This window comes from Paraburkholderia caffeinilytica, assembly GCF_051027425.1.
GTDB classification, from domain to species: Bacteria; Pseudomonadota; Gammaproteobacteria; order Burkholderiales; family Burkholderiaceae; genus Paraburkholderia; species Paraburkholderia caffeinilytica_A.
Genome location: NZ_CP186552.1, coordinates 2,921,405 through 2,979,075 on the forward strand (window position 1 = coordinate 2,921,405; position 57,671 = coordinate 2,979,075).

The window sequence follows — 57,671 nt, forward strand, 5'->3', positions numbered from 1 at the left end:
GCGCCCTCACCCGCGTGCCGGTCTGGCACTTCGATATCGCCTCGGGCACGCAGCGTTTGTGCGATCAGCTGGAAGTGGCCGGTCTCGACGGTTTCGGCGCGCACTCGCTGACAGCGGCATGCGGCGCGGCCGGTGCGCTGCTGCTGTATGCGGCGGCCACACAAGGCCAGCAATTGCGCCACGTGCGCAGCCTGAAGGTCGAATACGAGTCCGAATATATCGGGCTCGACCCCGCCACGCGCCGCAATCTCGAACTCACCGAAACGCTGCGCGGCACCGAATCGCCCACGCTGTGTTCGCTGCTCGACACCTGCTGTACGACCATGGGCAGTCGTCTGCTGCGCCACTGGCTGCATCATCCGCCGCGCGAAGCCGCTGTGGCGCAGGCACGTCAGCAGGCCATCGGCGCTTTGCTCGACGCGCCGCCGGGCGCAGGCGTCGACACGCTGCGCGGCGCGTTGCGGCACATCTCCGACATCGAGCGGATTACCGGGCGGCTCGCGCTGCTGTCGGCGCGACCCCGCGATCTGTCGAGCCTGCGCGATACGTTCATCGCCTTGCCGGAGCTGCGCACGCAACTCGTGGCCGTGTCGTCCAATGCGGATTCGCTGGCGCGTATCGATGCGTCGTTGGAGCCGCCGCAAGCGTGCGTCGAATTGCTCAAGCGCGCGGTCGCGCAAGAGCCAGCCGCCATGGTGCGCGACGGCGGCGTAATCGCACGCGGCTACGATGCCGAACTCGACGAGTTGCGCGATATTTCGGAGAACTGCGGGCAGTTCCTGATCGACCTCGAAACACGCGAACGGGCGCGCACCGGTATCGGCAATCTGCGCGTCGAGTACAACAAGGTGCACGGCTTCTACATCGAAGTCACGCGCGGCCAGACTGACAAGGTGCCGGACGATTACCGCCGCCGTCAGACGCTGAAAAATGCCGAGCGCTACATCACGCCGGAGCTGAAAACGTTCGAAGACAAGGCGCTGTCCGCACAGGAACGCGCACTGGCCCGCGAACGCTCGCTTTACGACGCGTTGCTGCAAGCATTGCTGCCTTTCATCCCGGACTGCCAGCGGGTCGCCGCGGCACTCGCCGAACTCGATCTGCTGGCCGCCTTCGCCGAACGCGCCCGCGCGCTCGATTGGGTCGCGCCAACGTTTTCGCCGGATACCGGCATCGAAATCGAACAGGGCCGGCATCCGGTTGTCGAGGCGCAGGTCGAGCAGTTCATCGCTAACGACTGCACGCTCACGCCCGAGCGCAAACTGCTGCTGATCACCGGCCCGAACATGGGCGGTAAATCGACCTTCATGCGGCAGACCGCGTTGATCGCGTTGCTGGCATACGTCGGCAGCTATGTGCCGGCACGTCGCGCGGCATTTGGTCCGATCGATCGCATCTTCACGCGAATCGGCGCAGCCGACGATCTGGCCGGCGGCCGTTCGACCTTCATGGTGGAGATGACCGAAGCCGCAGCGATCCTGAACGACGCCACACCGCAAAGTCTTGTGCTGATGGACGAAATCGGGCGCGGCACGTCGACGTTCGACGGCCTCGCACTGGCTTGGGCCATCGCGCGGCATCTGCTGTCGCACAACGGCTGTCATACGCTATTCGCCACCCACTATTTCGAATTGACGCAGTTGCCCGCCGAGTTTCCCCACGCGGCCAATGTGCATCTCTCGGCGGTCGAGCATGGGCACGGCATCGTGTTCCTGCACGCGGTCAGTGAAGGTCCGGCGAATCAGAGCTACGGTTTGCAGGTCGCGCAACTGGCCGGTGTGCCGAACGCGGTAATTCGCGCCGCCCGCAAGCATCTCGCGCATCTCGAACAGCAATCTGCGGCGCAACCCGCACCGCAACTCGATCTGTTCGCAGCCCCGTTGCCCATGCTGCTCGAAGACGCCGACGATGAACGCGACGGACGCGACGACAAGCAAGAATCAGCAGCGGGTTCGCCGGCCATGCAGGCACTCGTCGAACGTCTGCGCGCAATCGATCCGAACGATTTGCGGCCACGCGAAGCGCTCGATCTGCTGTATGAACTGCACGACCTGGCCGCCGCGCCGGATGCAGATCATTGACGCACACAGGCCCTCGCAGCGCCCGCGCAAATTTTGCGCGGCGCTGACCATCGCCCCCGCGCTCAGGAGCGGCCTCGCGCCGCTGATTGCGCTTGTGGCGCTGGTGCCGCTTGTGGTTTTTACTCCGCTCGTGCATGCCGAAACGCCGCGTTACGCCTTCGCGGTTATCGCCAACACGATGCAAAACCCCGCCGACGAAGCGCCCACACAACGCCTGATCGATGCGATCGGCCGCGACCGTGAAATATCGTTCATCGTCTACGACGGAAATCTGAAGGGCGCGAAAGAAGCCTGCCGGGATGCGTTGTACGACCGGCGCCACGCGCTGCTCGAAACGTCGCGGCCCGCCCTCTTCTTTATTCCCGGCCAGCATGACTGGGCCGACTGCGGCACAGCCGAGGCCGGCGGCTTCGACCCGGTCGAGCGGCTCGACCAGCTACGCCAGACCCTCTTCACCGACTCCACGTCGATGGGTCAGAACCCGATCGCGTTGACGCGCGAGAGCGAGGTGTCGCGCTTTCGTCCGTTCCGGGAGAACGTGCGCTGGCAAGTCGGCGACACCGTGTTTGTCGGTCTGAACGCGCCGGGTCCGAACAATCACTACCTGACGGCGGGCGGCCGCAATGGCGAGTTCGAAGATCGCGTGATCGCCAATGCATTCTGGCTCGAGCACGCCGCCGAATACGCGAAACGCCGCGACGCACGCGCGATTGTCGTCTTCATTCAGGGGGACCCCGATCCGGAGCGATACGAACGGCCTGACCGTTTCGCATGGCTGCGCTTTACGCGCAACACGCGCCGCGACGGTTTTCTGGAACTCAAACGCAGCCTTGTCAAACTCGCGCAGATTTTCCGCGGACCCGTGCTGGTGATTCATTGCGACGACGAGCGTGCAAGCGCCGGCTTCGTGATCGATCAGCCATTACGCAATGACAAGGGGATGCTGGTGACGAATCTCACACGTATCGCACTCGCGCCGCATGATCGTCTTAACCAGTGGATTCAGATTGAAGCGGATCTCGGCAGGAAACCGCCGTTCCGCGTCAGTGTGCGCGATGTGCCGAAGCAAATGCCCATGCCCGCGGCGCCATCTTTGCAGCCGCGCGATGAGCCTGCGGCTTCGATGCCGGCCGTGCCTGCGCTAGGCCCCGCTTCCGAGTTACCGCCAATGTTGCAAACGCCCGGGCAGCCACAACCGGGTCAGCCGCAATCCGACCCGCAGCAATACGGACCGGCGAACGACGGCAACGGCGAGTATGGCCCGGCCATGTCCGCCCCGCCCGCCTCGGCTGTTTTGCTGCGCGCGCCGGGTGCTTCCTCAAACGCTCCCGGCACGCCCGCAAGCTCAGTGCAGCGTGGGCCCTGACTTGTCGTCTTCAGCTTCGTCGTCATCGTCGTCGAGGACTTCGAGGCCGTCGGCGCCATGCGCGTGTTCGTGCTGGATTTCGTCTTCGGTCGCCGGACGCACGTCCTTGACGGTCAGCGCGAAACGCAGCGCCATGCCGGCGAGCGGATGGTTGCCGTCGAGCACGACTTTGTCTTCGGCCACGTCGGTCACCACGTAGACGAGCGAATCGAGGTCCTCGTCGCCTTCTTCCGGCGTGCCTTCGAATTGCATGCCGACTTCGAGCGGTTCCGGGAAACGATCGCGCGGCTCGATCTTCACGAGATCGGGGTCGTACTCGCCGAACGCGTCTTGCGGTTCAAGCTGAATCTGAGTCTCGAAGCCGGCCTCGTGGCCGTCGAGCTCTTCCTCGATCTTGGGGAACGTGCCATCATAGCCGCCGTGCAGATAGACCATCGGCTCGTCGCTTTCTTCAATCAGATTGCCCTGCGCATCCGACAGCTTGTAAGCGACCGACACGACGGTGTTCTTTGCGATTTTCATTCGATTCTCCAGAATACAACTCACATTATACGATGCCCAAGCGGCCCACTGACCACCCGGCCGACGCAGCTTCGGCACGGAAATCTTCGTCGGCTTCAAAGCCGCCGCTCCCCGGCCTGCCGCCCTCGCCCGAGACGCCCACGCCCTTGCTCGGCAACCTGACACCGTCGCAATTCATGCGCCGGTACTGGCAAAAAAAACCGCTGCTGATCCGCCAGGCGATCCCGAACGTGGAGGCGCCGCTGTCGCGCGATGAATTTTTCGAACTGGCCGACCGTGACGAAGTCGAAGCGCGTCTGATCACGCACTTTCGCAACAAATGGCAGCTGGAGCACGGCCCGTTCGCGCCTGACGAACTGCCGTCGGTGAAGCAGCGCGCCTGGACGTTGCTCGTACAAGGCGTGGACCTTTACGACGATCGCGCACGGGCCTTGCTCGACCGTTTCCGCTTTGTACCGGACGCGCGTCTGGACGACCTGATGATTTCGTATGCGAGCGACGGCGGCGGCGTCGGCCCCCATTTCGATTCCTACGATGTGTTTCTTTTGCAAGTAAAAGGCAAGCGCCGCTGGCGGATCAGCGCGCAGAAAGACCTGACGCTCCAACCGGGTTTGCCTTTGAAAGTTTTACAGCATTTCGAACCTGAAGAGGAATGGCTGCTCGAGCCCGGCGACATGCTGTACCTGCCGCCGCATATCGCCCATGACGGCGTCGCCGAGGGCGAATGCATGACCTGTTCGATCGGTTTTCGCGCGCCCTCCGCAGGCGAGTTGACCGCGCAGTTCCTCTACCATCTGGCCGAGCGCGGCGAGTCGGCTGCGCGGCCAGATGCGCTTTATCGCGACCCCCGGCAACCCGCCGTCGAACGTCCGGCCGAGCTGCCCGCCGCGTTGATCGAACGGGTTGGCGCAATCCTTGCTCGGGTTAAATGGAGTGAGCAGGACATTGCAACGTTCCTTGGGACATACCTCAGTGAACCGAAGCCGAGCGTCGTCTTTGATCCGCCGCAACGGCCGCTCAATGAAGCCCGTTTCATCACTCAGGCGTCGAAGTCCGGCATCCGGCTGGACCGCAAGAGTAATTTGTTGTACAACCGCCGTTTTTTCTTCGTAAATGGAGAGGAAATGCCGTTTGATGGCGCGAAAAAATGGTTGTTTGACCTCGCTGACCACCGGTGTATGAGTGCGAAACGCTTTGTAACACTCTCACACGATTCGTCGGTGACAGCACTGCTTCACGAGTGGTATTGTGCGGGCTGGATACAAGTGGGCGAGCTTGCGTAACTCTGCCCGCCTGTTATACCGTACTGTGAAATTTTGTATGAGAAAGACAACGTATTGACCCCGGATTTATGGATTGTCAGTACGAAAGTGCATATAATTTCCGCCCAAGCCGTAGGGAAGATTCTAGCTCGTCAAAAGAGCGTCTCCACCAGCGGCCCAGGTCGGTGTTGGAGCACATTACCGGTATTATTTTGCGCTGTTGCTTACCTTTAACCATAAAAGGACGTGATCATGAAGAAATCCCTCCTCGTAGCATCCCTGTTGGCAGTTGTGGCACTGGCTGCATGCAACAAGAGCAGCGATCAGGCAGCTACGACCGCAGCTAGCGACGCAACGGCTGCTGCCTCGGCAGCAACGGCCGCCGCTTCGGACGTTTCGGCTGCTGCTTCGGGTGCGGCTGCTGCTGCGAGCGATGCTGCTGCTTCGGCTACGGACGCTGCTTCGGGTGCGGCTGCTGCTGCAAGCGACGCTGCTGCCGCTGCTCCGGCTTCGGGCGCAAGCCAGTAAGCTGTCGCATAGGGTTCGATAGGGTTCGCCTCTGGGCGAGAACTACGCGGAAAATCAGATTTGATTTTCCGCGTAGTAAAGCAAAACGCCACGGATTCACATCCGTGGCGTTTTGTCATTTAAGCGCCGCTTTTTACAACGGCCTGTAATGGATAACTTATTCGGCTGATGTTGCCGGTGTTGCGCGCTCTTCGAAGAACTCGCGTACGACTTCGATCTCGCGGGTGCGTTTAAATGGCGGCAGGCTCTGCCATATACGGCGCCCATACGGTTTGTCGACGAGACGTGTGTCGCAGATCATCAGCACGCCGCGATCGGTCTCAGCGCGAATCAGACGGCCTGCGCCCTGCTTGAGCGTAATCACGGCCTGCGGCAACTGATGGACCGCGAACGGGCTCAAACCCTTCTTCGTCAGCGCATCCAGACGCGCCGACAACACCGGGTCATCGGGCGGCGCAAACGGCAGCTTGTCGATCACGACGAGCGAAAGCGCATCGCCACGCACGTCCACGCCTTCCCAGAAACTCTGACTGCCCACCAGAATCGCATTGCCGTACGTACGGAAGCGGTCGAGCAATTCGGTGCGGCTCGCGTCACCCTGCACGAGCAACGGATAATCCCAGCCGCGTGCCTCGATGGTGTCGCGCAATTTGGCCGAGATGCGGTCCACCGCGCGCAACGTCGTGCACAACATGAATACGCCGCCGCCCGACGCCTCGATTGCGGGCAATGCAGCGTCGAACACGGCGTCGGTGAACATCGGCGACGAAGGCTGCGGCAAATTGCGCGGCACGTACAGAAGCCCTTGCGTCGGATAGTCGAAGGGACTCGGCAGCGTCATCGACCGTTTTGCGTTCAGGCCCATCTGCGCCGCATAGTGCGTGAAGTCGCCCCGCACCGACAAGGTCGCCGACGTGAAGATCCACGCGCGCGGCACGCCGGCGCGCTGCTTCGCGAAGATCGGCGCGACCGACAGCGGCGTTTCATGCAACTGCACCGTATGCGCGAAGACTTCGATCCAGCGCACCTTTTCATTCGGGTCGGCACGCTCGGCCTGGGCGTCCGCCGAGGCCGCATCAGCGGCTGCACGTTCGGTCTCCGTGGGCGGTGTCGTCCAGCCCGCGAGCACGCCTTGCAACTCGCGCGCGCGGCGCAAACACGCACCAATCGATTCGGCTCGCTCGGCCTGACCGGCCAGCGCCGAGGTCAGCGCGTCGAGCTCGGTTTCAAGCGTTTCGAGCGCGGGGAACAAGGGATGATCGTCGGGCAACTGACCGATCGACAAACGCACCGAATCTTCCTTGAATGCAAGCCGCACGTCACGCGCCGCGCGTTCGAGCGTCGAGCCGAGCTTCACCCAGTCAACCGATTCACGCGCGTGACCGAGGCCCTCCGCCACGGAATCGCGCGCGAGCTCGAGAAACTGTGTGGTGGAAAGCGTCTCGCCGAAAAACAGCGTCGCGGTTTCCGGCAGTTGATGCGCTTCGTCGAAGATGACGGTGTTCGCCGTTGGCAGCAACTCGGCCATGCCGGTATCGCGCAACATGATGTCGGCGAAAAACAGATGGTGATTGACCACGACGATATCGGCCTGTTGCGCCTCGCGACGCGCCTGCATCACAAAGCACTCCTTGTAATGCGGGCACTCCTGGCCAAGACAGTTTTCACGCGTGGACGTGACCATCGACCACACCGCCGCCGTTTCCGGCACGCTCGCGAGTTCGGCCTTGTCGCCAGTGCGCGTGATCTTGGCGAAGCGAATGATGTCCTGCAGATACGAGGTTTCCTGGCGCGACGGCAGACGGCCGTTATCCGCCGTGCGCTGCAGATAGTAGTGGCACAGGTAGTTCGCACGGCCCTTGAGCATGGCCACCGATACCGGCACGGCAAGCGCGTCGCGCACGGTCGGAATGTCGCGCTGAAAGAGCTGATCCTGCAAATGCTTGGTGCCGGTGGAGACGATTACCTTGCCGCCCCACAACATGGCCGGCACGAGATACGCGTAGGTCTTGCCGGTGCCGGTACCCGCTTCCACGATCAGCGTGTTTTCGCTGCCGTCGAGACCGTTCGCTTCGTCGTTTTCCGCGGTGTCAGCGGGCGCATCCGCGCCTGACGCTTGCAGACGTCGCGCCGGACGCTTTTGCGCTTCGAACATCGCAGGCTCGGGCATCGCGCGCCCCGATGCTTCCATGGCCGCCGCGACGGCGCGCGACATCTCGATCTGCGACGCGCGCGAGCGATAGCCGTCGATCTGACGCGCGAGCAGGCCGTTCTCGGCGAAGATATCGTCCAGCTCGGTGACGCGGCGTGGGTTCAACGACGCGGAGAGCGCAGACGCGGGAGGACGCGGCGCCGGAGTGCCGGCCACCGGAGCGCCGGCCGCCGGTACGCCGGCCGCCGAAGCGTCGTCGCCCGCCGTGGCGCGGGGTGAAGTTTCAAGCGGTGAATTCAAGGCAAGCGTTTCCTGCAAAGTCCGGCGCGCGCGGCGCGACCCGGCACCTGCCAGGCCGCGAATTCAGGCGCGTGCGTCCGGTTCGAGCTGCAATTGCAGCAAGATGATGGTGTCCTTGACTTTGAGTTTGCGCTTTTTCAGGCGCTGCAACTCGAAGTCGTCGATGCCGGGCTCATCCGACATTCGGTCGATCAAACGATCGAGCCCACTATGCTCCGATTCCAGTTGCAGAATACGGTCGCGAAGTGTGTCCGCGGTGATGACGTGATGTTGATCGCGCATGCTCGCCTCCTCTCGTAAGCGGCACGGGCGGCGTGGTGCAGCCCGTGCCGGAGGTTGCTGTCCGGCTTTAAATGCGTTACGGCGACTACGGTACTTCGCTCCTGCAACCCTACCAGAGACAAACACAGCGCAGCAATTACTGTTGTTGCTGCTGCTTCTGCTGCTCTTCGAGTTCCTGCTGCTGCTTCAACTGATCCTGACGCTTCTGCTCGGCTTTCTCGGCCGCCTGCTTCTGGCGCGCTTCGACGTCGGCTTTGTGTTGCGCCGCATCGGCCTGCTTCTTCTCAAAGGTCTGCTGCTTCTCGACCCGCTCCTGAGCCTTCTGCGCACCCTGCTGACGCGCCTCGGCGAGCTTGCGCTGGAAGTCGCCCTGTTTCTGGTCGTAAGCCTGCTGGTTAGCGGCGGCCTGCGACGGACTGACGCCGCGCTGCGCCTGATCCAGTGCATGTTGTTGCAGCTTCTGCTGATAGGCTTGCGCGTTGGCGTCGCGCTGCGGCGCTTCGGCAGCGCGCTGCGCCTGGTCGAGCTGGTGCTGGCGTTGCTTGTCTTCGTAGGCCTGGGCGTTGCGTGCGTCGTCGGCGGCGCGCTGCGGCGCGTTCGCTTCGTCTTGCGCGCGTTTGAGCGCCGTCTGCTCGTCACGCTCACGCGCGCGCTGGACACGCTGCTCGCCGTCGAGCGCGAGCTGTTCCTTACGGATATCGGCCTGCACCGAGCGCATGCTGTCGCGCGCCTTGTTCAGACAGTGGTTGACGAGAAACTTACTGTAGCAATCGTGCTCGGCGACCGCGTAACGGTAGTTGTTTTCCTCGGTGCGCTGATCCAGGACCTTCTGCCGCGCGTCGAACGCGCTGTCGGGCGATGCCGTGCTATCGGCATTCTCCGCGTTGCCGCCATTGCCCCCGTCCTTGACACTCGTGCCGCTCGTTGCCCCCGCCCCTGAAGCGGCTACCGGCGCAAGACTGCTGGCAGCTTCGAGCGGCGCCGCGGATTGCGCCACGGCCGGCGCGGACATAGCCAGCGCAACCGCCATCACGCATGAGGCGCACGAAGCGAAAAACATTCCGCGGGACGGAAACGCTGACTGGAACACGGGCCGCGACGCCGACAGGCGCGATGTCAGAGACATACCCGCAGACATACGCGGCGATCGCGACACATTCAGTGACAGAAAAGACGGCAATTGTGACAAGCGAGAGACCAAGCGGGAGCCCAGGCGGTTGAGGGACAAGGAGGTTGGCAACGTCGTAAATGGTCAACGGAACATGCCTGAAATTCTATCACCCCGCGGTTGAGCCCTTTGGCATTTATGGCAAAATGCCCCGCTCCAGCAACCTGGTCGCAGCGCGCACGCCCAGCGTGCACCGGCTTGCCCGGTGTGCGCCTGGCATGTGTCTGGCATGTGTCTGGCATGTGTCTGGCATGTGCCGGACGTGTGCCAGGCGTGTGCCATTCCCGCGCGACCTTTGATTGAGTAGCAGGAACACCAAGACCTTATGACGGAAACCGTAGCACTCAAGATCGTACAGCGCATCGCCGCCGAACTGTCCGTCCAGCCGCGCCAGGTCGCGGCCGCGGTGCAACTTCTCGACGAAGGAGCGACTGTTCCGTTCATCGCCCGCTACCGGAAGGAAGTGACCGACAATCTCGACGACACGCAACTGCGTAACCTCGAGGAACGCCTGCTGTATCTGCGCGAGCTCGAGGAGCGGCGCGCCACGATCATCGCGAGCATCGACGAACAGGGCAAGCTCACCGACGAGCTGCGCACCGCGATCGAAGCCGCCGACAGCAAGCAGGTGCTGGAAGACCTGTATCTGCCGTATAAGCCGAAGCGCCGCACGCGCGCGCAGATCGCCCGCGAAGCCGGCCTGCAGCCGCTCGCCGACGCACTGCTGGCCAATCCCCTGCTCGACCCGCAAATCGAAGCCGCTGCCTACGTGGACGCCGAGAAAGGCGTCGCCGACATCAAGGCCGCGCTCGACGGCGCGCGCGACATCCTCTCCGAACAGTTCGGCGAAACCGCGGATCTGCTCGGCAAGCTGCGCGATTACCTGTTCAACCAGGGCGTGGTGTCGTCGAAAGTGGTCGAAGGTAAGGAAACCGCGGAAGAAGAGAAATTCCGCGATTACTACGATTATGCGGAGACCATCAGGACTGTGCCGTCGCATCGCGCGCTGGCCCTGTTCCGCGGCCGCAATGCGGGCGTGCTGATGGTCAAGCTGGGTCTCGGCGAAGAACTCGACGCGCAGGTGCCGCATCCGGGCGAAGCGCTGATCGCCCGTCACTTCGGCATTGCCAATCAGAACCGCCCGGCCGACAAGTGGCTTTCAGATGTGTGCCGCTGGTGCTGGCGCGTGAAGGTGCAGCCGCACATCGAAAACGAACTGCTCACCAATCTGCGCGACGAAGCCGAACACGAAGCGATTCGCGTGTTCGCGCGCAATCTGAAAGACTTGCTGCTGGCCGCGCCGGCAGGCCCGAAGGCCGTGATCGGCCTCGATCCGGGCATGCGTACCGGCGTGAAAGTCGCGGTGGTCGATCGGACCGGTAAGGTGCTCGCCACCGACGTGATTTATCCGCACGAGCCGCGCCGCGACTGGGACGGCTCGATTGCGAAACTGGCGCGCATCTGCGCACAGACGCAGGCCGAGTTGATCAGTATCGGCAACGGCACGGCGTCGCGCGAAACGGACAAGCTGGCGAGCGAACTGATCGCGCGTCATCCGGAGTTCAAGCTGCAGAAGATCGTCGTCTCCGAAGCCGGCGCGTCGGTGTACTCGGCTTCCGAACTCGCCGCGAAGGAATTCCCGGACATGGACGTGTCGCTGCGCGGCGCCGTGTCGATTGCGCGCCGTCTGCAGGATCCGCTCGCGGAACTGGTGAAAATCGAACCGAAGGCAATCGGTGTCGGCCAATACCAGCATGACGTGAATCAGCGCGATCTGGCCCGCTCGCTCGACGCGGTGGTCGAAGATTGCGTGAACGCGGTCGGCGTGGATGCCAATACGGCGTCGGTCGCCTTGCTCGCGCGCGTGTCGGGTCTGAACGCCACGCTCGCTCGCAACATCGTCGATTATCGCGATGCAAACGGCCCGTTCCCGTCGCGCGAACATCTGCGCAAGGTGCCGCGTCTGGGCGACAAAACCTTCGAACAGGCCGCCGGCTTCCTGCGCATCAACAATGGCGAGAACCCGCTCGACCGCTCGTCGGTTCACCCGGAAGCGTATCCGGTCGTGGAACGCATGCTCGCGAAAATCAGCAAGCATGTCGGCGAAGTGCTCGGCAATCGTGACGCGCTGCGCGGCCTGTCGCCCACGGAATTCGTCGACGAACGTTTCGGCCTGCCGACCGTGCGCGACATTCTGCTGGAACTCGAAAAGCCGGGCCGCGACCCGCGCCCCGAGTTCAAGACCGCGACCTTCCGTGAAGGTGTCGAGAAAGTCAGCGATCTGACGCCGGGCATGGTGCTGGAAGGCGTTGTGACGAACGTGGCGGCCTTCGGTGCGTTCATCGACATCGGCGTGCATCAGGACGGTCTGGTGCACGTGTCGGCCATGTCGACGAAGTTCATCAAAGACCCGCACGAAGTCGTCAAGGCCGGCCAGATCGTCAAGGTGAAGGTGCTGGAAGTCGACGTGAAGCGCCAGCGTATCGCGCTGACCATGCGTCTGGACGACGAGTTCGGCGCGGCAGCGGCGCCACGCAGCGGCGGCGGCGCCCAGCAGGATCGCGGCCGTTCCTCTGGCGGCGGGCGCGGCGCGCAGCAACAGCGTTCGCGCGAGCCGGAAGCAGGCGGCGCAATGGCCGCCGCCTTCGCCAAGCTCAAGCAGAAGTAAGCGGGTTCGTCGGTGCGTGATGCGCTCACGCACTGACGTCCACTAGATCGAGCGGCAAAAAAAAGCCCACGCAATTGCGTGGGCTTTTTTTATCTTTTCGCTTGCAGCGCCTTCACATGCAAGGCGCGTGCGAACCTCGATCCGTCGCGCTCATCAGATCTCGATTTTCGTGCCCAACTCCACCACCCGATTAGCGGGAATGCTGAAGAAATCGGTCGGTTTCGCGGCGTTCTGATGCATCCATGCGAACACACGTTCGCGCCACACCGACATGCCCGGCAACTGCGTCGGCACCACCGTTTCGCGCGCAAGGAAGAACGACGTGTCCATCATCTCGAAGGTCATGTCGTGCGTGCGGCCCACCTCCAGCAGCACCGCCTTCACGTCAGGCGTTTCGTTGAAACCGTACGCCGCCTTGACGAGGTACAAGCCGCCGTCGAGATCCTTTACCGTCACGCGTTCAGCATCCTTCACATACGGGATGTCGAGCGTCATGAAGGTCAGGAAAATGGTGCGTTCGTGCAGCACCTTGTTGTGCTTCAGGTTGTGCAGCAAGCTCACCGGTACGAGCGAATCGCTGCCCGTCAGATAGATCGCCGTACCCGACACGCGATGCGGCGGGTGCGCAAGCAAGCCTTGCAGGAACGGCATGAGCGGAATACCGTCGGCGGCCGTGCGCTCCTTGACGATCATCCTGCCCTTGAACCACGTCATCAGCAGGAAGAACAGCAACGCGCCGATGCCGAGCGGCAGCCAGCCGCCCTCCGCAACCTTGAGCAGGTTGGCGCCGAAAAATCCCAGGTCGACCGCCATGAACACGCCGATGATCAATGCCACGAGGAGCTTGTTCCAGTTCCACACCTTCACCATCACGACGCAGGCGAGGATCGTGGTGATCACCATGGTGGCCGTCACCGCGATACCGTACGCGGCGGCAAGGTTATCCGAGCTCTTGAACGCGATCACGATGCACAGAATGATGAACAGCAGCATCCAGTTCACCACCGGCACATAGATCTGGCCGATCGCCAGTTCCGACGTGTGCAGGATCTTCATGCGCGGCACGTAGCCGAGCTGGATCGCCTGGCTCGTCAACGAATAGGCGCCGGAAATCACCGCCTGCGAAGCGATCACGGTCGCCACCGTCGACAGCACCACGAGCGGCAGCAATGCCCAGTCCGGTGCGAGCAGGAAAAACGGGTTTTCGATCGCCTTGGGGTCGTGCATCAGCAGCGCGCCCTGGCCGAAGTAGTTCAGCACCAGCGAAGGCATCACGAGGAAATACCAGGCCATGCGGATCGGCTTGGCACCGAAGTGGCCCATGTCGGCGTACAGCGCTTCGGCGCCGGTCAGCACCAGCACGACCGAGCCGAGCACCACGTACGCCTGCAGCACGTGCGCCGCCATAAAGGTGTAGGCGTAATACGGGTTAAGTGCGCGGATCACGTTCGGCGACTGCAGAATGTGCCACAGACCCAGCGCGGCGAGCACCAGGAACCAGAGCACCATGATCGGACCGAACAGGCGGCCGACGGTGGCCGTGCCGTGCCGCTGAATCCAGAACAGCAGCACGAGGATCACCATGGTGAGCGGCAACACCAGATGGGACAGATGGGGCGCGGCGATCTCAAGACCTTCGACCGCCGAGATCACCGAAATGGCCGGTGTAATCACCGCGTCGCCATAAAACATGCAGGCGCCGAAGATGCCGAGCATCATCAGCAAGCCGGCCATTTTCGATTTCTCGTTGAGAGAGCGCAGCGCCAGCGCCATCAGCGCGAGAACGCCGCCTTCGCCGTTGTTGTCAGCGCGCATCACGAACAAGACGTACTTGATGCCGACCACGATCACGATCGCCCAGAACAGCAGCGAGATCACGCCCAGAATCGATTGATCGGTCAGCGGAATGCCATGTGACGGACTGAAAGCTTCTTTCAGCGAGTACAACGGGCTCGTGCCGATATCGCCGAACACCACTCCGATCGCGGCAATCGCGAGGGAAGGCAGAGGCTGCTTGTGCACGTGATTGTTATCTGTCATAGACGCGAGGAAATCCGTTCCCTGAGCGGAAAAAACGACCGCTATTCTAAACTGCCCGCCTAGCGCCGCCCGGCTTGTTGTGGATACACCACGTGGATGGTCCGCGAAGTGTAGCACTGCGATTTGGGCGCGTCTGCTGCGTCGGACCTTTCATTCATGCAGGCATGCGCGTTTTGCGAGGTGCCGTTCGCAGGACACGCAGCGGCGCCTATTCGACGCGCATTTGAGGCACATTTAAGACACTTTCGAGGCACAAAAAAACGGAGCCCAATGGGCTCCGTTCCGCAGACACTGCACCGGGCTACGACGCAATAAGTACGGCGTCGTAGCGCGCATCACGTGCCCGACGATTCCTGCTCCTGCTGCATACCGCGCTTGATCCACGCACCGAGGTTGTGCGGACGAACCGTGTCCCACTCCTCGAACGGCTGATGAATCCACGGATTGGTCGGCAGATACTGCACGTGGTAGTCGGGCTTCACTTTCGAGCAGCCCTTGTACCAGAGCACCGCCGAGCGCACCGCGGTGATCGCCGGATAGCGTTCCTTCAGATGCTGCTGTACGCGCGCCAACGTCACGCCCGAATCGACCAGGTCGTCGACCAGCAGCACGTTGCCGTGCAACTCGCCGCGCGTCATCGTGATGTATTGCGCGATGTCGAGCTCGCCCTGCTCCGTGCCGGCCGCTTCGCGGTACGAACTGGTGGCGAGAATCGCCAGCGGCAGATCGTAAATACGCGAGAGTTGATCGCCGACGCGCAAACCGCCCCGCGCGAGGCACAGGATCTTGTCGAACTTCCAGCCCGACTCGTGCACCTGCAACGCCAGCAGTTCGATCAGCCGGTGATACTCGTCCCAGCCGACCCACAGATTCTTGTCGTCGTTGCGCGGGTCTTTCATCGCAATCATGGGTACACCTTGCACCATGGCTTAAACCTTGAACGGATGACGAAGCAGAATCGTTTCATCGCGATCCGGACCGGTCGACACCATGTCGATCGGAATGCCCGCGACTTCCTGCACACGCGTCAGATACGCACGCGCGGTGGCCGGCAGCTTGTCCCATTCCGTGATGCCGACCGTGCTTTCCTTCCAGCCTGCGAAGGTTTCGTACACCGGTACGCAACGCGCGACTTCCGATGCGCCACGCGGCAGCAGGTCGACGTTCTTGCCGTCGACCGTGTAGCCGACGCACAGCTTCACTTCGTCGAGACCGTCGAGCACGTCGAGCTTGGTCATGCACAGACCCGACACGCCGTTGATCTGGATCGAGCGGCGCAGCGCGGCGGCGTCGAGCCAACCGGTGCGGCGCGGACGGCCGGTAACCGAGCCGAATTCCTTGCCGACCTTGGCGAGTTCCAGGCCGATCGGTTCCTGACGCGCGGCGTTGTCCGCGTCGTACAGTTCGCTCGGGAACGGGCCAGAACCGACACGCGTGCAATACGCCTTGGTGATGCCGAGAATGTAGTTCAGCTTTTGCGGACCGACGCCTGCACCCGCGGTAGCCGCACCGGCCACGCAGTTGCTCGACGTGACGAACGGATAGGTGCCGTGGTCGATGTCGAGCAGCGTGCCTTGCGCGCCTTCGAACAGCAGATTGTTGCCGGCTGCGTTTTCGTCGTACAGACGGCGCGACACGTCGGTCACCATCGGCTTCAGACGGTCGGCATAGCTCAGCATCGTGTCGAGCGTTTGCTGGAAGTCGACCGCGGCGACGCCCAGGTATTGCGTCAGCACGAAGTTGTGATAGTCGAGGTTTTCACGCAGACGTTCGGCGAAACTCTCCGGCTCGAACAGGTCTTGCACGCGCAAACCACGGCGCGCCACCTTGTCTTCGTAGGCCGGGCCGATACCGCGGCCGGTCGTGCCGATCTTGCTCGCGCCACGGCGCGCTTCGCGGCCCTGGTCGATAGCAATGTGGTACGGCAGAATGAGTGTGGTGGCTTCGGAAATGAAGAGGCGATTCTGAACGTCGACCCCGGCGGCTTCGAGCTCGCCAATTTCCTTGAACAGCGCTTCCGGCGACAACACGACGCCATTGCCGATGTAGCACGCGACGCCGGGATGCATGATGCCCGACGGAATCAGACGCAAGATGGTTTTCTTGCCGCCGATGATAAGCGTGTGACCGGCATTGTGACCGCCCTGGAAGCGAACGACGCCTTGAGCGTGGTCCGTCAGCCAGTCGACGATCTTGCCCTTGCCTTCATCACCCCACTGGGTTCCCACGACGACGACGTTGCGCCCGGGGTTCACATTCACTGCGCTGGCAGACATGTTGTTTCGTAAGCTGGTTAAAAACGTATTCTACCTATGTTCGCGGAACCTTCCGAATTTTTCCGTTTCCGCTCAACGGTATGCACGTTATGGTGGGTATAGGGGAAATAGCGCGGCGAGTGGCCGCGCCGGGTCAGGCGACGCTTTGGACGCCTTCTGAAATGCCCTTGGGACGCCCCTCAGGCGATCTATCGATTCGCGCTCAGGAACGGGGTTCGACGACCCACGCGCCGTTGCGCTCGACCAACACGCGGTCGCAGGCGAACTCGTCCAGATCGTGTTCGTGGCCAGGCAGCGCCTGGATCACGACTTCTCCGGCATCACGCAATGCGGCGACGCTCACGCGCAGCGCGTCGTCGTGCTGCCACGGCGCGAGAATCGCGCTGCTGCGGGCTTCGACGGGCGAAATGCGAGCGACTTCGCGCAGGTCGAGCGAAAAGCCGGTGGCCGCGCGCGCGCGGCCGTAGGCCTGCCCGACGTGGTCGTAACGGCCGCCGCGCGCAACCGCGTTCGGCACACCGTCCACGTACGCCGAGAACATCACGCCGCTGTGGTATGCATAGCCACGCAAATCGGCCAGGTCGATCATGACTTCGGCGCCGTCCACCTGGCTCGCGAGGAACGCGAGGTCGTCGAGCGCGCGGGCGATGGCCGGTGCGTTCGGCAAACGTGCCCGCGCTTCGTCGAGCACCGACGCGTCGCCGTAGAGCGTGGGCAGCGAGCGCAACGCGTCGCGCGTGACCGGCGTGAGATTGGCGGTCAACTCGACGAGGCGCGGCACATCCTTGCCGGCCAATGCGTCGTAGAGCGATTGACCCAACTCGGCAGCAGCAGGCTCCGCGTCGATCAACGCGGCGAGCACGCCTGCGTGACACAAATCGAGCCGCACTTTCGCGAGGCCGGCCAGACGCAGCGCGTCGAGCATCAACTGCTGGATTTCCAGATCCGCTTCGAGACCGGCGTGACCGTAGATTTCCGCGCCGATCTGGATCTGCTCACGGGTGGCGTGCAGGCCGCGCGGACGCGTATGCGCCACATTGCCGGCATAGCAAAGACGCGTCACGCCCTGGCGGTTCAGCAGGTGCGCGTCGATACGCGCGACCTGCGGCGTAATGTCGGCGCGCAGACCGAGCGTGCGCCCGGACATCTGATCGACGAGCTTGAACGTGCGCAAATTCAGATCGTGCCCGCCGCCGGTGAGCAGCGACTCGATGTATTCGAGCAGCGGCGGCATCACCATCTCGTAGCCGTACGAGCGGAAACGGTCCAGCAAATGGCGCCGCAATTCTTCGATCTTGCGGGCTTCCGACGGCAGCACGTCGGCGATATTCTCGGGAAGTAACCAGGTCGACATCGATACAGTCCTACGACGTTGGAACACGGCGGCTGAGGGCGCCGGAAAATGTATATGAATGGCGGGCGACGGCTCTATTCTGGCGGCTATCGCGGGCATTATGGGCATTGCGGGGGTATCGGAACAACCCTTCGCGCCCTTAGCCCTTTTAGCTCGTTTAGCTCTTTTAGCCAGCTTCCTGGCCTGCGCCGCTGAAAGCTCGCTGTTGCCACACCGCTGATGCCACTCAGACGGAGACGGGGCCAACGCAACGGCGCGCAGCGGTGGCACTTATGATGCAGCGCCTTCAGGTCACGATAAACAGCAAGATCAACCCGAGCACCATCACGACCAGCCCGCCGACGCGAATCTGATGCGGGGGCCGTTCCGCTATTTTACGGAACGTGTCACGCCAGGCGCTCGGAAAAACGAAGGGAAACATCCCTTCGATAATCAGCATCAATGCGATCGCGAGCAGTAACGAGCCGGCTATGTCCATGCGAATGAAGGGGCCGCGATGCGGATGCCGCGGCGTTCCGGTTATCAGTGTTTGCGCGGTACCGCGGAAGCGTCCGGGGCGGTGCCACCGGTCGGGCTACGCATGAAGCGGAAGAACTCGCTGCTCGGGTCGACCACGATCACGTCGCCTGGCTTGAAGGTGTTCTTATACGCTTGCATGCTTTGATAAAACTGGTAGAACTGCGGGTCGCTGCCGTACGCTTCGGCCGCGATTTCCGCTGCCTTGGCATCGCCTTCGCCCTTGATGGTTTGCGCCTGACGATAGCCGTCGGCGAGAATCGCCTGTTGCTGGCCGACGGCGTCTGCCTTGATCTGATCGGCTTCGGCCGAGCCCTTCGCACGTTCGTCGGCCGCAGCCTGCTCGCGTACGGCGATCATCCGCTTGTAGACCGAGTCGGCCATCGCTGCAGGAAAATCGACACGCGTAAGTTGCACGTCGAGCACCGAAACGCCCAGCGACGCCGCGGCTTTATCCATCGTGCCGCGTGCTTCGTCGGCAATGGCTTGTTGCTTCGCAAGCGCGTCGGTCAGCGTGACCTTGCCGAATGCGTCGCCGAGCGCGCTGCGCGACAGCAGCGCGAGGCGGTCCGCCAGACTTTGCACGTCGCCGCGGGTTTCGGCGAGCAGCTTCAGCGGATCGGTCACGCGGTATTTGATGACCGGATTGGCCAGCAGATCGGTCTTATCCGACGTGACATAGCGATCCTCATCCGGCGCGTCGAGCGACTGGATGCGGTTATCGACCAGCGTGACCGTTTGCAACGGCGGCGGCAGCTTCACGTGCAGGCCCGGACCGAGCAAAACGGGCGCGGTGTCCCCATGTGAGGACAGCACAGCCATATGCCGCTGGTCGACCACGAATACCATCGACGATGCGGCGAACAGCACGATGACGACGGCAACAACGAGCGCAATGATCTTGTTCATGATGTGCGCTCCTTATTGAACGTCGTCTTCACGCATACGGCTGCGGAAGGAGTCGCGTGAACGCAGTGCGTCGCTGCTGGCCGCGGCCTGGCTGGCAGGCGTTGCGACCGCGGCAGGAGCGGAAGCAGCGGCAGACGGCGCGGCAACGCTGCTCGCAGCTTGCGGCACGGCAGCACCCGCCGCAACGGCAGCGCCGGAAGCGGCCGCCGCAGCGTCAGCCACGCGCTGGCGGGTCTGTTCGACCAGCTTGTCGAGCGGCAGATACAGCACGTTGTTGCCGCTCTTGCTGTCCACAAACACCTTGGTCGTATTCGAATAGATCTGCTGCATGGTTTCCAGGTACATGCGTTCGCGAATCACCGCGGGCGCTTTCGAGTACTGTGCGTAGACCTGCTTGAAGCGCTCAGCGTCGCCTTGCGCCTGGGCCACGGTCTTGTCGCTATACATTTTCGCGGCGTCGATCTGGTTCGCGACGTCGGCTTGTGCGCGCGGCAGCAACTCGGCGGCATAAGCCTGCGCCTCACGTTTGGCGCGCTCGTTGTCCTGACGTACTTTGGCGGCGTCGTCGAACGCAGCCTGCACCTGGTCGGGCACCTGCACGCCCTGGATCGTCACACCGGTCACGGCGAGGCCGGACTGGTATTCATCCAGAGATTGCTGAATCGACGTCATCAGCTGCTGGCGAATTGTTTCGCGATCCTGATAGAGGATGTCGTTGGTGCTGCGCGCGCCGACGATGCTGCGCACCGCCGCCTGCGCGGCCTGCGTCACGCTCTGCTCGGGATCGACACTGCGGAAAAGATAGTCGGTCGGCTTGCTCACCTGATACTGCACGGCAAAGCGCACGTCGACGATGTCGGCGTCGTGCGTGAGCATCGACGCATCCTTCACGTTGGCAAGACGCACCACGTTGTTACGGCCGATCTCCACCTGGCGGATCTGGCCGATATTGACGAGCTCATGCGCTTCGAACGGATACGGCAGGCGCCAATGCACACCCTGCCCCGCGGTGTAACGATACTTGCCGAACTGCATCACGACACCGGCCTGGCCATCCTGCACGACGAACACGCCGCTGCCGAGGTAGATCGCGATCAACACGCCGATCACAATGCCCACGCCGATGCGCGCGCCGCGACCGTTGTCCGGACGGCCACTGCCGCCCGCGCCGCCGCCCTTGCGGCCGAACACCCGGCTCAAACGGCGGTTGAAATCGCGCCACATCTCATCGAGATCGGGCGGCCCTTCACCGTCCTTGGCCGGCGGACGCTTGGGTTCGTTGGGTCGTTGGCGCTCGCCATTGCCATTGCCGTCGCCCCGGCCCCAACGCGGATCGTTCAGTGACAGCATGGCGCGCATGCGCAGCCAGATACTCCGCTCGTTGTAATCGTTCACCTGTGTTCGTTCACCAGAGTAGACAGCGGGTCAGTGCAATTGGAGCGGGTCAGTGCCCGAGTTCTGAGACCTTACGGTCCTCGCGTGGTGCTGCCGACCGGTCTTCTTCCGATAGATCGACCAGCGTATCGGAGAGAGGTTCGGCAGTAGCGATTTCAGCGATGGCAGCGCGCAATGTATCCAGCCCTTGCCCCGTGCGCGCGCTCAAAAAGACGCGCGAAATATTACCATACTCATCCCGCTCGACCGCGTCGCCACGGGCCGCCAACTCAGGCACGGCGTCGATCTTGTTGAACACCAGCACCTGACGGATCGTGTCCGCACCGATTGCGTGCAGCACCTCGTTCACCTGATCGATCTGATCGAGACGCACGGCGCTCGACGCGTCGACCACATGCAGCAGCAGGTCGGCGTGGATGGTTTCCTCGAGCGTGGCGCGGAAAGCCGCCACCAGTTGGTGAGGCAATTCGCGGATGAAACCCACCGTGTCGGATACCACCACCTGGCCGGCCTCGTCGCCGAGATAGACGCGGCGGGACGTGGTATCCAGCGTGGCGAACAGCTGGTCGGCGGCGTACGCCTGGGCCTTCGTCAGCGCATTGAAAAGTGTGGATTTGCCCGCGTTCGTGTAGCCGACGAGCGACACGGACATGGTCTGGTTACGGCTGCGCGCGCGGCGCTGCGTGCCGTGCTGACGGCGCAGTTTTTCGAGCCGGGTTTTCAGCGCCTTGATGCGCTCGCCAATCAAACGGCGGTCGGTTTCGAGCTGTGTTTCGCCAGGGCCGCGCAAACCGATACCGCCTTTCTGGCGTTCAAGGTGGGTCCATGCGCGGATCAGTCGCGTCGACAGGTACTGCAACTGCGCGAGCTCCACCTGCAGCTTGCCTTCGTGGCTGCGGGCGCGTTGCGCAAAAATATCGAGGATGAGGCTGGTGCGGTCAATCACCCGGCGATTAAGCGCCTGCTCCAGATTGCGCTGCTGCGCAGGTGCCAGAGCGTGATTGAAAATGACGAGTTCGATGTCGTTCGCCTCACAGGCAAGACGCAATTCTTCGGCCTTGCCGCTGCCGACGAACATCTTGGCATCGGGACTGGACCGGCGCCCCGTGAGGGTGACTAAGGGATTCGCGCCCGCGCTTTGCGCGAGCAGGCTGAGTTCTTCGAGACTGGCTTCGAAATCGATCTTACCGAAGTCGATGCCGACAAGCGCTGCATTGATCAAATTGGAGGGTATCAAAATGAGGCGGCCGGGAGTAATCGCCAACGGGCGACGCTACGCCGGCCGCGACGGGGGGTTAGGACTGTTCGGAATCCGGGTGGAAATTCACCGGACGGGCCGGCACGACCGTAGAAATTGCGTGCTTGTAGACCATCTGGGTGACCGTATTCCTGAGCAACACGACGTACTGGTCGAACGATTCGATGTTCCCTTGAAGCTTGATGCCGTTGACCAAGTAGATCGACACCGGCACATGCTCTTTACGCAGTGCGTTCAAAAACGGGTCTTGTAACAATTGCCCTTTGTTGCTCATAGCAAACTCCGTATTTTTTTGCAGGTTGACTAAATTGACGACGAAGAAAAAGAGATCCGCCGTCAACCGCTACACTATAGCCGATTTTCATTTTTGCGCGAGCGGGCTGGCCTGACGGCCAAACCCAACGCACACGCGGGTTTCAGCCTGGGGTTAGCCTAGATTTCAGCCTTTGTCCGCGTAAGGGTTCGTCGACGATCTGAACTCTATGCGCAATGGAGTCCCAGTCAGCTTGAAAGTTTCCCGGAAGCGGTTTTCGAGGTAGCGTTTGTACGTTTCGGTGATCGCGTCGAGCGCGTTACCGTGAATCACGATGATCGGCGGATTCTGTCCGCCCTGGTGCGCGTAACGCAGTTTCGGGCGCACCGGACCGCGTCGGCGCGGCTGCTGGAATTCCACCGCATCGATCAGCGCGCGCGTCAACTTCGGCGTCGGCAGCTTGGCCATGGCGGCGGCGTAGGCGGAGTCGACCGAGCGCATCAGCGGGCCGATTCCGGTTTTTTCCGCCGCGGAAATGAAGTGGAATTTGGCGAAGTCGAGAAATTTTAATTTGCGCTCGAGGTCCGCCTTGGTGCGCTCGCGCACATGCGGATCGAGGCCGTCCCATTTGTTCACCCCCACCACCAGCGCGCGGCCCTGCTCCACCACGAAACCGGCGATGTGGGCATCCTGTTCCGAGATGTCCTGCTGCGCGTCGAGCAGCAGGATCACGACGTTCGCGTCCGAGATCGATTGCAGCGTTTTCACCACCGAGAATTTCTCGATCGCTTCGAACACCTTGCCGCGGCGGCGCAAACCGGCCGTGTCGATCAGCGTGTACGGCTTGCCCTGACGTTCAAAGTCGACGTAGATCGAATCGCGCGTGGTGCCGGGCATGTCGAACGCGATCACGCGCTCCTCGCCCACCAGCGCATTGATCAAGGTCGACTTGCCGACGTTCGGCCGGCCGACGATCGCGATCTTCACGCCGCGCGTTTCTTTTTCCTCGTCGCTTTCTTCCGGCTGCCCGGCGTACGCGACGCCAAGTGCGTCATTGATCATTTCGGTGACGCCGTCACCGTGCGCCGCGGAAATCGCGCGCGGATCGCCGAGGCCGAGTTCGTAGAAGTCGGCCGCCACCATGCTGTACTTCATCCCCTCCGCCTTGTTGACGACGAGGAAGATCGGCCGGCCGACCTTGCGCAGATAGTCGGCAATCGTCTTGTCCTGCGGCGCGAGGCCGTTGCGACCGTCGACGATGAACACGACGACGTCCGATTCCTCGACCGCCTGGCGGGTTTGACGCGCCATCTCGTGCAGGATGCCTTCTTTCGCGACCGGCTCGAAACCGCCGGTATCGACGACCAGATACGGCCGGTCACCGGCGCGACCTTCGCCGTAGTGGCGGTCGCGGGTAAGACCGGGCAGGTCGGCAACCAGCGCATCACGCGTACGCGTGAGACGGTTGAATAGCGTGGATTTCCCCACATTGGGGCGCCCAACCAGGGCAATAACGGGTTTCATCAGATGTTGTTCACGGTGAAACGCGGGATCGAAATCGACCGGCCGCGTAGCGACGCCATGCGGCCGCTACACGGCAGCGTTTGACGAAAATTATCACGAATTCGGCCAGCCCCGGATGTGCTGTCAATATGCGCACCCGGGCGGACGGGGGTTTGGCTGTATGGGGCGGCGCCAATGGGCCGCCAGGCTCAGTCTTTCCTGCTCAACGGCTCGCACGCCCGTTCGATACGATTCTCCGCCGTATCGACGAAATCTACGAAGGCGCCGCTGAAGGTGGCGCCGCAAGCAGCCACCGATGGCCACCTGGGCCGTTTCTGATCCGACTTGCCGGACCAGCCAGTCCGGCGGAATATTTCTGGTTACTCTGCTGCACTACAAAAACGCGCGCGGCCGGCAAAGCCGGCCTGCACGCTTGACTACCTACTATGGCCTGCGCGATTAGCGCGGGCGATAGCCGTACAGGTCGCCGTCGTGCGTCTGCACAACCAGCGTCTCGCCGGCCAGCACCGGTGCCGCGGTAATCGGGGTGCCGTCGGTCTTCACACGGGCCACGAGTGTGCCGTCGTCGCGCGACAGGAAGTGCACGTAACCCTGATAGTCGCCCAGCACGGCGGCGTGACCCAGGATATACGGGACGCCGAGTTCGCGGTTCTTCAGCTTGTCGTTCTTCCACAGCGGCGCGCCGCTGCTGACGTCGAACGCCGACACCACCGACCAGTCGTCGGCCGCCACCACGGCGCGGTCATCCTGCGCCAGGCCGCTCGTGCTCGAGAACGCTTTTTCCCACAACGCGCGGCCCGAGTTCGCATCGAAGCAGCCAATCTGACCCTGGAACGTCACCGCGCAGGTTTCCGAACCGACCAGCGTGGGCGGGCCTGTCACGTCATTGATGCGCTCCACTTCCGTCACGCCCTTCGGATACGACACCGGCGTTTGCCAGTAGTTGTCGCCCGTCTGCACATTGATCGCGGCGAACGCGCCACCCGGGAAACCGGCCAGCACAGCGGCATCGCCCGCGAACGTCATGCCCGACGAGACGCGCAGATTGAGCGGCACCGCGCGGTTGCGGTAGTTCCACTTCTGCTCGCCGGTTTGCGCGTTGAACGCGACGATCTGACCGTCGACCGTACGCACCACCACGAGGCCATTGCCGACCAGCGGCGGCGAGATGATTTCGCCAGGCGCCTTGGCGGTCCACAACTGCTTGCCGTCCGCGCCGAGCACGTAGACATCGCCCTTCAGGCCGCCGACCGCCGTGAGCGTGCCGTCGCTGCCGACACCCGCCGACAGATCGTCATGCAGCTTGATGCGCCAGATGTCCTTGCCGGTCTGCGCGTCGATCTTCGCAACCGAGCCGTTCGCGCCGGCCGCGTACACCGCGTTGCCGACGGCGACCGGCGAGAACAGGTAACGACCCGCCTTGCCCACGCTTGTCTTCCACGCCTGCTGCACGTCGAGCACGGGTTTGAACTCGGTGAGCGGCGTCGGCACGCGGCGCTCGTCTTTCGTGGATGAGCAAGCCGCCATGGTGAGGACGGTCATCGCACAGGCAACGGGCACAGCGTAACGTTTCAGCAGATTCATCGGTGGACGAAGCATTCAGGAAATAAATTAAAGGAGACCGGTTGGTCGTGTCATGCGGCGCGCTGCATGCGGCGATCAGCCGCCCAGCGCATCCAGCTTGAACTGTATCAACTGACGAGCCGAGCTATCGTTTTTCGACAGCGAGTCGAGCGCGAGCTTGTAAGCCGTGCGCGCATCGTCACGCTTGCCTTGAGCAGCAAGCAGATCACCGCGGCCGTTCGCCACAATGCCCTTGAACGCATCGGACTGCGGTTCGGCGAGCAGTGCGAGGCCCTGATCGTACGCCTTGTCGTCGAGCAGCAGCGAAGCCAGACGCAACTTGGCGATCTGCTTGAACTCGTCGTCTTTCGCGTTATCGATGGTCCATTGCAACTGGGCCTTCGCGGCGGCTTCGTCGCCTGCTGCGTACAGCGCCTTGGCGGCGCCCAGCGCGGTCATCTGCGCATACGCGGTACGGCTGAACTTGTCTTCCATGTCGGCGGCGACCCGCGTGATCTTCGCCTTGTCGCCCGATGCCACCGCTTGCTGCACCTGGTCGTACAGCACCGCGGCTTCCGCCGCCTGGCGCCGCTGCCAGAAATTCCAGCCGTTCCAGCCCGCTGCGGCGACCAACGCCACCAGCACGATCCACGTGGTGGCATTACCCCACTGCGTCCACCATGCTTTCAGACTTTCAATCGATTCTTGTTCGTCGTGGTAACTCATCGCCCGGCGATTTCCTCTTTCTTGATACGTGTGCGTGTCGAGCCTGATTGGCAGCCAACCGGCTCGACGACATCGCGATCAGTCGTCGCCGTCTTCGGCGGTTGCAACCATCGCATTGATTAGAAATTCGGTCAAGTCTTGGGCGGGCACATTATGTTGCTCGTTTTTACCGCCGTTAGAACTTGTATCACGGAGCGGTTTGACGCCGACCGTGCCGTTGGCGATCTCGTCTTCGCCGAGAATCACCGCGAATGCCGCGCCGCTCGCGTCGGCACGCTTCATCTGCGACTTGAAGCTCGCCGTCTGGCCGTCCGCGCTGCAATGCAGGATGACGTCGAGCCCCGTATCGCGCAAACGCTCCGCGATGATAAAGGCCTGTTCGCGCGCGGCGTCGCCCTGATGGACCACGTAAACGTCGCAACCTTCATCTTCCGGCACGAGCTGCTCTTCTTTCAGCAACTCGAGGATACGCTCAACGCCCATTGCCCAGCCACAAGCGCCCGTCGGCTTCCCGCCGAGCTGTTCGATCAGCGGATCGTAACGGCCGCCGGCCGCGACCGTGCCTTGCGCGCCGAGCTTGTCGGTCACCCATTCGAACACGGTCAGATTGTAATAATCGAGACCGCGCACGAGACGCGGATTGATCGTGAACGGAATGTTGTTCGCCTTCAGGATGCGCTGCAGGCCTTCGAAATGCGCGCGCGATTCTTCGCCGAGAAAATCGATCAGTTTCGGTGCGTTCTGCGCGACTTCCTGCATGGCCGGATTCTTCGTATCGAGCACGCGCAGCGGGTTCGTGTACAGACGGCGCTTCGCCTCTTCGTCGAGCACGTCCATGTGCTTTTCGAGGTAAGCGATCAACTCGACGCGATGCGCCGCGCGCTCTTCCGCGAGACCCAGCGAATTGAGTTCGAGCTTGATACCGATCAGGCCGAGGTCGTCCCACAAACGCTGGCACATCATGATGATTTCAGCGTCGGTGTCCGGGCCGGCAAAACCCAATGCTTCCACGCCGACCTGATGGAACTGCCGGTAACGGCCGCGCTGCGGACGCTCGTGACGGAACATCGGGCCGATGTACCACAGGCGCTTCGGACCGTCGTACAACATGTTGTGCTCGATCGTCGCGCGCACCACTGCAGCCGTGTTTTCCGGGCGCATTGTCAGATTTTCACCGTTCAACGCGTCGGTGAAACTGTACATTTCTTTCTCGACGATATCGGTCACCTCGCCGATACCGCGCTTGAACAACTGCGTATGCTCGATGATCGGCGTACGGATATTCTGGTATCCGTACGAACGCAGCATCGACTTGACGGTCGCTTCAAAAAACTCCCACAGCCCAGCTTCCTGCGGAAGGATGTCGTTCATGCCCTTCACGCCGGACAACTTTTCAAGCTTTTTCTTCTGTTCAGTCATCTGTCTTCGATTGACGGTTTTTAGTTGAGTGCTTCGGCGCGGCCATAGCGGCGCTCGACGTAGTCACTCACGATTTGCTGGAATTCTTGCGCGATGTTGTCACCGCGCAGCGTCTTGACCTTCTCGCCGTCGATGAACACCGGCGCGGCCGGATTTTCGCCCGAACCCGGCAAGCTGATGCCGATATTCGCCTGCTTCGATTCACCCGGACCATTGACGATGCAGCCCATCACCGCGACGTGCATCTTCTCGACGCCAGGATACTGATCACGCCATACCGGCATCTGCGTGCGCAGATAGGTCTGGATTTGCGACGCCAGTTCCTGGAACAGCGTGCTGGTGGTACGGCCACAACCCGGGCACGCGATCACCATCGGCGTGAACGAACGCAGGCCCATGGTCTGCAGAATCTCCTGACCGACGATCACTTCACCCGTGCGCGGGCCGCCCGGTTCAGGCGTCAGCGAGATACGGATCGTGTCGCCAATGCCTTGCTGCAGCAGCACCGACAACGCAGCCGTTGACGCCACGATGCCCTTCGAACCCATACCCGCTTCGGTCAGACCAAGATGCAGCGCGAATTCGCAACGGCGTGCGAGTTCACGATACACCGCGATCAGATCCTGCACGCCGCTGACCTTGCACGACAAAATGATCTTGTTGCGCGGCAGGCCGATTTCGACCGCGCGCTCCGCCGAACCAATCGCCGACTGGATCAGCGCTTCGTACATTACGCTCTGCGCTTCCCACGGCGTGGCGCGCGCGGCGTTTTCGTCCATCATCTTCGCGAGCAGATCCTGGTCGAGACTGCCCCAGTTGACGCCGATCCGCACCGGCTTGTCGTACTTCACCGCCGCTTCGATCATTTGCGCGAACTGCGTGTCGCGCTTCGCGCCGTGGCCGACATTGCCCGGGTTGATCCGGTACTTCGACAGCGACTCCGCGCACGCGGGGTAATCGCGCAGCAGCAAATGGCCGTTGTAATGAAAATCGCCGACCAGCGGCACCGACACGCCCATGCGGTCGAGCTGCTCGCGAACAGCCGGCACGGCCGCCGCCGCTTCCGGCGTGTTGACCGTGATACGCACCAGCTCCGAACCGGCTTGCGCCAGTTCCTTGATCTGGATCGCCGTGCCGATCGCGTCCGCGGTGTCGGTGTTGGTCATCGACTGCACGCGCACCGGTGCATCGCCGCCGATGGTGACGAGCTGGCCGCCCCAGCGGACATCGACCGCGTGCGACTTGCGCCGCGCAGCGTGGCCGCCGAACACCGGCTCGTTTGAAACGATCTTGCTACTGGATTGGGATTGAGCTTCGGATTGCATCGAAAAACCCATTTACGCCGCAGGCGTTACACAAAAAATGTAGCGCCTGAATTGAAAAAGCGCCGCGACCCGGTTGGCCGCGACGCATACCGTATCTATCAAGGCAACGCGAAGCGCGCAACGTTGCCCTTGGCTGCCGAATATTTCGCCGGATCGACCGGCTGGCCATCGAGGGTAAGCGACTCGAGACCCGCCTTGTTGCCGACCGTAATCTTGAAAGGCGCGGCTCCCGTCACTTCCTTCGTGTCGCCCGCGTGCACGAGGCCGGAGAATACCTCCTTGCCGTCCTTGCCACGCACGCTGAACCAGCTATCTTGCGTCACGCGCAACGCGACAATCGCCTCACCTGCAGCCGGCGCCGCCGTGTCCGGCGCGCCTATCGCGGCAACCACCGGCGCGCTCGCGCCTTGCGCCGCGGCTTGCGTCTGCTGGGCCTGAACCTGCGGCCCTGCCTTCGGCGCGACCGCTGCGGCCGTGACAGCCGGCGCGGAAGACGGCGCCGTACCGGTCGCCAGCGGTGCAGGCATCGGTATAGCTGACGCTGCGTTATCCGTCGCGGCCTGCGTTTCCGGCGCTGAAGCGGCGTCTTCCGCCGTTGCCTCGGAACTTGCCGCCTGACCTTGCGCCACCGCGCCCGATGCTCCGGTCGCGCCGCCTGCGGCGCCGTTAGCGCTCGCCTTCAATCGTGCGAGCCATGCCGACGACTCGCCGCCATTGGTATGCCACATGCCGAGCGCGATCACCGCGACGATCACCGCCGCAATGCCCCATAGCCATGAGCGGCTCTTTTGCCCGCTGCCGCCCAGCGACAGCGATACACGGCCGCGCGGCAAATCCTTGCCGGACGAAGCCGGCATCGACAGATCCGGCGCGGGCACACCCTTCTCGCGGCGCAAAGCCTGCGTGAACGGCGTGGGATCGGCGCCGAGCATCTTTGCGTAGCTGCGCACCACGCCAAGCGCAAAGGTCGTATCCGGCAAATGGCTGATGTCGCCCGATTCGAGCGCACGCAACTTGGCGACGGACACCTTCAGCCGCGCCGAGACGTCTTCGATCGTCCAGCTCTTCGACTCACGCAATTGGGTCAAGCGCGCGCCAACCGCTGCCAACGAATCCAGACCCGTCAGGTCCGGTTGCGCAACAGGCTGCACCACCGCCCGCGCGACCGGCGCCGGATGGCCTTCGTTTGCGTCTGTGTCATGCGGCTGCGGGTGCTGCGGCTCACTCATCCCAAATCCTTTCGCGTCGATTCTTTTTCACTTGTGCAACCCGGATCGGCCAAAGCCTCACGCCCGAATCGCAGACCGTTTATAACAAAATGCGCGGCCTTGTGTGCCGCTTCCGATCGATTCTGCAAACTTTCTTTTCAATCGCGGATGGCATGGAGGGTTTTGGCGCGCCCGGGTGTCTTTCCTCCGAACGCCCGCGCCCTGTCGCCTCGCACGATTACACGGCACGAACCTCGATAACTTTCGCCGCCTTCCCGGTGCGCTCAGCGAGGCGCGTGCGATCTTTCACCGCACCAGCCAACTGACCGCAGGCAGCGTCGATATCATCGCCGCGTGTTTTACGCACCGTGGTGACGACGCCCGCGTCCATCAACACTTGTGCAAACCGCTTGATCTGTTCCGGCTTCGAGCGGATGAGGCCCGACTCCGGGAACGGATTAAACGGAATCAGGTTGAACTTGCACGGTACGTCACGCGTAACGGCCAGCAACTCGCGCGCCTGCGCTTCACTGTCGTTCACGCCGTCGAGCATGCAATATTCGAATGTAATGAAATCGCGCGGCGCAACTTTCAGATAGCGCTGACAGGCGGCCATCAATTCGCGCAGCGGATACTTCTTGTTCAGCGGCACCAGCATGTCGCGCAGCGGGTCGCTCGGCGCATGCAACGATACCGCGAGCGCCACCGGCAGGTCGGCGCCGAGCCGGTCCATCATCGGCACTACGCCCGAGGTGGAGAGCGTGACGCGCCGGCGCGACAGGCCGTATGCGTTGTCGTCCAGCATGAGGCGCATGGCGGGCACGACCGCGTCGTAGTTGAGCAGCGGCTCGCCCATGCCCATCATCACGACGTTCGTGACGACGCGCTCGCCCTTGCCGTCACCACCCGTGGCGCGCCCGCCGTCCGTGCCGCGCGTTGCGCGCAACGCGAACTCGGCCATGCGCAGCTGGCCGATGATTTCGCCGGTGGTGAGATTGCGGGAGAAACCCTGTTTGCCGGTCGAACAGAACCGGCAGTTGACCGCGCACCCGGCCTGCGACGACACGCACAGCGTGCCACGCGTTTCTTCGGGGATGTAAACGGTTTCAACTGCGTTGCTGTTGCCGACGTCGATCAGCCACTTGCGTGTGCCGTCGGTCGAAATATTGTCGCTGACGATGCCGGGCATCGTGATTGTTGCGCGCCCTTTGAGCTTTTCGCGCAAGGACTTCGCCAGATCGGTCATGCCGTCGAAGTCGGCAGCATTGTATTGGTGGATCCAGCGTTGCAATTGCTTGGCGCGAAACGGCTTCTCGCCCAGGCTGTCGCAGTAGGCGACAAGCCCTTGGGCGTCGAGGTCGAGAAGGTTGACGGTGGAACTGCTCGTCATATCGAATCCTGCCATTTCAGTGCGAGACTACATTCATGCAACAAGCTGCATGAACGCAATGCCGTTCGCGCCCATTCCTGCTGCTTTACCTTACTACTTTGCCGGGCTGTTCGTGCGAATTCGTGCGACAAATCCAACGGCTGCGCTCGAATTGCGCGAATAGCCCTTACAGATCAGGCGCGATCAGACGCGCCCAACCCGGCCCAAACCCGCTTAACGCGAGTAGACGTTCACTTGCGGGAAGAAGAACGCGATTTCAACCGCAGCCGTTTCAGCAGCGTCCGAACCGTGCACCGCGTTAGCGTCGATGCTGTCGGCGAAATCCGCGCGAATCGTGCCCTTTTCCGCCTTCTTCGGATCCGTCGCGCCCATCAGCTCGCGGTGCTTCAGGATCGCATTTTCGCCTTCCAGCGCCTGCACGACCACCGGGCCCGAGATCATGAAATCGACCAGGTCCTTGAAGAACGGGCGTGCAGCGTGCACAGCGTAGAATTTCTCTGCGTCAGCGCGCGACAGGTGAACCATGCGCGAAGCCACGATCTTCAGGCCAGCGTTTTCGAAACGGCTGTAGATCTGACCGATCACGTTCTTGGCCACTGCGTCCGGCTTGATAATCGACAGGGTGCGTTCGATCGCCATAAAAACTCCAAAAAATTAAGAGGTTACAGATTCAAATGAATCCGCTATTGTAGCATGTTCCCGTGTATGATTGCGATTGAACCCTTACAGCATTGAAAGAAACCAAGCAGGAGTTTCTGAATGCTGGTAGCGTAGCCGTGTAGACATTTTCCGGGCATTGAAACTCTGTGCCACCGCATCAATCTTAGGGATGGACAGGCTGCGAGCGGCGGTAAAAATCCCGTCCGGCGCAGTACGGCCCCGCAGCACGGCCCGCTACACAACCGCGGCACAACCATACGCAACACGCTTCTGAGGTAAGGAGAGACCATGAACGATCATCCGTATAGCTTTGGCCGCAATGGCGCGGTCAGCACGGTCGAAACGCGCAACCGCGTACTGCGAAACACCTATTGGCTGCTGGCACTGTCAATGATCCCGACGGTGCTCGGCGCGTGGGTGGGCGTGGCAACCGGTTTCTCGCTGTTCGCCGCTACCAGTCCCGGCATGAGCATGCTGGCGTTCTTCGCGATCGCCTTCGGCTTCATGTTTGCCATCCAGAAAACCAAAGACAGCGCCATCGGCGTGTTCGTGCTGCTCGGCTTCACGTTCTTCATGGGCCTGATGCTGTCGCGCATCCTGAGCTTCGTGCTCGGTTTTTCGAACGGCCCGTCGCTGATCATGCTCGCCTTTGGTGGCACTGGTGTGATCTTCGCCTCCATGGCAACGATCGCCACGGTCAGCAAGCGCGACTTCTCGGGTCTCGGCAAGTGGCTGTTCATGGGCGTGATCGTGCTGCTGCTGGCTTCGGTCGCGAACGTGTTCCTGCATCTGCCCGCGTTGATGCTGACGGTGTCGGTGATGGCAATCGTGATCTTCTCGGCTTACATGCTGTTCGACGTCCAGCGCGTCGTGAACGGCGGCGAGACGAACTACATCACCGCTACGCTTGCGATCTATCTGGATCTGTACAACGTGTTCGTCAACCTGCTTGCGCTGCTCGGCATTTTCGGCGGCAACCGCAACTAACCTGACGCAAAGGCACGGCGCCCTCGTGGCGCCCCATAAGTCGGCCTTAAAGAAAAAGCCCATGGCGAGCAATCGTCATGGGCTTTTTTATTGCACTGCCTGTGCGGCGACGGCGAATCTCAGCACACGGCGATGAGAGACCATCAGGATTGGATCACAAGCTCAGCCACGCAAACCCTTCATCCTGGGAAGCGACCACTACTTCGGTCGGCGCAGCGCCCAGCACGCCTGCCATGGCAGCCTGCGCCAGCTCCGGCGTGTTGTTCTGCTGGCTCAGATGGGCGGCCACCAGATGGCGCAAGCGCGAACGATCGAGCGAGGCCAGAATTTCAGCCGCGGCTTCGTTGTTCAGATGTCCATGATTGCCGCCGATGCGTGCCTTCAGCGATTGCGGATACCGGCTACCCGCCAGCATCCGCACGTCGTGATTGCATTCGAGCACCAGCGCGTCGCAACCGCTCAGCACCGCACTGATGTGCGGCGTGGAGGTGCCGACATCGGTCAGCACGCCAAGCCGGCTCGCACCATTGGAGAGCACGTATTGCAACGGCTCGCGGGCGTCGTGGGGAACGGTGTAAGGGAGGATGCTGAGGTCGCCGATCGCTACCGCTTCGTCGCCCCACAGCACCTGCAGGTCGACGTCGGCCTCGTCGGCACCTACCGCGCGGGCGGTGCCCCAGCTCATGTACAACGGAATCGACCACTTGCGCGCCAGCGTCAGCGCGCTGCCAATGTGATCGCTGTGTTCATGCGTAATCAGAATAGCGTCGAGACCTTCGACACCCGCTCCGAGCCGCGTTAAACGCCGCTCGACTTCCTTGGCTGAAAAACCGCAATCAAGCAGAACGCGCGTGGTGGTCGCGCCGCTGTGCGCTTCCACCAGCATGGCATTGCCTTCACTGCCGCTGCCGAGACTGGCGAAGCGCACAGTCCGCTTAGTTCAGTTGTGCGTGCAACAGCGTCACGATGCGTTGCGCGTCGGACGAGTTATCCACCTGCCCGTTCGCGTCCAGCACCGCCACCTGCGTCACGGTGTCGCCCTTCGAGCGCACATTGACGAGGAATTCCTGACCCGGCTTCTTCGACGAATTGCCGCTGTAGAACAGCTTGCCGAACAGCCCTTCCTTCTTCAGCTCCTGCATCGAGTCCGCGTAACGCACGTAGTAGATGCCTTTCGAACGGTCGCGGTTGTCGACGGTGAAGTTGGTACGGTCGAGCGCGAGACCCACGCGCAGCCAGGCGCGGTCGAACGATTCCTGCAGGTCGAGCGTCGATGCGCCGGCGCTCTGGTCAATCGTGGCCGGCGCAGTGGCCGGGCGGGCGTCGGTCAGGAGCTGCTTCGATTGCGCGTCGGTCAGGCCGAATTTCTGCATCAACTTGGTCAGGAACAGCGCTTCCAGTGCCGGATCGCGCGGACGCTCTTCCCACCGCGACGACGTCTTGTCCTGGCCCGTCAGCATTTCTTCCATTGCACTATGCGTGATCGAGATGTCGGTCGTCTCAGCCGGCCCGCGCGACACGAGCGTGCGGAAGCTGTCGCGGGTGCCCGACGAATACGCGAAGTCGATCACCTTGCCGACCGTGCGACGGAACCAGTCGTCCGGAATATTGGCGCGGTTTTCAGCCCAGTCGGTGGTCATGATGCCGGTGGCCGGCGCATCGGTTTTCAGAGCGAAGCCGTTTTCCTGCCAGAACTCCTGCAACTGCGGCCACAGTTGTTCCGGCGTGCGGCCGTCGACGACCAGCCAGCGACGATCGCCGTCACGCTCGATATGCATGCCCAGCGGGTCCTGCGCATTCGGCTGACCTTCGGTGGAATTGCCCGCGGCGGTGACCGCGCGCTGCGGCGAGCCGCCCAGCGCCAGATTGGCCGGCGGCGCCACGTAGCGCTGATCGGTCTGTGTGGTGGTCAGATCGCCCGGAACGGCGAGCGGCGGTGCGCTGCCCGCGCCCTTGTAGTTGACGCGGTCGGAGGCAAACCAGTCGTTCAGCGTGTCACAGCCGGCGAGCGTCACCAGGGCAAGCGCCAGCGCCGCCATGCGGGTTGCGTGGAGGGAAAGTGCGGAACGTTTCATGAGGTCCTTCGTGATGCTGGAACGCGGTGCCTGGTTCTGTGTGCCGGGAACGTGGGCTGGATCGACGTCGGTTAAGGGAGTGCCGGTAACAGGCTTTCGTTAGCGCTGGGGGTGCCGCGGGCCAAGCCCGCTTAACCCAGCAGGCCCGCTTCGCGCAGCGCGCCGCGCACCACTTCGTGGTATTGCGCGTCGAGCGGCGTGAGCGGCAGGCGGATTCCGCCCTGCACACGACCCAGTTGCTGCAAAGCCCATTTCGCCGGAATCGGATTGGATTCGACGAACATGTTCTTATGCAGCGACAGGAGTTTCAGATGAATCTCACGAGCGGTCTTCGCGTCCGCGGCAAGCGCGGCTTTGCACAGATCGCTCATTGCGCGCGGCGCGACGTTCGCGGTCACCGAAATATTGCCGTGGCCGCCAAGCAGCATCAGCGCGATCGCCGTGGGATCGTCGCCGCTGTAGATGCCGAAATGCGCGGGCGCCGACTTGATCAGGTGCGCGGCGCGATCGATATTGCCGGTCGCTTCCTTCACGCCGATGATGCCCGGCACCTGCGCGCAACGCAGAATCGTTTCGTTGCTCATATCAGCGACGGTACGGCCCGGCACGTTGTACAGGATCACCGGCAGATCGACGGTTTCGGCGATCTTCGCGAAGTGGCGATAGATGCCTTCCTGGGTCGGCTTGTTGTAGTACGGCACGACCTGCAGCGTGGCGTCCGCGCCGACCTCTTTGGCCTGCCGCGTGAGCTCGATAGCCTCGGCGGTAGAGTTGCCGCCCGAGCCCGCGATCACCGGAATCCGGCCCGCCGTGTGCTCGACTGCGGTTTTGACCATCAGCACGTGTTCTTCGACCGTCAGCGTGGCCGACTCGCCGCTCGTGCCGACCACGACCAGTGCGTTCGTGCCCTCTGCGACGTGCCAGTCGATCAGTTTGCGAAACGCCGGCAGATCGAGGCCGCCGTCTTCGAGCATCGGAGTAATGATGGCAGGAATGCTGCCGCGAATCTGAACGCCGCCAGTGGTGCTTTGATTGCCGCTTTGATTGCCGCTTTGATTGCCGTTAGTCATGAAACGCCATGAATTTGATCAGGTAAACCGCGATTGTAGCGGATTAGCCAGCCAGCTCGTAACAACGCGGGGGTGCCGCCTCTGCACGCTCGGCTGAGCGATCCGCCTCCATAATTGCGCATATCCGCTGGACGTAAGCCGGGCGCGGCTGCGCGAGAAATCCGTCTTGAAACGCGACCACCCGGAGGTGGCCGCGCACCACCTCGAGCAACTCGCCGGGCGCGAGCAAAAACGCCGGATTAGACGGTTTGCCGACTCTTTCGTTGCCTTGCGCGAAGGTCTCGTAAACCAGTACGCCGCCGGATGCGAGCGAGCGTAACAACTGCGGAAACAGCGGTCGGTGCAGGTAGTTCGTGACCACGATCCCGGCGAATTTCGCGTCGGCGGGCAAGGGCCACGCGGCGCCTTCGATATCGGCCTGGAGCGTAGTGACGAGCGGCTCGTCACGCATCGCATCCAGCGCCGCCGCATCGCGGTCGAGCGCGGTCACCGGATGACCCAGCGAGGCGAAGAACCGCGCATGCCGCCCAGCCCCCGACGCCACGTCGAGCACCGCGCCGCCCGCCTCGACCAGATGCGCCCAGTGGCGCACCCAGCGCGACGGTTCGCCGTTTCCGTGCGAGGAACCGTTCAACATGGCGGCAACGGGCGTGCTCATCGCTTCTGCGCGGCGATCAGTTGTACGACAGGCCCATCGCCTCGCGCACGTCACGCATCGTTTCCGTGGCGAACCTGCGGGCCTTGTCGCAGCCGTCGGCGACGATCGCGCGCAGCAGCGACGGATCGTCCATGTATTTCTGCGCGCGCTCGAGCATCGGTTGCTGCTCGCGCAAAATGCCTTCGATCACCGGCTGCTTGCAGTCGAGACAACCGATTCCCGCACTGCGGCAGCCCTTTTGCACCCATTCGTGCGTGGCTTCGTCCGTGTAGACCTGGTGCAGTTGCCACACCGGGCACTTGTCCGGATCGCCCGGATCGGTGCGGCGCACACGGGCCGGATCGGTCGGCATGGTGCGAACCTTCTTCGTGATCGTTTCCGCGTCTTCGCGCAGGCCGATCGTGTTGCCGTACGACTTCGACATCTTCTGACCGTCCAGACCCGGCATACGCGACGCTTCGGTCAGCATGGCCTGCGGCTCGACCAGAATGATCTTGCGCGAACCTTCGAGGTAGCCGAACAGACGCTCGCGGTCGCTCATCGACAGGCTCTGCGATTCCTGCAACATCGCGCGCGCCTGCTCGAGTGCTTCGTCGTCGCCTTCCTGCTGGTAGGCGTTGCGCAGCTCGTGATAAAGCTTGGCGCGCTTGCCGCCCAGCTTCTTGGCCGCGTCATTCGCCTTCTCTTCGAAGCCCGGTTCGCGGCCGTACAGATAGTTGAAGCGGCGGGCGATTTCACGCGTCATTTCGACGTGCGGCACCTGATCTTCGCCGACCGGCACGAGCGAGCCGCGATACAGCAGAATGTCCGCCGCCATCAGCACCGGATAGCCGAGGAAGCCGTAAGTAGACAGGTCCTTGTCCTTCAGCTTCTCCTGCTGCTCCTTGTAGGTCGGCACACGTTCCAGCCAGCCAAGCGGTGTGCTCATGCCGAGCAGCAACGCCAGTTCCGCATGTTCGGGCACCTTGCTCTGGATGAAGAGCGTAGCCTGCGCCGGATCGATACCCGAGGCGAGCCAGTCGACCAGCACGTCCCACACGTTCTTTTCAATCACTTCGGGCGTTTCGTAGTGCGTCGTCAGCGCATGCCAGTCGACTACGCAAAAGAAACACGGGTACTCGGACTGCAGCCGCACCCAGTTTTTCAGCACGCCGTGATAGTGGCCGAGGTGCAACGACCCGGTGGGCCGCATGCCGGAGAAGATACGGTCTGGGAACATGGTTATTTAGAAAAGCGAAACAAGTGGAGTCAGGATTGCGGTAATCGCACCGTAGCCGAGCGTCACGAGCGGGCTCAGCCAATAGCGCGTGAGCGTGCCCGTCATGACGAGCGCCATCACGATGAAAAAGCCATACGGTTCGAGGCGCGACAGCGCGATCGATTGCCGCGGCGGCAACAGCGCCATCAGCACGCGGCCGCCGTCGAGCGGGGGCAGCGGAAACAGGTTGAGCACGCCGAGCACGAGATTCACGCCGACGCCGGCGGCCGCCATGCGCGTGAAGAAAGGCTCTTCGACGCCCAGCACCGCGAGCGCGACGCCGACGAGACCCCACACCAGCGCCTGCACAAAGTTGCAGGCCGGCCCGGCGGCCGCGACCCACAGACTGCCCCAGCGCGGATTGCGCAAATTGCCGAAGGCGACCGGCACGGGCTTCGCGTAACCGAACATGAATGCGCCGCTCGTGGCGAAGTACAGCAGCAAGGGAATCGCGATCGTGCCGAGCGGATCGATATGCCGCATCGGATTGACGGAGACGCGGCCAAGTACGTACGCGGTATTGTCGCCGAGCCAGCGCGCGACATAGCCATGCGCGGCTTCATGCAACGTGATCGCGAAAATCACCGGCAAGGCGTAAACCGCAACGGTTTGTATCAGGGAAGAATCCATAACTCGCTATTGTAACAACGCGATTGCGTGCGTCTGTCCGCTTTCGCTCATGCCGTCTCTTCGAGACCGAACGGCGCGAGAGAGCCGCGCCCTGCCCGCACCAGCACCGGCTCGGCGCCGGTCAGATCGACCACCGTGGACGGTTCGCATACGCAGGGGCCGCCGTCGATCACCAGGTCCAACTGCTTCTCGAGCCGCTCGCGGATTTCTTCCGGATCGTTCAGCGGCTGCGTTTCACCCGGCATGATCAGCGTGGAGCCGAGCAGCGGCTGGCCGAGCTCTTCGAGAATGGCCAGCGTGATCGCGTGCTCCGGCACCCGCAGGCCGATGGTTTTGCGCGACGGATGCGACAGCCGGCGCGGCACTTCCTTGGTGGCCTGCAACACGAAAACATAAGGTCCCGGCGTGACCGATTTGATCAGGCGGTACTGCCGGTTATCGACCATCGCGAAGTTCGACAGCTCGGAGAGATCGCGCACCAGCAGCGACAGCAGCGCCTTCTCGTCGAGCCCGCGAATGCGCCGCAAGCGTTCGACCGCGTCCTTGTCGTCGAGATGGCAGGCAAGCGCATAGCTCGAATCCGTCGGCAACGCGACGACGCCGCCGTCGTTGATGATCTGCACGGCCTGTTTGACGAGGCGCGGCTGCGGGTTATCCGGATGAAGCCGAAAGTATTGGGACATTTTGACTAACGGTGGCTACAGGTGGCTGCGGATGGAAGTCGGACGAAAAGTGGCAAGCCGGACGGCAAATCGGGCGAAAGCACGCCCCCGGACGAGGGCGCTCGCGCATATCGTGCCGCCGTGGCACGGCATGCGATCACAGCCAGCGTTCCCAGACGGGCTTGAGATCGGAAGGCAATGGCGGCAGCGTGCCGAGGTCGATACGGCCTTCGCCAGGTGCATGGAAGTCGGAACCGCGCGAGGCCTCGAAGCCATAGCGGCGCGCGACGTCCGCATATTCGCGGTACTGATCCGGCGTGTGACTACCCGTCACCACTTCGATCGCCTTGCCGCCGAGGTCGATGAATTCGGCGAAAAACGCGTCGAACTCAACCGGCGAGTACGCATAGCGACCCGGGTGCGCAATGATCGCCTCGCCGCCGGCCGCCTGAATCCAGCCAACGGCGTCCGCCAGTTTCGACCAGCGATGCGACACGTAGCCGGGCTTGCCGTCGCCGAGATAGCGGTTGAACACGTCTTGCGTCGAACTGGCGTAGCCGCTTTCGACCATGAAGCGCGCGAAGTGCGTGCGCGAAATCATGTCGGGGTTCGAAACGTATTTGAGCGCGCCTTCGTAGGCGTCGGGGATGCCGAGCGTGGCCAGCTGCTCGCCGATGGCTTCGGCGCGCGCCGCGCGGCCGTTGCGGGTACGCGCAAGGCCGTCGATCAGCGTTGTGCTTGTCGGATCGACGCCAAGACCGACGATGTGGACAGTGCGCGCAGCCCACGTCACCGAAATCTCCACGCCGCTCACGTAGCCCATGCCGAGCGCCTCAGCGGCGCTGCGCGCCTCGTGCTGGCCGCCCAGTTCGTCGTGGTCGGTCAACGCCCACAGCGTCACGCCTCCCGCGTGCGCACGACGCGCGACATCGGCCGGCGCGAACTGGCCGTCGGAAACGGTGGAATGGCAGTGGAGGTCGGCGTTCATCTTTGTCTTGAGAAAGTTCTGCACTCATTTTACTGCAACGCAGTAAATGACCGCAGCGCTATCTCGCGTAGCGGACCTCGCATCGAAACCTTTTTGCAAGGTTCAGGCGCAAAAACCCTCGATCAACGCGGCCACCTGCTCCGGCTGATCGTGATGCACCATGTGTCCCGCTTCGTCGATGATCTTCTCGCGCCAGTTCGGAAAAGCCTGGAAACGCGCCTTGAATTCATCGAGCGGAATCTCGCCGGCGATCTGTGCGAGCGTGGGCGAGTTAGCGGCCTCGACGTGCAGCACTTTGGCCGTAGCCTTGCGCCACACGGCCATCACCTCGTCGAGGCGGTACAGCGTCGGCCCGCGCAGTTTGTGCGCCGGATCGGCGAGCAGCATGAAGCGCCCTTCTCCGTCCGGCTTCGACCAATGCGCCGCAAGGAACTGCGCGCGCTGTGGATCGAGCCGCGGATTGGTCTTGATGAGGCGTCCGGCGACCTCGTCCAGCGACGCGTAGCGTTTCAGTTGCGGCGGATCGCGCAACTCGTCGAGCCAGTTGCGCAGCCGCTTGGGCGCCTGCGCCGAGTGCGACGGTGCAAGACCGAAACCTTCCAGATCGACCACGCGCCGCACCCGCTCCGGCCGCACGCCCGCATACAGGCAGACGATATTCGCGCCCATGCTGTGACCGACCAGATTGACTTCGCCGGTGGGCGCATAGTGGTCGAGCAGCGCGTCGAGATCGCCGAGATAGTCGTGAATCCAGTAGTTGCCGCCGCCGCGTTCGGCAACCGGCCAGTCCGACAGGCCGAAGCCGCGCATATCGGGCGCAATCACCTGCCAGTCGCCGCCTAACGCGTCGACGACAAACTGGAACGACGCCGCCACGTCCATCCAGCCGTGCAGCATGAACAGCATCGGTGCATCCGGATTGCCCCAGCGCCGCACATGCAGACGGATGCCGTGCACCGCGACGAATTCAGACTTGGAGGTATTCATGAACGGCTTGCCCGAAAAAAGAATGGTCGTTCGATTATAACGAGATAGCTGGGCGATGCGTGGGGTCCGGCTCTGGAAGAAGGCTTCAGTCGCGCTCGACCGGAGAGGCTGAAGAAGCTGAAGGGGCCGGAGGGGCCGACTGCCCGGCATCGAGGCCGGCCAGCGCGGCCAGTTCGGTTTCGTCGAAACCGGCGTCGCGGCGTGCCTCGAAATTGAACGGACCGCGTAATTTCGGTGCGTGATACTGGTCGGCGAGGCGTGTGTAGGTGTCGTGCGGGTCGAGGCCGCCCACGTCGCAGAGATGCCGGAACCAGCGGTTGCCGATCAGCACGTGGCCGATTTCGTCGCGCAGGATCACGTCGAGAATCGCGGCGGAGGCATGGTCGCCCGCCTGCTGCAAGCGTGCCCGGATCGGCGGCGAGGCGTCGAGGCCGCGCGCTTCGAGGGTGCGCGGCACCAGCGCCATGCGCGCCAGCACGTCGGCACGGGTGCGTTCGCACATGTCCCAGAGACCGTCGTGTGCGGGGAAGTCGCCGTAGGCATGGCCGAATTCCGCAAGCCGCGCGACCAGCAGCGAGAAGTGATGCGCCTCTTCGGCGGCGACTTTAAGCCAATCGGTGTAGAACGCCGCGGGCATGCCGGCAAAACGCCAGACGGCGTCGAGCGCGAGGTTGATGGCGTTGAATTCGATGTGCGCCAGCGCGTGCAGCAGGACCGCCCGCCCCTCGGGCGATTGCATGCTGCGTCGTTTCAGTTGGCGCGGATCGACCAGTTCGGGGCGCGCGGGACGGCCCGGCAGGTTTGCCGGCTCCGCGAGTTCGAGGTCGGTGGAGCACGCGAGGTTGCCGTCGAGCACTGCTGCGTATAACGCGCGGGTCGCCGTTGCCTTGGTTGCCGGGTCGATTTCGCGTAATGCGGCCAGCGCCGCGGTACGCGCGCAATTCGCGCGACTCGGGCAATGCTCAAGGTTCGACATCGACGGAGCGCGCGGAGCGGGAAAAACGGACGAAGCAGCGGAATTCATGGCAACCAGATTGGCAAAGGGCACGGCGACGGCAGGCAAGACGGGAGGCGCGGGGGTCGCTAAGGTCAACGAACGCCGACCAACGCCGGACGGCGCTCACCGCCGCCAACCGGCCTAAGCACACAACCGTTTACAATACTCGATTCGACCATCTCGCGCGCCTGTTGCGCGTGGCCGGCGGGACAACCCGGTTCATCAGGGCATGTCAGGCGTTTTCCGGTGCCTTCCGGTGTTTCGGAGGCCCGTTTTGCAGGCCGTCTTGCAGCCCGTTTTGACGCCAGTTTCGAAGCCCCCGCCACCCCCAGTAGCGTGCAGCGACCGATCAAGAGGAGACTCCGTGACAATTTACAAGCTTGGCGAAGCAGCCCCGACCATCCATGAAAGCGTGTTCGTCGCGGATTCGGCGAACATTATCGGCAATGTGACGCTCGAAGAAAATTCGAGCGTCTGGTTCGGCGCGACGCTTCGCGGCGACAACGAGCCGATCACCCTCGGCGCCGGCAGCAACGTCCAGGAAAACGCGGTGCTGCACACCGACCCCGGCTTCCCGCTGAAGATCGAGCCGAATGTGACGATCGGCCACCAGGTCATGCTGCACGGCTGCACGATCAAGGAAGGTTCGTTGATCGGAATTCAGGCGGTGGTCTTGAATGGAGCGGTAATCGGCCGCAACTGTCTGGTCGGAGCGGGCGCCATCGTCACCGAAGGCAAGGTGTTTCCCGACAATTCGCTGATTCTCGGCGCGCCCGCCAAAGTGGTGCGCGAACTGACCGAGACGGATATCGCCAATATGCAGCGCGGCACGGCAAGTTATGCCGAGCGCCGCGAGTATTTCAAGGCGCAGCTCGTGCGCATCGGCTAACCAGCCGGAACGCGCGGCGCGCAAGGCGCGGCATCAGGCTGCGCCATTCGACCGAGGAAAAGTTGTGAGCGACCAGTTGCAAAAATTCATGTTCAGCGCGGCGCCGGTGCGCGGCGAGATCGTTTCGCTGCGCAATACATGGCAGGAAGTGCTGACGCGCCGTGACTATCCGGCGCCCGTACGGACGATTCTGGGCGAGATGATGGCCGCGTGCGCGCTGCTTTCGGCGAACCTCAAGTTCGACGGCACGCTCGTCATGCAGATTTTTGGCGACGGACCGGCCAAGATGCTGGTGGTGCAGTGCAGCTCCGACCTGTCGATGCGCGCCACCGCCAAGCTCTCCGGCGAAGCGGCCAATACCATCGACGACGCCACCTCCATGATCGAACTGGTCAACGCAAGCGGCCACGGCCGCTGCGTGATCACGCTCGACCCGCACGACAAGCAGCCCGGCCAGCAGCCGTATCAAAGTATCGTCCCGCTGTCGGGTGTGGACGGTCCGCTCAAGTCGATGGCCGAAGTACTCGAGCACTACATGCATCACTCGGAGCAGCTCGACACGCGTTTGTGGCTCGCCGCGAACACCGAGCGTGCGGTCGGCATGCTGCTGCAAAAGCTGCCGGGCGACGGCGGCATCGTCCCGCATCCGGGCGACCTGGACGCGGACACATGGGAGCGCGTCTGCACGCTCGGCGGCACGATGTCGCAAGACGAACTGTTGAAGGAAGAACCGGAAACGATTTTCCGCCGGCTCTTCTGGCAGGAGAACGTGCAGCATTTCGAGCCGGCCACGACGCGTTTCGAATGCAGCTGTTCGCGCGAAAAAGTCGGCGCGATGTTGAAAATGCTGGGTCGCGAGGAAGTAGATGGCGTGATCGAAGAGCGCGGCCACGTCGAGATTCATTGCGAATTCTGTAATCAACGGTACGAATTCGATCCGGTCGACATAGCGCAACTTTTTATCGCCAATGCGCTCTCACAAGGCGTGACCCCGGCGGCCAGCCAGCGGCACTGAAGCGGCCGGGCGACGGCGCGCGGCACCTGCGGTTACGGCAGTAAAATGACGCGTCGCCTGCTGCTTTTTTGAGGCTCGGGCGGCGCGTTGTCGTCGATCGTTGAGTTGGATCGCGGGCGGTGCGCGTTGCGCATGTTTTGCTTAGGCATCCGACCGATGGAGATAAGAATGAACATCCCTACTTCGCTAAAGCATTGCATGCGCTCGTTCACCGTGCTGATGGTCATTGGCGGCAGCGCTGCGCTGACAGGTTGCGTGATGGACCCGCCGGGCCCGTCGCCGATTTATAGCCGGCTGCCGGCCGACCAGTCGGGCATGGCCAGCACCGCCCGGCCGCTCACGCCTGAAGAGCGTGCGCGCTACGATGCGATCGACCGTCAGGTGCTGTCCGATCAGAATCAGGCGATTGCCGCCGAAAACGCTGCTCAAGCGTATGCACGTTATTACTCACCGCCCGTCAACGTGTATGGCAGTTACTACGGCGGCGGTTGGGGACGCGGCTGGGGCACGGGTGTCGGCGTAGGCTATTCACCGTATTGGGGCTGGTGAGCCGAAGCTGACACTGCCGAACTGTAGGTACGTCGATGCGGCGGCCAGACGGCGAGGCAGGCATTACAGGCAAATAAAAAGCCGCTGATCTTGTGGATCAGCGGCTTTTTTTCATCTTCCGGCCAGCTTTTACGTTCGGTGCTTTTGCGTCAGGCTTACGCTCGTTCCTGCGTTTTGTTTCGCGTCCGTCTGCGAGTTCAAGCTGCCTGAACAAACTCAGTGCGTGGTCTTCTTCTCCGTCGCCACCTTACCGCCATGCTTGCGTTCCGGCTTCGCGCGCGACTCCGGATTCGGCACCACATGCAATGGCGCCGCCGACACCACACCGCGTGTGGACGTGGTGACCGAAGGCGTGTTCGCAGCCGGCAACGGCGCATTCGGTGCAACGAACTGCACGAACACTTCGCTATCCTTCACCATACCCATTTCATAACGCGCCCGCTCTTCCACCGCGGCCGTACCGTTCTGCAAATCCTGAACTTCGCCCTGGATACGCTCGTTGCGCAGTTTCGAATCGGTATTCTTCTGCAGTTGCTGCGCCAGTTGCTGCTGCAACTCGTGCACGCGCAACCAACCTCCGTGTCCCCACCAGAGCGGGTACTGGATCAGCGCCAGCAGAACGATCAGGACAGCAGTGACAAGCCGCATGAAGTAAGCACAATAAATACACGCCGCCCTGCGCTATACGCAGGGCGGCGGGGTCAATCAGAAACGAAGGATAACCGGCTCATCGGTTGGCGCTAGCAGCCAGGCCATTAGCGCAGATTGTAGAACGCCGACTTGCCCGGATAGCTGGCGATATCACCGAGGTCTTCTTCGATGCGCAGCAACTGGTTGTACTTCGAGATGCGGTCCGAACGCGACAGCGAACCCGTCTTGATCTGACCGGCGTTCAGGCCGACTGCGATATCCGCAATCGTCGAATCTTCGGTTTCGCCCGAGCGGTGCGAGATCACAGCCGTGTAGCCGGCACGCTTCGCCATTTCGATCGCTGCGAAGGTTTCCGTTAGCGTACCGATCTGGTTGATCTTGATCAGGATCGAGTTGGCGATACCCTTCTCGATGCCTTCCTTCAGGATGCGCGTGTTGGTGACGAACAGGTCGTCGCCCACCAGTTGCACCTTCTTGCCCAGCTTCTCGGTCAGCGTCTTCCAGCCGGCCCAGTCGCTTTCGTGCATGCCGTCTTCGATCGAGACGATCGGGAATTTGTCGGCCAGGTTCGCGAGGTAATCCGCGAATTCCGTCGACGACAGTTGCAGACCTTCGCCAGCCAACTGGTACTTACCGTCGTGGTAGAACTCGCTCGCTGCGCAGTCGAGCGCGAGCAGCACGTCTTCACCGGCACGGTAGCCGGCCTTTTCGATGGCCTGCAGGATGGTCGACAGGCATTCGTCGTTGCTGCCGAAGTTCGGCGCAAAGCCGCCTTCGTCGCCCACTGCCGTGCTCATGCCGCGGTCCGACAGGATCTTCTTCAGCGCGTGGAACACTTCGGCGCCGCAGCGCAGTGCTTCGCGGAAGGTCGGCTGGCTGACGGGCACGATCATGAATTCCTGGATATCCAGGCTGTTGTTCGCGTGCGCGCCGCCGTTGACGATGTTCATCATCGGGACCGGCAGTTGCATCGCGCCCGAGCCGCCGAAGTAGCGGTACAGCGGCAGGCCGGCTTCTTCAGCGGCAGCCTTGGCGACGGCCATCGAAACGGCCAGCATCGCGTTGGCGCCGAGGCGCGACTTGTTGTCGGTGCCGTCGAGTTCCAGCAGGGTCTTGTCGAGGAAGGCCTGCTCGGAAGCATCGAGGCCCATGATCGCTTCGGAGATTTCGGTGTTGATGTGCTCGACGGCCTTCAGCACGCCCTTGCCGCCGTAACGGCCGGCTTCGCCGTCGCGCAGTTCGATCGCTTCGCGCGAGCCCGTCGACGCACCCGACGGCACCGCGGCGCGGCCCATCGTGCCCGACTCGAGCAGCACGTCGCATTCGACGGTGGGGTTGCCTCGCGAATCGAGAATCTCTCGACCGATGATATCTACGATAGCACTCATGGTTTCCTCAAGAAATGACGTTGAATTCTTTACTGTGAAACTGCACCGGGGGTGTCGATTGAGTTAGTGCTTTAGCTGTCGGCCAGAGTTGGCGCTTTAGCGCTTACTCTGGCCCCATGCAAAGCACTTACTCCAATCTCATGCAGAGCGCCGGTCTCCCCAGCGCACTACAAACACCCTGATGCTTTCGACGACCATTACGTGCATTCGCCGCGTGCCGATGATACCGGCCGAGCCCATTGTGCAGCCCGATCATGACACGCAGCGAACGCCTGAATCAGTTGAAATCGCTTTCGAGGAACGGCGCGCGCTTGACGGCCTGATCGAGCGTAACAAGCGTTTCGAGCAGGTCGGCCATGCGATGCAGCGGCACCGCGTTCGGGCCGTCCGACTTGGCTTCCGAAGGCTTCGGATGGGTTTCCATAAAGAGACCCGCCACGCCCGTTGCCACCGCGGCGCGCGCCAGCACCGGCACGAATTCGCGCTGGCCGCCCGAGCTCGTGCCCTGCCCGCCCGGCAACTGCACCGAGTGGGTGGCGTCAAACACGACCGGCGCGTTGGTTTCGCGCATGATCGCAAGCGATCGCATATCCGACACGAGGTTGTTGTAGCCGAACGACACGCCGCGCTCACATGCCATGAAGCGGTCTTCCGAAAGACCGGCTTCACGCGCCGCATCGCGCGCCTTGTCGATCACGTTCTTCATGTCGTGCGGTGCGAGAAACTGGCCTTTCTTGATGTTGACCGGTTTGCCCGAACGCGCGCAAGCATGGATGAAGTCCGTTTGACGGCACAGGAAAGCAGGCGTTTGCAGGACGTCGACCACCGACGCAACCTGCTCGATCTCGTGCTCGGCATGCACATCCGTCAGCACCGGCAAACCGAGCTGACGCTTCACTTCCGACAGGATGCGCAAACCTTCGTCCATGCCCAGACCGCGGAACGACTTGCCGCTGCTGCGGTTGGCCTTGTCGTACGACGATTTGTAGATGAACGGAATGTTCAGCTTCGCGCAGATTTCCTTCAGCCGGCCTGCCGTGTCGATCGTCATCTGTTCCGATTCGACGACACAGGTGCCTGCGATCAGGAAAAACGGCTTGTCGAGCCCGATTTCGAAATCGCCCAGTTTCATGCTTTCTCCCCAACTTCGCTCAGCGAGCGCGACTGCTGATGCGCGAGCGCCGCTTCGACGAACGACTTGAACAGCGGATGGCCGTCGCGCGGCGTGGACGTGAATTCCGGGTGGAACTGCACGCCGACGAACCACGGGTGCATGCTGCGCGGCAATTCCATCATTTCCGGCAGATCTTCGCTCGGCGTACGGGCGCTGATGATAAGGCCACCGGCTTCGAGCTGGGGCACGAAGCGGTTATTGACTTCATAACGGTGACGATGACGTTCGTTCACGTCCTTGCCATAGATCTCTTCGGCCATCGTGCCGGGTTTGATCGGGCAACGCTGCGAACCGAGGCGCATCGTGCCGCCCAGATCCGATTCTTCGGTGCGCTTCTCGACCTTCCCTTCGCGGTCGTACCACTCGGTGATCAGTGCGACCACGCGGTTCTCGGTTTCCTGATCGAACTCGGTACTGTTCGCGTTCTTCAGGCCGACCACGTCGCGCGCAAATTCGATCACGGCCAGCTGCATGCCGAGGCAGATGCCCAGATACGGCACCTTCGCTTCGCGCGCATAGCGGATCGCGGCAATCTTGCCTTCGGTGCCGCGACGGCCGAAGCCGCCCGGCACGAGCACCGCATCGAGATGCTTGAGGCTTTCGACGCCTTGCGTCTCGACTTCTTCCGAATCGATGTACTCGATGTTGACCTTGGTCGACGTATGCATCGACGCATGGCGCAACGCTTCGATCAGCGACTTGTACGACTCGGTCAGATCGACATACTTGCCGACCATGCCGATCGTGACTTCGTGCTGCGGATTTTCGAGCTTTTCGACGAGGTTCGACCACATCGACAGATCGGCCGGCTGCGGCGTGAGCTTGAGCTCTTCGCAGATGATCGCGTCGAGACCCTGGTCATGCAGCATCTGCGGAATCTTGTAGATGCTGTCAGCGTCCCACACGGAAATCACCGCGTCTTCGGGCACGTTCGAGAACATCGAAATCTTCGCGCGCTCGTCGTCCGGAATCGGGCGGTCGGCACGGCACAGCAGAACGTGCGGCGAGATACCGATTTCGCGCAGCTTCTGCACACTGTGTTGCGTAGGCTTGGTTTTCAGCTCGCCTGCAGTGGCGACCCAGGGCACCAGCGTGAGGTGCACGAAGCACGCGCTGTTGCGGCCCATGCGCAGGCTCATCTGACGCGCGGCCTCGAGGAACGGCAGCGATTCGATGTCGCCCACGGTGCCGCCCACTTCGACGATCGCGACATCCGGCTCACCGCACGTGGCAGAAGCAGCGCCGCGTTCGATGAACGCCTGGATTTCGTTGGTAATGTGCGGAATGACCTGCACCGTCTTGCCGAGATAATCGCCGCGGCGTTCCTTGCGGATCACCGATTCGTAAATCTGGCCTGTGGTGAAGTTGTTGGCCTTGCGCATCTTCGTGCTGATGAAGCGCTCATAGTGGCCAAGGTCGAGGTCAGTCTCCGCTCCGTCTTCCGTTACGAACACTTCGCCGTGTTGAAACGGGCTCATCGTGCCGGGGTCGACGTTGATGTAGGGATCGAGCTTGAGGAGGGTGACTCTAAGACCGCGCGATTCGAGGATCGCGGCGAGGGAAGCGGCGGCAATACCCTTGCCGAGGGAAGATACTACGCCGCCGGTGACGAAAACATATTTGGTCATCGCTGGATGCTCGCGGGAAAAACGGATTATACCGTAAAGCAGGGTCTCAACCCAGCAAAATCCGAGCGACATCTGCACGCGCCGATACTACGGCGGCGGCAATCGCCGTGCGCCGATCATGCACCGTTTTTTTGCCCCGGCGAGGCGTGCAGTCAGCCGCCCCGCTCCAGTTCACGCAACATCCGCTGTACCGCGCGCGCGGTCTCGAGCGGTTTTTCCATTGGGTACAGATGGCTGCCCTCGATCCATTCCACATGACCGCCCGTTGCGCGGCGGGTCGCGTCCAGACCGGCCTGACGCACCTCCTTCGAGTGCGTGCCGGCGATGAACCCCACCGGCACCGGCGCGCCGCGCGCGAGGCGGGGCCCAAGCGTATGCGGCAAGGTCTTATAGATCTGATACTCGGTGCGACGGTCGAAAGCGAGCGACCGGCCGCCGTCGGGCGAGCTCTGCGGAATGCCGAAGTCGATGTAATCGGACAGCATCCGCTCGTCCCAGCGCGCGAACGCCGGCTTCGAATGAAAGTGCCGCCACGCCTCGTCGCGGCTCGCCCACTGCGTGCGCCGCGCGCGTGTGGCGGCCGCGGGCGAGAGCCGCTCGTCGAGTCCGGTCCATTGCGACACCCGCAGCATGCTGCTGCGCCAGCCGGCGATCACAGGCGAATCGAGCATCACCACGCCCTTCACCCACTGCGGCTTTTTCAGCGCGGCCATCAGCGACAGATAACCGCCCAGCGAATGTCCGACCAGCCACACCGGCCGCTCGTAGGTACGGCCGATATCGTCGAGCAGTTGCTCGACCAGATGCGGCCAGTCCTGCGTGACCGGATAGCGTGCGTCGTGGCCGATGCGCTCGATCGAACGCAGTTCGTAGTCGTCGGCGAGTTCGGCGAAGATCGTCCGGTACGTCGACGCCGGAAAACCGTTCGCGTGCGAGAAGTGGATGATGTTTTTCAACTGCGGCTATCTCCGTTCTGTTCTGGCGCGCGGGCTTTGGGCCTGGCTTTCGCGCAGGTTCCGGGCCCGGCTGCGCCTTTGTTCTATCTGTGCGGCCGGCAATCAGCGATCAGCAATCGGCAATCCATCAGCGATCCATCCAGTAGCGGCGCTGCGTGTCGCGATAGCGCTCGAGCGTGAGCACGGCAGTGTTCTGGCTCGGACCGCTTTCCGTGCGACTTCCCACGCTATTTCCGGCGTCAACTCCTGCGCTGATCGCAGGCCTGCCTTCGGGCCCGCTGTAGGAGTTACGGACCAGGCCGGGAGTCCGACCTGAATCCGGGCTCACGTCGATCCGCACCGCGCCGTCCGCATCGCTGCGAGCAAGCTCGATGTGCCGTGCCTTGTAACGCTCGAACACACCCGTGTTCGGATGATGAAACCGGTTGCGATAGCCTACCTGAAATAGCGCGACGAGCGGGTCGATAGAGTCGAGGAACGGCTCGGTCGACGAGGTCTTGCTTCCATGATGCGGCACGACCAGCACCTGAGCGCGCAACGCGTCACGATCGCGCGCGAGCAGAATGCGTTCGACTGGCGCCTCGATGTCGGCCGTCAGCAAGGCTGTCATGCGCAAAGGCACCGTTTTAACATTTCCGGCGAGCATGCTCCCGGCGGTGGCCCCGCTCGTCGTGCCCACCGCGGCCGACGGGTTCACCACGGCAGGCAACGTACTCACCCGCAACACGCAGCAATGCGCATTCGGTTTGCCTTGCAGCGGCCCGGCATCCGGCCAGAGCACCGCGAACTCGACACCGTCCCATTGCCAGCGCTGCCCCGCCGCACACGGCAGCGTATCCGCGCCGTGTTGCCTTGCGTTCGACCACAGCGGATTGGCCGGCGCCAATGCCGCCACCATTTGATGCACCTCGATTGCGTCCAGTACAGCCGGCGCGCCGCCCGAATGGTCGGAGTCGGCGTGGCTGATGATCAGCGTATCGAGCGCCGTGACACCATGTGCCTGCAAAAACGGCACGACAACCCGTTCTCCTGCATGCGTCGATTCAGGCCCTGGCCCGGTGTCGAACAACAGTGTGTGATGTGCCGTTTCGACGAGCACCGAGGTGCCTTGCCCGATATCCAACGCCGTCAGGCGGAAGCTGCCATGCGGCGGCCCGGGTGACGCGGGCATCAGAAGTGGCAGCCACGTCAGCGGCGCGGCCCAGCGCAACGGCCAGCCACGCGGCGCCAGACACCAGAGGACGCCGACCGCCGCCGCGACGAGCGCCCACGCGTCCGGCTGCGGCAGCCGCCAGAGCGCCCATGCCGGACCGGACAACATCTGCAAGCCCGCGCACAGCAGATCGAGCAAGGTGTGCGCGACGCGAAAGGCGTAGGCATCGAATGGAGCGGGCAACGCAACGCCCGCCAATACCGCCGGCGTCACCAGCAGACTCACCCACGGAATCGCGAAAGCATTCGCGAGCGGGCCGATCAACGGAATCTGCGCGAACCAGTAAACGGTGAGCGGCGCAAGTGCAACGGTCACCGCGAACTGCACATGTGCTGCGCTACGCAGGCGTTCGCCGAAAGCGCGCACGCGGCGGCACAGGCCGGACCACAGGCGCGAAAGCCTCGTCGGCGTCACGCCATCCTCCACCTCTTCGTCGCGGCGCTGCTCATGATCCTGCACGCGGGGCCGTCCCGACATCGCGAACAGAATCGCCGCCACCGCGCAGAACGACAGCCAGAAGCCCGCCGACACGACCGCCCACGGATCGATCAGCAGCACCAATCCCAACGCCCACGCCAGCACTACCGATCGCGCGACGTTACGGCCGCTGATAAACGCGAGCGCCACCACGCCCGCCATCCATAGCGCGCGCTGCGCGGGCACGTTGAAACCGGCCAATGCCGCATGCAGTCCCGCAAACAACGCACCGCCCGTCACCGCGACGACCTGCGCGGGCAGCAGCAACGGCCAGTTGCGACCGATGAACCCCGAGCGCCGCCACACTGCGCCGGCGAGCCACGCCGCCAGGCCCGCGACAAAGCCAATATGCAAGCCCGAAATCGCCACCAGATGACTGGTGCCGGTGCCTCGCATCAACAGCCAGTCGTCCGCGCTGACTTCGTCCTGTGCGCCGATGGCGAGCGCCACCACGATCCCACGATGCGGTGCGTCGGCGAGCACCGTATCGATGCGCGCACGCAAGGCGGCGCGCCAGCGATCGACCGTGACGCTGACGCCACGCGCGTCGCCCGGCAAACGCAGAGCGTGAGCCGGCGCGCTGACATAGCCGGTCGCGCGTACATTGCGCGCCAGCAAGCTCGCATCTGCATCGCGCACACCGAAGTTCGCGTTGCCATGCGGGCGCTTGAGCCGCACGGTCAGATGCCAGCGCGCACCGGGTTCGAGCAACGGCGGCGGCGCATCTTCGGCAATCCACGAGAGCTGAATCACGCGCGGGAACGCAGCGATCGGCGCGTCGGCCGAGTCGACGTCGAAGAGAAAGCGCGCGCCCTTATCGTCGCGCGACGGCAAGCCCTTGATGCTGCCGACGACGTCGATATCGCGCCCTTCCCATGCACTCGGCAAGCTCACCGCGAGCCGGGTTTCAGCACGCCAGGCCGCATAGCCGAAGCCCACACATAAGGCCGCGATCCACAACGCGCCCCAGCCGACGCATGAACGCGCGCGTGCGCTGAACAGGACATGACCCAAGCGCGAATTTGCAACCGCGGCACGCGTGTCCGCGACCACAGAAGCACTCCAGCGCAATCCGCCTAAAGGACCGCTGCACACTTCGCTCGAGGAGTCGCTGCACACCTCTCCCGGCAGGTTGCCACACGCTTCCCCCAACGAACCGCCGTACATTTCGCTCGAGGAGTCGCAGCACATCTCGCCCGGCGAGTTGCCGCACGCTTCCCCCAACGAACCGCCGCGCCTTTCGCTCGAAAAACCGTTGCACACTTCACCCGCAGAGTCGCCCCTACAATCGCCAGAAGCGCCTCGGCGCAACCCCCACGCCGCCACAAGAATCGCAATGCACCCCAGCAGCATCAGCGCACACCACCCGCTCCAATCCGGCAACACCGCCTGCCGCTGCAACCCGATCACACCCAACGCAAACCCGCACCACCATGCCCGCATCCGCCCTCCGTCCAGCCAGCGCCGGGGAACGCACGCGCAGCGAGCAGGCGTCAGCACACCCGCCGGGCGCGTGTTCCGCCCGGCGCGAACCACTCAAACCATCGCGTTCAATTATGCAGAGGAAAGGGCGAGCCGCGGCAGCGCGGCGAGCGCGTTAGCCGTTGTGCCTAGGGCGGCTTCGTCGACGCTCATGCCGCGCAGTTGCGCGAGACCCGCGCCGATGGCCGGAATCTGATCCGGCGAGTTGCGCTGCTTGTACATCCAGGAAGGAGCAATGTCCGGCGCATCGGTCTCGACGACCAGCGCGTCGAACGGCAATTGCTCGGCAAGACGGCGGATTTGCCGCGCCCGCTCGAAGGTCAGATTGCCGCCGAATCCAAGATGCATGCCTTGATCGATATACGCCTGAGCCTGCTGGAAACTGCCGTTGAAAGCGTGTGCGATGCCGCGATGGATCTGGTGCCGCCGCAGCCCTTTGATCACCTGGTCCTGCGATTTGCGCACGTGGCAAATCACCGGCAGATCGAATTCGCGCGCCAGTTGAAGTTGACCGTTGTAGAAGAACTGCTGGCGCGCATCGTCGAGACCTTCGACGAAATAATCGAGGCCGATCTCGCCGATGCCGATGAACAACGGATCGTCGAGACTCGCCTCGATTTCCATACGCAGCAGGTCGAGATCGCGCTCCTCAGCACCCGGCGTGAAGAGCGGATGGATGCCCAGCGCATACGCCGCGCCGTCGATGCGATGCGCGAGTTCGCGCACCGTCGCGAAGTTCTCGCGACCGATCGCGGGAATCACGATACGCCCCACGCCTGCCCGACGCGCCGCATTGGCGACTTCATCGCGGTCGGCGTCGAATTCGGAAGCGTCGAGATGGCAGTGCGTATCGATCCACATGGCACGCCTCGTTAGTGACAGAGGTGGCGGAGCATCGCTCAGATTCCGCGCTGGGCTTAAACCGGCACCGGCGGCTCTTCGTGCAACACGCCGTCACGCAAGCGCATGATCCGGTCGCAACGACCGGCCAGTTCCGGATCGTGCGTGACGATCACGAAGCTGGTGTCGAGCGTTTGCGACAATTCGAGCATCAGGTTGAACACGGTGTCTGCCGTGCCGCCGTCCAGATTGCCGGTGGGTTCGTCGGCGAGAACGCAGGCGGGCTTCGTGACCAGCGCCCGCGCGATCGCGACACGCTGACGCTCGCCGCCCGACAGTTCGCCCGGACGATGCTTCGCGCGATGCCCCATGCCGACGCGCTCCAGCACCGCGAGCGCTTCGCGCCGCGCGGCTTCGGTCGTCATGCGGCGAATCCGCAACGGCATGGCGACGTTGTCGAGCGCGGTGAATTCCGGCAACAGATGGTGGAACTGATACACGAAACCGAGGGCGCGATTGCGCAGGTCGTTGCGTTCGCGCTCGGACAGCTTCGTGAACGGCTTGCCCATCACCGAGACATGGCCCGCGCTCGGATCGTCGAGGCCGCCGAGCACATGCAGCAGCGTGCTCTTGCCGGAACCCGACGCGCCGACGATCGCCAGCTTTTCGCCGCGCCGCACGTTCAGTTGCGTGTTGTTCAGCACCTGCACATTGAGGCCGCCCTGCACGAACGACTTCGAAATGCCGGTTGCTTCCAGCACATAGGGATATGGCGCGGTGTCTTCAGTGGTCATGGATACGCTGGCGGAACGGTCATTCATAGCGCAGTGCCTCCGCAGGACGGACTTTCGCACCACGCCAGCTCGGATAAAGGGTCGCCAGCGCCGACATCAGGAACGCGATGATGCCGATCCGCGCCACGTCGGCGGGAATCAGTTCGGACGGCAATTCGCTGATGAAATACACGGACGGCGGCAGGAACTGCACGCCGAGCAGATGTTCGATCATCGGCACGAGCCACGGAATGCTCCACGCGATCAGGCAGCCGAGCGCGACGCCGGTCGCCGTGCCGATAAAGCCGATGGTCACGCCCTGCACCACGAAAATCTTCATGATCGAGCCGGGCTGCGCGCCGAGCGTGCGCAGAATCGCGATGTCCGCCTGCTTGTTGGTCACCGTCATCACCAGCGACGACACCAGATTGAACGCCGCCACCGCGATGATCAGCGTGAGGATGATGAACATCATGCGTTTTTCGATCTGCACCGCCGAGAACCAGGTCTTGTTCTGCTGGGTCCAGTCACGAATATACAAATCGCCGGACAGGCTGCGCGCCAGTTGATGCGCGACCTCCGGCGCCCGCTGCATGTCGGTCAGGCGCAGCCGCACGCCGGTTGGCGCGGGCAGCCGGAACAGCGCCTGCGCGTCCTTGATGTTGATCAGCGCGAGCGTGCTGTCGTACTCGTAATGCCCCGACTCGAAGATACCCACCACCGTGAACTGTTTCAGCCGTGGCAGCATGCCGGCAGGCGTGATCGTGCCTTCCGGCGCGACCAGCGTGATCTTGTCGTTGACCGTCACGCCGAGATTGGTGGCGAGGTCCGCGCCCAGCACGATGCCGAAGTCGCCCGGTACGAGGTCGGTCAGCTTGCCGCCCTTCATCTCCTTGCCGATGTCGGACACTTCGGGCTCGAGCGACGGTTCGACGCCGCGCAGCGCTACGCCGCTCACGGCGTCCTGACGCGTGAGCAACGCCTGCGCTTCGACATACGGCGCCGCGCCGATCACTTCCTTGTTCTGGCGCGCTTCCTGGGCGGTCAGTTGCCAGTTGGGCATCGACCCGGTCGGCGAAAAGATTTCGACGTGCGCCAGCACCGACAGCATCCGGTCGCGCACCTCTTTCTGGAAACCGTTCATCACGGACAACACGACGATCAGCGCCGCGACGCCGAGCGCGATGCCCGACATCGACACGAGCGCGATGAAGGAAATGAAGCCGTTACCGGTCGTGCGTTTGCCGGCGCGGGTGTAGCGCCAGCCAATCTGCCATTCGTAGGGAAATTTCAAGCGAATCCTTTTCTGCGTTCTTCGTCTGCTCATGAACCTTTTGCCGCGCATGACGGCGGCAACCTGAACCTGTTGCACCTGTCATGCGGCCTGAGCGTCGTGATCATTGGTGTCGCGGCAACCCGGATGGTTCCGGTACGACGTTCCGGCGCCTTCGGGCGCCTTACGGCTTCCTGGCAAACCCCGCGCTACCGAAGCTACCCCGCCGCCATTGTTGCCGCCGCCGTCAATCAAGCGCGAAGTTTGCCATACAATGCCGCGCCTTCGCGCAAAGGCCTTGCACGCGGGGTTCACGGCGGGCGCAACCGGCTGTCGCCGGCGTTGGGCGCCGGGCACGCCAAGGGTGGTGGATTACAGGCAAGCGGCCTGAAGCGGCGAGCTCGCGGCGCAATCCTGCCTGCCCGGCGTCTCGCGCAGAGATGCGCCCTAACTCAGGTTGTAGCGGCTTCGCAGATCGTTGATGATCCCGGCGGCCTGGCTGGTCGCAACGTCGCGCACCTCCGCATCTTTGCGGTCGCGATGCAGATGAGTGATATCCCAGTTACAGCCGTCCTCGTCCTCGACCGTCTCGTGGAATCCGGTCGGAATCCAGCCAGCCGTGGCCGGATTGGCGTCGAGCGCCTGCACGACTAACCTGAGCAGTTCCTGCTCGGTTTTCAGTTCACGCGACATGTCGGTCTCCCTCGTCATGGGCGCGGTGCCGCCGCGCGCGGCTGCTGCCATCGGTACGGCTCGGATGGGGCGCCCGAATCCGCCGATATGGTCGGAATACTCGCACTCTTTGCCATACAATGCGCAGCATCATGCACGCCAACCGCCTTCATCTTCTCCTGCCCTTCGCGCTGCCCGCCGCAGCGGACGCCTCCACCGCCCTGCACGACATCC

51 protein-coding genes (2 of these 51 running past the window's edge) are annotated in these 57,671 nt (G+C 62.9%); 10 read left to right on the top strand and 41 right to left on the bottom strand.

All coding sequences use genetic code 11. From position 1 onward, the window contains the following. Together mutS and ACOSV0_RS12830 are read left to right on the top strand one after the other, a co-directional pair. Positions 1-2,081 carry the 3' portion of a DNA mismatch repair protein MutS gene (gene mutS / locus ACOSV0_RS12825; RefSeq protein WP_434106541.1) on the top strand. The gene continues 616 nt to the left of window position 1, outside the view, so the window shows 2,081 of its 2,697 coding nt (coding positions 617-2,697); its start codon lies off the left edge, out of view; the stop codon is at positions 2,079-2,081. Next, positions 2,068-3,447 (top strand): hypothetical protein, encoded by a 1,380-nt coding sequence (locus ACOSV0_RS12830; protein ID WP_434110263.1) that lies wholly within the window; start codon positions 2,068-2,070, stop codon positions 3,445-3,447. Before mutS ends, ACOSV0_RS12830 begins: the two co-directional genes overlap by 14 nt. Here ACOSV0_RS12830 and ACOSV0_RS12835 read toward each other — a convergent pair. Beyond that, complete coding sequence (locus ACOSV0_RS12835; RefSeq protein WP_093633511.1) at positions 3,427-3,969, bottom strand: FKBP-type peptidyl-prolyl cis-trans isomerase; 543 nt, start codon at positions 3,967-3,969, stop codon at positions 3,427-3,429. The two genes, ACOSV0_RS12830 and ACOSV0_RS12835, sit on opposite strands and share 21 nt — an antisense overlap. Before the next feature lie 32 nt (positions 3,970-4,001). Here ACOSV0_RS12835 and ACOSV0_RS12840 point away from each other — a divergent pair, with 32 nt between their 5' ends. Both ACOSV0_RS12840 and ACOSV0_RS12845 read left to right on the top strand, forming a co-directional pair. After that, complete coding sequence (locus tag ACOSV0_RS12840) at positions 4,002-5,252, top strand: JmjC domain-containing protein (protein ID WP_434110265.1); 1,251 nt, start codon at positions 4,002-4,004, stop codon at positions 5,250-5,252. Between the two features lie 231 nt (positions 5,253-5,483). After that, on the top strand, positions 5,484-5,759 hold the full coding sequence (locus ACOSV0_RS12845; protein ID WP_434106542.1) for a hypothetical protein: 276 nt from the start codon (positions 5,484-5,486) through the stop codon (positions 5,757-5,759). Positions 5,760-5,916: 157 nt separating this feature from the next. On the opposite strand, the gene ACOSV0_RS12850 is transcribed toward ACOSV0_RS12845, so the two are convergent. The 3 genes from ACOSV0_RS12850 to ACOSV0_RS12860 all read right to left on the bottom strand — a co-directional run bounded on the left by ACOSV0_RS12850 (position 5,917) and on the right by ACOSV0_RS12860 (position 9,553). Beyond that, positions 5,917-8,211, bottom strand: a complete 2,295-nt coding sequence (locus ACOSV0_RS12850) for an ATP-dependent DNA helicase (protein ID WP_434106543.1) — start codon at positions 8,209-8,211, stop codon at positions 5,917-5,919. Between the two features lie 63 nt (positions 8,212-8,274). Next, positions 8,275-8,493: a DUF465 domain-containing protein gene (locus ACOSV0_RS12855; protein ID WP_028199545.1), complete on the bottom strand. Its 219-nt coding sequence runs from the start codon at positions 8,491-8,493 to the stop codon at positions 8,275-8,277. Between the two features lie 136 nt (positions 8,494-8,629). Further along, positions 8,630-9,553: a hypothetical protein gene (locus tag ACOSV0_RS12860; RefSeq protein WP_434110267.1), complete on the bottom strand. Its 924-nt coding sequence runs from the start codon at positions 9,551-9,553 to the stop codon at positions 8,630-8,632. Positions 9,554-9,986: 433 nt separating this feature from the next. Between ACOSV0_RS12860 and ACOSV0_RS12865 the strand changes: the two genes are divergently transcribed. After that, complete coding sequence (locus tag ACOSV0_RS12865; RefSeq protein WP_434106545.1) at positions 9,987-12,329, top strand: Tex family protein; 2,343 nt, start codon at positions 9,987-9,989, stop codon at positions 12,327-12,329. 153 nt (positions 12,330-12,482) lie between these two features. On the opposite strand, the gene ACOSV0_RS12870 is transcribed toward ACOSV0_RS12865, so the two are convergent. The 17 genes from ACOSV0_RS12870 to ndk form a co-directional block, all read right to left on the bottom strand. Continuing rightward, positions 12,483-14,369 carry a potassium transporter Kup gene (locus ACOSV0_RS12870; RefSeq protein WP_434106546.1) on the bottom strand — a complete coding sequence of 629 codons (1,887 nt, stop codon included), beginning with the start codon at positions 14,367-14,369 and terminating at the stop codon, positions 12,483-12,485. Between the two features lie 335 nt (positions 14,370-14,704). Beyond that, positions 14,705-15,295 (bottom strand): phosphoribosyltransferase, encoded by a 591-nt coding sequence (locus ACOSV0_RS12875; RefSeq protein WP_097389666.1) that lies wholly within the window; start codon positions 15,293-15,295, stop codon positions 14,705-14,707. A 3-nt stretch (positions 15,296-15,298) separates the two neighbouring features. After that, the gene (locus tag ACOSV0_RS12880; protein ID WP_434106547.1) at positions 15,299-16,645 is read right to left on the bottom strand and encodes an adenylosuccinate synthase; all 1,347 of its coding nucleotides are present in this window, start codon (positions 16,643-16,645) and stop codon (positions 15,299-15,301) included. A gap of 202 nt (positions 16,646-16,847) precedes the next feature. Next, positions 16,848-17,999, bottom strand: coding sequence for an ATP phosphoribosyltransferase regulatory subunit (locus tag ACOSV0_RS12885; protein ID WP_434106549.1), 1,152 nt, complete (start codon positions 17,997-17,999; stop codon positions 16,848-16,850). A gap of 286 nt (positions 18,000-18,285) precedes the next feature. Then, positions 18,286-18,477 carry a DUF2065 domain-containing protein gene (locus ACOSV0_RS12890; RefSeq protein WP_054041860.1) on the bottom strand — a complete coding sequence of 64 codons (192 nt, stop codon included), beginning with the start codon at positions 18,475-18,477 and terminating at the stop codon, positions 18,286-18,288. 44 nt (positions 18,478-18,521) lie between these two features. After that, on the bottom strand, positions 18,522-19,424 hold the full coding sequence (hflC, locus tag ACOSV0_RS12895) for a protease modulator HflC (protein ID WP_434106551.1): 903 nt from the start codon (positions 19,422-19,424) through the stop codon (positions 18,522-18,524). Between the two features lie 12 nt (positions 19,425-19,436). Next, positions 19,437-20,819, bottom strand: a complete 1,383-nt coding sequence (gene hflK, locus ACOSV0_RS12900; RefSeq protein ID WP_434106552.1) for an FtsH protease activity modulator HflK — start codon at positions 20,817-20,819, stop codon at positions 19,437-19,439. 49 nt (positions 20,820-20,868) lie between these two features. Next, the gene (gene hflX, locus ACOSV0_RS12905; protein ID WP_063497996.1) at positions 20,869-22,056 is read right to left on the bottom strand and encodes a GTPase HflX; all 1,188 of its coding nucleotides are present in this window, start codon (positions 22,054-22,056) and stop codon (positions 20,869-20,871) included. Positions 22,057-22,114: 58 nt separating this feature from the next. Continuing rightward, on the bottom strand, positions 22,115-22,351 hold the full coding sequence (gene hfq / locus ACOSV0_RS12910) for an RNA chaperone Hfq (RefSeq protein WP_006051315.1): 237 nt from the start codon (positions 22,349-22,351) through the stop codon (positions 22,115-22,117). 165 nt (positions 22,352-22,516) lie between these two features. After that, positions 22,517-23,854 carry a ribosome biogenesis GTPase Der gene (gene der, locus ACOSV0_RS12915; protein ID WP_434106554.1) on the bottom strand — a complete coding sequence of 446 codons (1,338 nt, stop codon included), beginning with the start codon at positions 23,852-23,854 and terminating at the stop codon, positions 22,517-22,519. A gap of 438 nt (positions 23,855-24,292) precedes the next feature. After that, positions 24,293-25,438 (bottom strand): outer membrane protein assembly factor BamB, encoded by a 1,146-nt coding sequence (gene bamB / locus ACOSV0_RS12920; RefSeq protein ID WP_434106555.1) that lies wholly within the window; start codon positions 25,436-25,438, stop codon positions 24,293-24,295. A 75-nt stretch (positions 25,439-25,513) separates the two neighbouring features. Beyond that, positions 25,514-26,143 carry a YfgM family protein gene (locus ACOSV0_RS12925; protein WP_434106556.1) on the bottom strand — a complete coding sequence of 210 codons (630 nt, stop codon included), beginning with the start codon at positions 26,141-26,143 and terminating at the stop codon, positions 25,514-25,516. A 78-nt stretch (positions 26,144-26,221) separates the two neighbouring features. Continuing rightward, positions 26,222-27,562 (bottom strand): histidine--tRNA ligase, encoded by a 1,341-nt coding sequence (gene hisS, locus ACOSV0_RS12930; RefSeq protein WP_434106557.1) that lies wholly within the window; start codon positions 27,560-27,562, stop codon positions 26,222-26,224. A 20-nt stretch (positions 27,563-27,582) separates the two neighbouring features. Next, on the bottom strand, positions 27,583-28,899 hold the full coding sequence (gene ispG, locus ACOSV0_RS12935; protein ID WP_434106558.1) for a flavodoxin-dependent (E)-4-hydroxy-3-methylbut-2-enyl-diphosphate synthase: 1,317 nt from the start codon (positions 28,897-28,899) through the stop codon (positions 27,583-27,585). A gap of 86 nt (positions 28,900-28,985) precedes the next feature. After that, complete coding sequence (locus ACOSV0_RS12940; RefSeq protein WP_434106559.1) at positions 28,986-30,116, bottom strand: helix-turn-helix domain-containing protein; 1,131 nt, start codon at positions 30,114-30,116, stop codon at positions 28,986-28,988. Positions 30,117-30,333: 217 nt separating this feature from the next. After that, positions 30,334-31,485: a 23S rRNA (adenine(2503)-C(2))-methyltransferase RlmN gene (gene rlmN, locus ACOSV0_RS12945; RefSeq protein WP_121112351.1), complete on the bottom strand. Its 1,152-nt coding sequence runs from the start codon at positions 31,483-31,485 to the stop codon at positions 30,334-30,336. 213 nt (positions 31,486-31,698) lie between these two features. After that, the gene (gene ndk, locus ACOSV0_RS12950; RefSeq protein ID WP_408334185.1) at positions 31,699-32,124 is read right to left on the bottom strand and encodes a nucleoside-diphosphate kinase; all 426 of its coding nucleotides are present in this window, start codon (positions 32,122-32,124) and stop codon (positions 31,699-31,701) included. 309 nt (positions 32,125-32,433) lie between these two features. On the opposite strand from ndk, the gene ACOSV0_RS12955 reads away from it, so the two are divergent. Continuing rightward, positions 32,434-33,132, top strand: coding sequence for a Bax inhibitor-1/YccA family protein (locus ACOSV0_RS12955; protein WP_434106560.1), 699 nt, complete (start codon positions 32,434-32,436; stop codon positions 33,130-33,132). A 154-nt stretch (positions 33,133-33,286) separates the two neighbouring features. Here ACOSV0_RS12955 and ACOSV0_RS12960 read toward each other — a convergent pair whose 3' ends face one another. The 10 genes from ACOSV0_RS12960 to ACOSV0_RS13005 all read right to left on the bottom strand — a co-directional run bounded on the left by ACOSV0_RS12960 (position 33,287) and on the right by ACOSV0_RS13005 (position 42,484). Then, on the bottom strand, positions 33,287-34,060 hold the full coding sequence (locus ACOSV0_RS12960; protein ID WP_434106561.1) for an MBL fold metallo-hydrolase: 774 nt from the start codon (positions 34,058-34,060) through the stop codon (positions 33,287-33,289). Positions 34,061-34,067: 7 nt separating this feature from the next. Continuing rightward, entirely contained in the window at positions 34,068-35,207 is a 1,140-nt protein-coding gene (gene bamC, locus ACOSV0_RS12965) for an outer membrane protein assembly factor BamC (RefSeq protein ID WP_434106562.1), read from the bottom strand. Between the two features lie 131 nt (positions 35,208-35,338). Further along, positions 35,339-36,277 (bottom strand): 4-hydroxy-tetrahydrodipicolinate synthase, encoded by a 939-nt coding sequence (gene dapA, locus ACOSV0_RS12970; protein ID WP_434106563.1) that lies wholly within the window; start codon positions 36,275-36,277, stop codon positions 35,339-35,341. A gap of 43 nt (positions 36,278-36,320) precedes the next feature. After that, entirely contained in the window at positions 36,321-36,935 is a 615-nt protein-coding gene (locus ACOSV0_RS12975; RefSeq protein WP_434106564.1) for a class I SAM-dependent methyltransferase, read from the bottom strand. A 16-nt stretch (positions 36,936-36,951) separates the two neighbouring features. Next, complete coding sequence (locus tag ACOSV0_RS12980; RefSeq protein ID WP_434106565.1) at positions 36,952-38,154, bottom strand: tryptophan--tRNA ligase; 1,203 nt, start codon at positions 38,152-38,154, stop codon at positions 36,952-36,954. 6 nt (positions 38,155-38,160) lie between these two features. Further along, positions 38,161-38,823 carry a site-2 protease family protein gene (locus ACOSV0_RS12985; RefSeq protein WP_434106566.1) on the bottom strand — a complete coding sequence of 221 codons (663 nt, stop codon included), beginning with the start codon at positions 38,821-38,823 and terminating at the stop codon, positions 38,161-38,163. 47 nt (positions 38,824-38,870) lie between these two features. Continuing rightward, positions 38,871-39,506: an L-threonylcarbamoyladenylate synthase gene (locus ACOSV0_RS12990; protein WP_325047526.1), complete on the bottom strand. Its 636-nt coding sequence runs from the start codon at positions 39,504-39,506 to the stop codon at positions 38,871-38,873. Positions 39,507-39,642: 136 nt separating this feature from the next. Further along, positions 39,643-40,473 carry a 3',5'-nucleoside bisphosphate phosphatase gene (locus ACOSV0_RS12995; RefSeq protein WP_434106567.1) on the bottom strand — a complete coding sequence of 277 codons (831 nt, stop codon included), beginning with the start codon at positions 40,471-40,473 and terminating at the stop codon, positions 39,643-39,645. 102 nt (positions 40,474-40,575) lie between these two features. Then, positions 40,576-41,460, bottom strand: a complete 885-nt coding sequence (locus tag ACOSV0_RS13000; protein ID WP_434106568.1) for an alpha/beta fold hydrolase — start codon at positions 41,458-41,460, stop codon at positions 40,576-40,578. An 85-nt stretch (positions 41,461-41,545) separates the two neighbouring features. Further along, positions 41,546-42,484, bottom strand: coding sequence for a ferritin-like domain-containing protein (locus ACOSV0_RS13005; RefSeq protein ID WP_434110269.1), 939 nt, complete (start codon positions 42,482-42,484; stop codon positions 41,546-41,548). Between the two features lie 337 nt (positions 42,485-42,821). Between ACOSV0_RS13005 and ACOSV0_RS13010 the strand changes: the two genes are divergently transcribed. The 3 genes from ACOSV0_RS13010 (at position 42,822) to ACOSV0_RS13020 (ending at position 44,910) form a co-directional block, all read left to right on the top strand. After that, complete coding sequence (locus ACOSV0_RS13010; RefSeq protein ID WP_408210041.1) at positions 42,822-43,346, top strand: gamma carbonic anhydrase family protein; 525 nt, start codon at positions 42,822-42,824, stop codon at positions 43,344-43,346. Positions 43,347-43,410: 64 nt separating this feature from the next. After that, positions 43,411-44,361, top strand: a complete 951-nt coding sequence (gene hslO / locus ACOSV0_RS13015) for an Hsp33 family molecular chaperone HslO (protein WP_434106569.1) — start codon at positions 43,411-43,413, stop codon at positions 44,359-44,361. A gap of 168 nt (positions 44,362-44,529) precedes the next feature. After that, entirely contained in the window at positions 44,530-44,910 is a 381-nt protein-coding gene (locus ACOSV0_RS13020) for a hypothetical protein (RefSeq protein WP_434106570.1), read from the top strand. Between the two features lie 216 nt (positions 44,911-45,126). Here ACOSV0_RS13020 and ftsB read toward each other — a convergent pair whose 3' ends face one another. The 10 genes from ftsB to ACOSV0_RS13070 form a co-directional block, all read right to left on the bottom strand. Beyond that, entirely contained in the window at positions 45,127-45,558 is a 432-nt protein-coding gene (ftsB, locus tag ACOSV0_RS13025) for a cell division protein FtsB (RefSeq protein WP_434106571.1), read from the bottom strand. A gap of 107 nt (positions 45,559-45,665) precedes the next feature. Then, positions 45,666-46,949, bottom strand: a complete 1,284-nt coding sequence (eno, locus tag ACOSV0_RS13030) for a phosphopyruvate hydratase (protein WP_121317352.1) — start codon at positions 46,947-46,949, stop codon at positions 45,666-45,668. Between the two features lie 277 nt (positions 46,950-47,226). Then, the gene (gene kdsA / locus ACOSV0_RS13035) at positions 47,227-48,081 is read right to left on the bottom strand and encodes a 3-deoxy-8-phosphooctulonate synthase (protein ID WP_097389693.1); all 855 of its coding nucleotides are present in this window, start codon (positions 48,079-48,081) and stop codon (positions 47,227-47,229) included. Further along, positions 48,078-49,751, bottom strand: a complete 1,674-nt coding sequence (locus ACOSV0_RS13040; protein ID WP_434106572.1) for a CTP synthase — start codon at positions 49,749-49,751, stop codon at positions 48,078-48,080. Before ACOSV0_RS13040 ends, kdsA begins: the two co-directional genes overlap by 4 nt. Positions 49,752-49,903: 152 nt before the next feature. After that, positions 49,904-50,707, bottom strand: a complete 804-nt coding sequence (locus tag ACOSV0_RS13045; protein WP_434106573.1) for an alpha/beta fold hydrolase — start codon at positions 50,705-50,707, stop codon at positions 49,904-49,906. A 127-nt stretch (positions 50,708-50,834) separates the two neighbouring features. Continuing rightward, complete coding sequence (locus ACOSV0_RS13050; RefSeq protein WP_434106574.1) at positions 50,835-53,450, bottom strand: DNA internalization-related competence protein ComEC/Rec2; 2,616 nt, start codon at positions 53,448-53,450, stop codon at positions 50,835-50,837. 501 nt (positions 53,451-53,951) lie between these two features. Next, a complete protein-coding gene (locus ACOSV0_RS13055) occupies positions 53,952-54,740 on the bottom strand; it encodes a TatD family hydrolase (RefSeq protein ID WP_434106575.1) in 789 nt (262 codons plus the stop codon). A 56-nt stretch (positions 54,741-54,796) separates the two neighbouring features. Continuing rightward, positions 54,797-55,540 carry a lipoprotein-releasing ABC transporter ATP-binding protein LolD gene (gene lolD, locus ACOSV0_RS13060; protein ID WP_434106576.1) on the bottom strand — a complete coding sequence of 248 codons (744 nt, stop codon included), beginning with the start codon at positions 55,538-55,540 and terminating at the stop codon, positions 54,797-54,799. Then, positions 55,533-56,786, bottom strand: coding sequence for a lipoprotein-releasing ABC transporter permease subunit (locus ACOSV0_RS13065; RefSeq protein ID WP_434106577.1), 1,254 nt, complete (start codon positions 56,784-56,786; stop codon positions 55,533-55,535). The genes lolD and ACOSV0_RS13065 overlap by 8 nt, the downstream gene beginning before the upstream one ends. 426 nt (positions 56,787-57,212) lie before the next feature. Next, positions 57,213-57,509, bottom strand: coding sequence for a hypothetical protein (locus ACOSV0_RS13070; RefSeq protein ID WP_434106578.1), 297 nt, complete (start codon positions 57,507-57,509; stop codon positions 57,213-57,215). Between the two features lie 68 nt (positions 57,510-57,577). On the opposite strand from ACOSV0_RS13070, the gene ACOSV0_RS13075 reads away from it, so the two are divergent. Next, positions 57,578-57,671, top strand: the start of a protein-coding gene (locus ACOSV0_RS13075) for a regulator (RefSeq protein ID WP_434106579.1). 1,085 nt of this gene lie beyond the right edge of the window; only the first 94 of its 1,179 coding nucleotides appear in the window; it begins with the start codon at positions 57,578-57,580; its stop codon lies off the right edge, out of view.

Excerpts from the sequence above, each read along its gene's own strand:
- ACOSV0_RS12845 (WP_434106542.1), top strand. The coding sequence starts at position 5,484 with ATGAAGAAATCCCTCCTCGTAGCATCCCTGTTGGCAGTTGTGGCACTG.
- ACOSV0_RS12995 (WP_434106567.1), bottom strand. The coding sequence starts at position 40,473 with ATGAACGCCGACCTCCACTGCCATTCCACCGTTTCCGACGGCCAGTTC.
- ACOSV0_RS12975 (WP_434106564.1), bottom strand. The coding sequence starts at position 36,935 with ATGAGCACGCCCGTTGCCGCCATGTTGAACGGTTCCTCGCACGGAAAC.
- rlmN (WP_121112351.1), bottom strand. The coding sequence starts at position 31,485 with ATGACGAGCAGTTCCACCGTCAACCTTCTCGACCTCGACGCCCAAGGG.
- bamC (WP_434106562.1), bottom strand. The coding sequence starts at position 35,207 with ATGAAACGTTCCGCACTTTCCCTCCACGCAACCCGCATGGCGGCGCTG.
- ACOSV0_RS12860 (WP_434110267.1), bottom strand. The coding sequence starts at position 9,553 with ATGTTTTTCGCTTCGTGCGCCTCATGCGTGATGGCGGTTGCGCTGGCT.
- dapA (WP_434106563.1), bottom strand. The coding sequence starts at position 36,277 with ATGACTAACGGCAATCAAAGCGGCAATCAAAGCGGCAATCAAAGCACC.
- ACOSV0_RS12835 (WP_093633511.1), bottom strand. The coding sequence starts at position 3,969 with ATGAAAATCGCAAAGAACACCGTCGTGTCGGTCGCTTACAAGCTGTCG.
- lolD (WP_434106576.1), bottom strand. The coding sequence starts at position 55,540 with ATGAATGACCGTTCCGCCAGCGTATCCATGACCACTGAAGACACCGCG.
- ACOSV0_RS12865 (WP_434106545.1), top strand. The coding sequence starts at position 9,987 with ATGACGGAAACCGTAGCACTCAAGATCGTACAGCGCATCGCCGCCGAA.
- ACOSV0_RS12885 (WP_434106549.1), bottom strand. The coding sequence starts at position 17,999 with ATGTCGACCTGGTTACTTCCCGAGAATATCGCCGACGTGCTGCCGTCG.
- der (WP_434106554.1), bottom strand. The coding sequence starts at position 23,854 with ATGAAACCCGTTATTGCCCTGGTTGGGCGCCCCAATGTGGGGAAATCC.
- ACOSV0_RS12890 (WP_054041860.1), bottom strand. The coding sequence starts at position 18,477 with ATGGACATAGCCGGCTCGTTACTGCTCGCGATCGCATTGATGCTGATT.
- ftsB (WP_434106571.1), bottom strand. The coding sequence starts at position 45,558 with ATGCGGCTTGTCACTGCTGTCCTGATCGTTCTGCTGGCGCTGATCCAG.
- ACOSV0_RS12830 (WP_434110263.1), top strand. The coding sequence starts at position 2,068 with ATGCAGATCATTGACGCACACAGGCCCTCGCAGCGCCCGCGCAAATTT.
- ACOSV0_RS13055 (WP_434106575.1), bottom strand. The coding sequence starts at position 54,740 with ATGTGGATCGATACGCACTGCCATCTCGACGCTTCCGAATTCGACGCC.
- ACOSV0_RS13020 (WP_434106570.1), top strand. The coding sequence starts at position 44,530 with ATGAACATCCCTACTTCGCTAAAGCATTGCATGCGCTCGTTCACCGTG.
- hisS (WP_434106557.1), bottom strand. The coding sequence starts at position 27,562 with ATGACTGAACAGAAGAAAAAGCTTGAAAAGTTGTCCGGCGTGAAGGGC.
- ACOSV0_RS12855 (WP_028199545.1), bottom strand. The coding sequence starts at position 8,493 with ATGCGCGATCAACATCACGTCATCACCGCGGACACACTTCGCGACCGT.
- ispG (WP_434106558.1), bottom strand. The coding sequence starts at position 28,899 with ATGGGTTTTTCGATGCAATCCGAAGCTCAATCCCAATCCAGTAGCAAG.
- ACOSV0_RS13070 (WP_434106578.1), bottom strand. The coding sequence starts at position 57,509 with ATGGCAGCAGCCGCGCGCGGCGGCACCGCGCCCATGACGAGGGAGACC.
- hflC (WP_434106551.1), bottom strand. The coding sequence starts at position 19,424 with ATGAACAAGATCATTGCGCTCGTTGTTGCCGTCGTCATCGTGCTGTTC.
- ACOSV0_RS12840 (WP_434110265.1), top strand. The coding sequence starts at position 4,002 with ATGCCCAAGCGGCCCACTGACCACCCGGCCGACGCAGCTTCGGCACGG.
- ACOSV0_RS12880 (WP_434106547.1), bottom strand. The coding sequence starts at position 16,645 with ATGTCTGCCAGCGCAGTGAATGTGAACCCCGGGCGCAACGTCGTCGTC.
- ndk (WP_408334185.1), bottom strand. The coding sequence starts at position 32,124 with ATGGCGATCGAACGCACCCTGTCGATTATCAAGCCGGACGCAGTGGCC.
- ACOSV0_RS12870 (WP_434106546.1), bottom strand. The coding sequence starts at position 14,369 with ATGACAGATAACAATCACGTGCACAAGCAGCCTCTGCCTTCCCTCGCG.
- ACOSV0_RS12990 (WP_325047526.1), bottom strand. The coding sequence starts at position 39,506 with ATGTCCCAATACTTTCGGCTTCATCCGGATAACCCGCAGCCGCGCCTC.
- eno (WP_121317352.1), bottom strand. The coding sequence starts at position 46,949 with ATGAGTGCTATCGTAGATATCATCGGTCGAGAGATTCTCGATTCGCGA.
- ACOSV0_RS12985 (WP_434106566.1), bottom strand. The coding sequence starts at position 38,823 with ATGGATTCTTCCCTGATACAAACCGTTGCGGTTTACGCCTTGCCGGTG.
- kdsA (WP_097389693.1), bottom strand. The coding sequence starts at position 48,081 with ATGAAACTGGGCGATTTCGAAATCGGGCTCGACAAGCCGTTTTTCCTG.
- ACOSV0_RS13005 (WP_434110269.1), bottom strand. The coding sequence starts at position 42,484 with ATGAATTCCGCTGCTTCGTCCGTTTTTCCCGCTCCGCGCGCTCCGTCG.
- ACOSV0_RS12940 (WP_434106559.1), bottom strand. The coding sequence starts at position 30,116 with ATGAGTGAGCCGCAGCACCCGCAGCCGCATGACACAGACGCAAACGAA.
- ACOSV0_RS12925 (WP_434106556.1), bottom strand. The coding sequence starts at position 26,143 with ATGAGTTACCACGACGAACAAGAATCGATTGAAAGTCTGAAAGCATGG.
- bamB (WP_434106555.1), bottom strand. The coding sequence starts at position 25,438 with ATGAATCTGCTGAAACGTTACGCTGTGCCCGTTGCCTGTGCGATGACC.
- ACOSV0_RS13040 (WP_434106572.1), bottom strand. The coding sequence starts at position 49,751 with ATGACCAAATATGTTTTCGTCACCGGCGGCGTAGTATCTTCCCTCGGC.
- ACOSV0_RS13000 (WP_434106568.1), bottom strand. The coding sequence starts at position 41,460 with ATGAATACCTCCAAGTCTGAATTCGTCGCGGTGCACGGCATCCGTCTG.
- ACOSV0_RS12955 (WP_434106560.1), top strand. The coding sequence starts at position 32,434 with ATGAACGATCATCCGTATAGCTTTGGCCGCAATGGCGCGGTCAGCACG.
- ACOSV0_RS12875 (WP_097389666.1), bottom strand. The coding sequence starts at position 15,295 with ATGGTGCAAGGTGTACCCATGATTGCGATGAAAGACCCGCGCAACGAC.
- hfq (WP_006051315.1), bottom strand. The coding sequence starts at position 22,351 with ATGAGCAACAAAGGGCAATTGTTACAAGACCCGTTTTTGAACGCACTG.
- ACOSV0_RS12980 (WP_434106565.1), bottom strand. The coding sequence starts at position 38,154 with ATGTTCCCAGACCGTATCTTCTCCGGCATGCGGCCCACCGGGTCGTTG.